A 57,447-nucleotide genomic window follows, 5' to 3' on the forward strand; every position below is an offset into this window, starting at 1 on the left:
GGCAGCGTGGTCGGGGCGGCGGAACGCCTACGCATCACGCAGCCGGTGGTCACGCGGGGCCTTCGCGAACTGGAGCAGATCCTCGGCGTGGAGCTGTTCGACCGGGGGCCGCGCGGGGTCACGCCGAACGCGTACGGACGGGCGTTCGTCGACGACGCGCGGGCGATCATCGCGCAGATCCGGCAGGCCGGGAAGCACGTGGCCGAGCTGAGCACCGGCATGGTCGGCACGGTCGTGGTGGGCAACCACCTCAGCGGCGCGACCGTGCTGCTACCGACGGCGATCGCCCGCCTCAAGCGGCAGTTCCCGTACATCACGGTGATCGTGCGGGAGGGGACGCCGGACCGGCTGACCGAAGGCCTGCTGACCGGGGATATCGACCTGGTGGTGGGCCGCCTGACGCCGCAGGGCGAGGACCAGCGGACCCGGCGGGTGCGGCTGTACCACGAGCCGATCCGGGTGGTGGTCCGCGCCGGGCACCCGGCGACCGCGTTGGCCGAGCCGGAGCTGGCCGACCTGATCGACTACCCGTGGGTGCTGCCGGTGACGCAGACCGCGCTGCGTAGCGAGGTCGAGCAGGTGTTCTTCCGCCAGGGCCTCGGCGTGCCGACCAATCGGGTGGAGTGCACGTCGCTGCCGACGTTGCGGTCCCTGCTGGTCGACGCGGACATGATCGCCACCCTGCCGGCGCTGCTGGCCACGCGGGACGACGCGCTGACCGTGCTGCCGATCGAACTGCCGGACGTGCATCGGCTGGTCGGGCTCACGCTGGCCGCCGACCGCAGCCAGAGTCCCAGCCTCGAGGCGTTCGTGACGCACCTGGAGCAGGTGGGGACGGAGATCCGCGACATGCTCGTACAGGCATAGCTCGGAGCGATTCAGGCATTTGTCGGACATAGCTCCCCAGCGCCACGATCGACCTGACCGAGAGCAGGGGAGCGAGTCCATGAGCCGTGTGATCCAGAACTTCGTCGGCGGCCGGTACGTCGACGGCGTCGACCTGTTCGACGACGTCAACCCGGTCGACGGCTCGCTGGTCGCCCAGGTCCAGGCGGCCGACCGGTCAATCGTGGACCAGGCCGTCCGCGCGGCACGCACCGCCCTGGAGGGTGCGTGGGGCCGGTTCACCGCGGCCGAGCGGGTCGCGCTGCTGCGCCGTATCGCCGACGGCATCGAGGCCCGGTTCGACGACCTGCTGGCCGCCGAGATCGCCGACACCGGCAAGCCGGTCGCGCTGGCCACCGAACTGGACGTCACCCGGGCCGCGGCCAACTTCCGCGCCGCCGCCGACCTGGTCGCCGGGCTCGGCGTGGATTCCTTCCTCACCGAGAAGGCCCTGAACTATGCGGTCCGGCGGCCGCTGGGCGTGGTCGGCGTGATCGTGCCGTGGAACCTGCCGCTGCTCCTGCTGACCTGGAAGGTCGCGCCGGCGCTGGCCACCGGCAACGCCGTGGTGGTCAAGCCCTCCGAGGACACGCCGGCCAGCGCCACCCTGCTGGCCGAGATCATCACCGAGGCCGGTGCCCCGGCCGGTGCGTACAACGTCGTGCACGGCTTCGGGCCCGGCTCGGCCGGTGAGTACCTGACCACGCATCCCGATGTCGACGGCATCACCTTCACCGGCGAGTCCCGTACCGGCTCGGCGATCATGAAGGCCGTCGCGCCGCGCGTGCTGCCTGTGTCGTTCGAGCTGGGCGGCAAGAACGCGGCGGTGGTGTTCGACGACGCCGACCTGGAGCGGACCGTGGACGGCCTGGCCCGGTCGGTGTTCACCAACACCGGCCAGGTCTGCCTGTGCACCGAGCGGATCTACGTGCAGCGGGGCGTCTTCGACGAAGTCGCCGCCGGCCTGGCCAAGCGGGCCCAGGAACTGCGCTTCGGCAACCCCTACGACCCGTCCACCACGACCGGTCCGTTGATCTCGCAGGCGCACCGCAAGAAGGTGTTGTCGTATTACGCCATCGCCGAGCAGGAGGGCGCGCAGCTGTTGGCCGGCGGCGGGATTCCGACCGTCGGTGACGAGTTTCGCGGCGGTTCGTGGATCGAGCCGGCGCTGTGGACCGGTGTCGGCAACTCGGCGCGGATCATGCAGGAGGAGATCTTCGGCCCGGTGGCCACGCTGCTGCCGTTCGACACCGAGGAGGAGGCGGTTCGCCTGGCCAACCACACCCCGTATGGGCTGGCCGCGGCCGTGTGGACGTCGAACCTCTCGCGTGGGCACCGGGTGGCCGCCGCGATGCGGGTCGGCATGTCCTGGCTGAACACGTGGTATCTGCGCGACCTGCGGTCCCCTTCGGCGGCTCCGGCCTGTCCGGCATCGGCCGCGAGGGCGGCGTGCACTCGCTGCACTTCTACACCGAGCCCACCAACGTCTGCGTAGCACTGTGAGGACGGACATGAGCAACGCCAAGACCCTGCCGGACAAGGCAACCCCGCGTGGCCGGTTCCCGCATGTCCGCGTGGCCAACGGTTTCGCCTTCGTCTCCGGCACCAGCAGCCGCCGCCCGGACAACACCATCGCCGGCGCATCGGTCGATTCGTTCGGGGCCACTTCGCTCGACATTCGGGTCCAGACCGCGGCGGTGATCGAGAACATTCGCGACATCCTCGCTTCCGTCGGAGCCGATCTCGGCGACATCGTGCAGATCACCAGCTATCTGGTCAGCATGAACGACTTCCTCGGCTACAACGAGGTGTACGCCCGGTTCTTCGACGAGAACGGGCCCTCCCGGACCACCGTGGCCGTGCACCAGCTGCCCCACCCGCACCTGCTCATCGAGATCCAGGCCGTCGCCGTCCTGAAAGGCTGAGCCATGACCGCACTGAACCCCGCCTTCAACTTCGTGAAGTGGGTCGAGGAGAACCAGCATCTGCTCAAGCCGCCGGTCAACAACAAGCAGATGTGGGCGGCCCAGGGCGACTTCATCGTGCAGGTGGTCGGCAGTCCCAACGAGCGCACCGATTTCCACGTGGACCCGTACGAGGAGTGGTTCTACCAGTTCCGCGGCGACATGCACATCAACTTGCAGACCTCTGAGGGCATCGTCACGCAGCACGTCCGCGAGGGCGAGATGTGGCTGCTGCCCCGCAACACCCCGCATTCGCCGCAGCGCCCCAATCCCGGCTCCGTCGGCGTGGTGATCGAGCGCATCCGCGAGGAGGGCACCCTGGAGAAGTTCCAGTGGTACTGCCTGAACTGCAACCATCTCGTGCACGAGGTCGAGCTCCAGGTCCGGGACATCGTCGTCGACCTGCCGCCCGTGTTCGAGGAGTTCTACGCCGACGAGTCCGTCCGCAAGTGCGTCAACTGCGGCTCCGCACACCCGGGCAGGTCGGCCCGATGAGCCTCATCGACGTGCACACCCACTACGTGCCGGCTCAGTGGCCCGCGCTGGGGTGGGACGACGCCCCGTGGCTGCGGGTGGACAGCGCCCGCGAGGCCGTGATCATGGTCGGTTCCACCGAGTTCCGGCGGATTCAGTCGAACTCATGGAACCACGCGGAACGCTTGGCCCACATGGACTCCGACGGCGTGGACACCCAGGTCGTCTCCCCCACCCCCGTGTTCTTCGGCTACGACCGGTCGGCGCGGGAGGGTGCTCGCATCGCCGAGGTGTTCAACGACGCCGCGTTGGAGATCACCGCCCCGTCCGGCGGACGGTTGATCCCGTTCTGTCAGGTTCCGTTGCAGGATCCCGATCTGGCCTGCCGGGAGCTGGACCGCTGCCTGGACAACGGTCATCGTGGCGTGGAGATCGGCAACCACGTCGGCGACCGCGACCTGGACGATCCCGGCATTGTCCAGTTCCTGCAACACTGCGCCGACCGCGGCGCGCCGGTTTTCGTGCACCCGTGGGGCATGCCGGCCTCGCCGCGGTTGAACCGCTGGATGGCCCGTTGGATCACCGGCATGCCGGCCGAGACGCACCTGTCGCTGGTCGCCATGGTTCTGGGCGGCGTCTTCGACCGCGTGTCCGACAACCTGCGCATCTGCTTCGCCCACGGCGGCGGTTCGTTCGCCTTCTGGTTGGGCCGCTTCGAGAACGCTTGGCACCAGCGGCACGATCTCCTTGGCACGTCAGAGAAGCCGCCGTCGGCGTATGTCGGTCGGTTCAGTGTGGACAGCGTCGTGTTCGAGCCGGCGGCTTTGCGTTTGTTGGTCGACACTCTTGGCGTGGACAACGTGATGGTCGGCAGCGACTACCCTTACCCGCTCGGGGAGCGCCCGGTGGGCCAGGTCGTGCGCTCGTCCGACTTCCTGACCCCGTCCGATCGGGAGAAGATCATGAGCGGCAACGCGGAGCGGTTCCTGTCGCTTCCGGTGGCCGCTCAATGACTGCCGCCTGGTAGCCGAGTACCGCGAAGCTGAGCACTGGCACCGGGTCCGGCTGGCGGTGGCCTGATCAGTCGTCGGGGATGCCGACGCCGCTGAGGGCGGGGACAGCGATCTCCCTGTTGCGCAGAGACTTTGTGGCGAGGCAGAACTGGGTCAACCGGTCGATGACGGTCTGCCCGACCGGGGTGTGACCCCAGATGCTGATGCTCTGATGGGTGGTCGGCTCCCAGGTGGACTCGTCGACGGAGATCGGGTTCCAACCGACTTCCCACTCGAAGCCGGACGGGGTGCGGGCATAGAACGACAGCTCGCGGTCGTTGGTGTGCTGGCCGACGGACAGCGCCATGCCGAAGCCGAGTGCGCGCACCCGCTGGTAGGCGGCGAGCATGTCGTCCAACTCGGCGACCTGGATGTTGAGGTGCTGGATACGGGTGCGAATGGGGTCGATCCGTAGACCTCGAGTCGCGGCGACGGCGACGGAGTGGTGCCGGCTGTTGACCCGAAGGAACCGGATCTTGAGGCGGACGCCGCTGATGGTCTCGTCGACGTAGTCGGAGAGCCGGGCGTCGAAGACGGTGTTGTAGTAGCCGCGCAGCTGGTGCGGCTCGGTGGTGGTGATGGCGACGTGGCCGAGCCCGCCCTCGCCGGTGACAAAACCCGTGACCGGCAAAGGATCCACGATGGGCGTGGTGAAGATCTCCTGGGCAAGGCCCTTCGGGCCGGGGAACCGCCAAAGCCGCTCGACGCCCCGCTGCGCGGCCTCGTCCGGGGTGCCCTCGGTGACCGGCACGCCACGGTCGACGACCCGGGCCAGGATGCGGTCGAAGGTCTCGTGGTCGTCGATGTGCCAGCCCAACGCGGTCGCATCCTCGGCGGGCCCGAGCTTCACCAGGAATCGGCACTGCCGGTCGTCCAGGCGAAAACGCATCGTGCCATGGTCGAGGGTGTCGAGGTGCATGCCGATGGCGTCCACGCCGAACCGTCGCCAGTCGGCGAAGCGGCTGGTCTCGATGACGATGTACCCCAGGTGCACGGTGCCGAAGACGTCAACCACGGTGTCCTCCCACGAAGTCGGCGATCAACTGGTTGAACCGGGTGGCCTGCTCCCACTGCACCCAGTGCCCGGTGTTGGCGAACAGCACGAGATCGCAGTTGGGCATCACGCGGACCAGCGCCACGCCGCCGGACGGGCGGTTCACCTTGTCCTTGGTGCCCCACAGGACAAGCGTCGGCACGTCCAGGCGACGCAGCCGACGATCACGGGTGAGATCCATGCGCAGCAACGGTTTCAGTCCGGACGGACGGCGCAGTGGCGGGTTGGCGATCACCTCGGGGTCGAGGCTGGCCCGATAGCGCTCGTCGATCATACTGTCCGAAATGGACGATCCGTCGAACACCAGGTACGAACGGATGAACGTGGCCAGCTTCTCCCGGCTGGGCTTCGGATAGTAGCCCAGGAGATGCTGCAAACCCTTGGTGGGCAGCGACTTGGTGGTGCCGATACCACCCGGGCCCATCAGCACAAGGTTGTCCACACGACGGGGTGTGTCCAGGGCCAGCCGCAGCGCGGCCGAGCCGCCGTAGGAGTTGCCGACGAGCGTGGCCGACTCGATGTCCAACGCGTCCAGCACGCCACGGACGCCGTCGGCCAGCGAGCCGAACGGGTCCGACTGGTCGATGGTCTTGCTGGACCGCCCGTAACCGGGCAGATCCGGCACGATCACCCGGTACTGCTTGGCCAAGGCGTCGATGTTGGCCCGGTAGGTGGGCACGCCGGAGGCGCCCGGCCCGCCGTCGTGCAACAGCACGACCGCCGGGCCGGTACCGGTCTCGGCCACGAAGATCTCGTGCCCGCCGGCCTTGATGGTGTGCTCGTTCATGCCTTCCGCTTCCTGCTGGAGTGGACAAAACCGTCCGGCCGCACGGTGATCGCGTCGACCTTGTGCTGAGCGAGCCAGGCGACGAGCGCGCCGGCGATGTCGACGACACACCCTGATCGCGGTGTGGAACCGGGCGGCAGCACGGTGATCGCGCCGGGTTGCTCATGCCGGCTGAGCGTGGCCCAGCCGGGAGTCAGGTCGTCGAGCCGGCGGCGAGCGCCGGTGGAGTCGAGCACCCAAGGCTGCGGGATCTTCCGCCCGGTACCGGGGCCGCCGGTGAAAAACCCTTGTGCATAACGGGGTTCAGGGACCCAGCTCTGCCGCGTCATCAGCCGCAGCAACCACGGATTGCCGCCGAACCGCCTGAGCAGGGCGTTGCGGGCCCTGGTGACCGCCGGCCGGCGCTCGGTGATCAGCCGGCCGGCGAACACGGCCCGGCGCATGGTCGCCCGGACATGGGGTTTGCGCTCGGCCTCGTACGAATCGAGCACGCTGTCGGCCAGCTCGCCGCTGATCACCCCGGCCAGCTTCCAGCACAGGTTGGCCACATCCCGCACGCCGGCGGCCATGCCCTGGCCGATCCACGGCGGCATCGCGTGCGCGGCATCGCCGGCCAGGAACACCCGGCCGATCCGCCAGCGCGCGGCGACCCGCACATGGTGGCTGTAGACCACCGCCCGCAGCACCTCCACGTGCTCATCGGTGATGCCGTACCGGCCGAGCAGCGGCCAGACGTCGGCGGCGAGCTGCTCCGGATCCTCCCCCGGCAGCGCCGGGAACTCCCAGCGGTGATGGTCGTGCGGGGACGGGATGTCGACCGCCGGCCGCCGCGGGTCACAGTGGAACCGCATCCGATCACGGCCCGGCCACTCGCGCTTGACCTCGGCGTCGATGACCACCCAGCGGTCCTCGTGGGTCCGGCCGTCGAAGCTCACGCCCAGGCGCGTGCGGATCGGGCTGGACCCGCCATCGGCGGCGATGACGTACTTCGCCCGGACTGTCTCCCCGGGCAGCCGGATCTCCACACCGGCGGAATCCTGTGAGATGCCAAGGCATTCCGCGTCGAGGCGCACGTCCACGTTCGGGAACCGCTTGACGCCCTGGCGCAGCGTGGCCTCCAGCACCGGCTGGTGGAAGAACAGCTGCGGCGGGTAGCCGTGGCCACGCGGCGTGAAGGCGGCGTCGAAGAAGGACCGGCCGTCGTGGTCGACGAAGCTGATCGGGCAGTCGCTGATCATGTCGCGGACCAGCTCGTCGGCCAGGCCGACCGACTGCCAGACGCGCAGCACCTCCTCGTCGGTGGAGATCGCCCTCGCCCGGGCGTACACCTCGGCGTCCCGCTCGACGACCAGCACGGTCAGGCCGGCGGCGCCGAGCAGGTTGGCCGCGGTGACGCCGGTCGGGCCGTACCCGACGACGGCGACGTCGTAGTGGGACACCGGACCTCGTTCCTGTAGCGATCGCTCCAGTAGTTGCTGGAATGGTCGCTACAGTAAGATGGTTTTGTCAAGGAGGTGGCCAGGATGACCACGGAACGCAAGCGACGGGCCAACGGCGAGGAGTCGCGGCGGCGGATCCTCGACGCGGCGGCCGAGATCGCCGGCGAGCGCGGCTACGACGGCGCCAGCATCGCGCAGGTCAGCGCCCGCGCCGGGCTGCCGGCGAGCTCCATCTACTGGCACTTCAAGGACAAGGACGAGCTCATCGCGGCGGTCATCGAACGCAGCTTCGAGCAGTGGCTGCGGGCGTTCGACGAGCACGACGAGCGCGTGCCGGAGCTGGTCATGCGCATCGGCCGGGCGCTGATGCGGACTCCGGACTTCCTGCGGCTCGGACTGATGCTCACCTTGGAGAAGCGGCCGCGGGAGGCCAGCGCGCGGACGATGTTCCTCCAGGTCCGGGCGACCACCCTGGAACGAATCGCTTCGACGATCCGCGAATTCGCCCCCACGCTGGCCGACGACGCCGTGTCACTGCTGGCCACGTACGCGATGGCGGCGGTGGACGGCTTCTTCGTGGCCCACGAGATCGGCGGCGACTCGGTCGACCTGGCGGCCCTGTTCGAACTGCACGGCAAGGTGCTGGCCGACGCCGTGCGCCACGTGTCTGCCTAATATGGCGGCCATGGATCTGAGGATCTTCACCGAACCCCAGCAGGGCGCCACCTACGCCGACCTGCTGCGCGTGGCCAAATCCGCCGAGGCCTCGGGATTCGACGGCTTCTTCCGCTCCGACCACTACCTGACCATGGCCGGCGACGGCCAGCCAGGGCCGACCGACGCCTGGACAACGCTTTCCGCGCTGGCCGTGCAGACCGAGCGCATCCGCCTCGGCACGCTGGTCACCTCCGGCACCTTCCGCCTACCCGGCCCGCTGGCGATCGCCGTCGCCCAGGCCGACCAGATGTCCGGCGGCCGCGTCGAGCTCGGCCTCGGCGCCGGCTGGTTCGAGGCCGAGCACACCGCGTACGGCATCCCGTTCCCGCCGCTGGGCGAGCGCTTCGAGCGCCTCACCGAGCAGCTGGAGATCATCACCGGGCTGTGGTCGACGCCGTCCGGCCAGACCTTTTCCTTCGCCGGCAAGCACTACACCGTCGCCGACTCCCCTGCCCTGCCCAAGCCCGTCGCCCCGATCCCGGTGATCGTCGGCGGCACCGGCCCGCGCCGCACGCCCGCGCTGGCCGCCCGCTTCGCCACCGAGTTCAACGTGCCGTTCTCCCCCGTCGACCGGGCCGCCACCCAGTTCGACCGGGTGGCCCAGGCCTGCGTCGACGCCGGCCGCGACCCGTCGGAGATCGTCCGCTCCTGCGCCCACACCTTGGTCCTCGGCGACACCGAGGCCGAAGTCGCGCAGCGCGCGGCCGAACTGGGCCTGCGCACGGCCGATCCCAAGGACAATCCGCTGGCCGGGTCGCCGGCGCAGATCGTCGACCAGCTCGGCCGATGGCGCGAGCGCACCGGCATCACCCGGGTTTACGTGCAGCTGCTGGACATCGTCGACCTCGACCAGCTGGACCTGGTGGCGTCGAAGATCGCTCCCCAGCTCTAGGGGTCCGGCAACGACCGGCTCGCCGGTGGCTAGGTGAACACGCCTGGCCGCCGCGCGAGTACGTCACGGGCGATGTCGACCGGCCGGCGGCGGGACTGCCGGGCCACCGTCTTCAGCAGTGCCTTGGCGTCGTGGATGGGGATTCCCCGTGCCGCGGCGAGGAATCCGACCGCCAGGTTGACGTCGTCCTCGTCGCCGGCGGCGGCGAGCTGATCGATCACGTCGTCGTCGGTGTCGGCCAGCACCAGCACGGTCGCGATGTCGGCGAACGCCTCCGCGTCGCGCGGCGGGCCGCCGGGGCTGCGGCGGTAGAGCGTCAGTGTGCCGGCGGTGAATGTGGCTGTGCGCAAGGGATACGCGAACACGCTGGCCACGCCCATGCCTTGGGCCGTCTCCGTGTACGACGGCCAGCGGTCGGCCGCGCGGCCGAGGTCCGGCAGCAACACCGGCTCGCCGGTCATGAACGCCTGCAACGCCGGCACCCGTCCAATGATCACCTGAAGTTCCTGCACCCGACGGGCCCAGCGGTCGCTGGCCGTGAGCAGGCACTGCACCGATCCCCCGCTGTACAACGTGATCGCGGCGCCGTCGATGCCGGGCAGCTCGTCGACGGCCGCCGCGCACAGCGCGTCGATGCACCGGCCCTCCCGGCCGGCGTGCAGCAGACGGTGCCAGAGTTGATCACGCCTCGACTGGGCGGCACTGGACTGCGCGACCGCCCGCTTGTACCGGCCAGCCGCCAGCATCGCGTGCCGCACGATCGCCCCCGGCCGCCGCAAACTGCCGGCGTGGTCGAGGATCTCGTGCACCGCGGTGACGTCCTCCACATGGTGCAACAGCCCGACCACCCGGCCGTCGTCGTCCAGCAGCGGGGAGTTCACCGGGCACCACACCTTCACCCGGAAGCCCGCCGGCTCGGCCGGGTCGGGGATGTCATAGCGCTGCACGCCCATGTCGTGCGGCACGCCGTGGCGCAGCACCCGCTCCAGGGAGGCGTTCAGCCGGCGCACCCCGTCCGCCGCCGGGTCGTTCGGGTTGTCCGGAAACGCGTCGAACAGCAACGTGTCCACCAGCTCGTCCGGATGCCGGGCCGTCGCGCGCAGATAGGCCGGATTCGCCGCCTGGATCTTCAGCTCGCAGTCCAGCAGGAGGTAGGGCGCGGTGGTCACCGCGAACACCTGACTGCCGGCCGTAGCTCTCAGCACCTCGTGCATGGGCACCTACCTCGACGCCAGTTTGCGCTGGTCAGTATGGACCCGGCGGATGGCCTAGTCGAGCTTCGGCGGGTCCATCCACAGTGGACGTTCGGCGGCAAGTTCGATGACAGTGCTGTGAGCTGGGCGGATTGTCCGGCTATGGTGACGCCGTCGATCGAGGGGGGACCACGTTTCGGCTGCCCTCTCGTGTCCTGGAGACGAGGAGCTGCATGCGCACGAGACTGAGAACGGCGGTGCTCGCCGGCATCGTGGCGGCCGGCACGGTGGCGGTGCCGGCGACCGCGCAGGCGATCGCCGGCGGCGATCCGGTGGCCGCCGGGGCCGATCGCTACGTGGCGAAGATCAGCCTGGCCACGGCGGCGTGCACCGGTGTGCTGGTGGCCCCGCAGTGGGTGGCGACCGCCGCGTCGTGCTTCCCGGCGGCCGACATCGCGCAGGGCAAGCCCGGCTCCGCGACAACAGTTGTTGTCGGGCAGCCCGATCTGACGTCGGCCAACCACCTGATCGGTGTGACCGCCCTGGTCGGCCGGCCGGACCGGAACCTGGTGCTGGCCAAGCTGACCTATGCCGTCAACGACGTGACGCCGCTGCCGCTGGGCACGGCCGCGCCGACCGCCGCCGACACTGTCCGGATCGACGGCTTCGGGCGCACGGCTTCGGAGTGGGTGCCCAACCGGCTGTCCACCACGCCGCAGACCATCGGCGCCGTCACCGCGACGACGATGGCGCTGTCCGGCGCTCACGACCCGTGCAAGGGCGACGCGGGCGGGCCGGTGCTGCGGAGCGTCGGTGGGCGGACCGAGCTGGCCGGCCTGATCACCGCTTCGTGGGGGCATGGCTGTTTGAGCGAGACGGAGACGCGGTCCGGCTCGGTGGCGGTGCGGACGGACGACATTGCCGGGTGGATCACCCAGCAGACCGCTCCGACGGCGCTGCGTTTCGTGAACCGGAACTCGCAGCGCTGCCTGGCGGTACAGGGCGCGAACAACGTCAACGACGCCCCGGCCTTCCAGTTCGACTGCCCGTCGGCGTACGACGACCAGGCCTGGCAGCTCCAGACGACGGCCGGCGGCACAATGATCAAGAACGCGTACACCGGGCGTTGTCTGATCGTGCACGGGGGTGGGGGCCCGCAGGTCGTGCAGTTCGACTGCCTGCCGCAGTTCGGCGACCAGTTCTGGGACATCGTGCCGCTGCTCAACGGCGTGCAGGTCCGCAACAAGGCGACCAACCTGTGCCTCTCGATCGGTGACGTGCCGAACGGGACACCGGCTACGACGGCTGCCTGCGACGCCACGCACGCCGAGCAGACGTGGGACGAGAAGGCGGTGCCCGACCAGTTGCGGGTGGTGAACCGGGCGTCGAAGCAGTGCCTGGCCGTGCACGCCGACAACAACGTCAACGACGCGCCGGCGTTCCAGTTCGACTGCGCGCCGCGCTACGCCGACCAGGTGTGGGAGCTGGACCCGGCCGGTGACAGCGGCTATCTGGTGCGCAACCACGCCACGAAGCGATGCCTCATCGTGCACGGGGGTGGGGGCGACCAGGCCGTGCAGTTCGACTGCCTGCCGCAGTTCGGGGACCAGTTCTGGGACACGATCACCGTCGGTGACGCCGTTCAGCTGCGCAACAAGGTGACTGGGCGGTGTTTGGGCATTGCCAGCGGGCTTGCGGTGCAGGCTCCGTGCAATGTGACCAACGCTGACCAGGTGTGGGAGATCAGTCCGTTCTGACGGCGTTCAGGAGCCGGCGGAGATGAGAGCGTGCACGATCTCGGCGTCCCGCTCCGCCGTCTCCGCTTCTTCGGCGGTGGCCGGTTCCAGGCGGACCGGCATGTCCTTGTGGTGGGGCGTGCCGGCGATGGGATCCCGGTCGGTGGCGTCGGTGAGGACGTTGATCCGCGGGCCGTTGAGGACGCGGCCGCCGTGGCCGTCCGGTACGGCCATGCCGAAGCCGTGCGGGAGGGCCAGCTGGCCCTTGCGGAGCGAGTCGTCGATCTCCGCCTTGACGACGATCCGGCCGGTGCGGCTGACGACCGCCACCCAGTCGCCCTCGTTGGCGTTGATGGCCTTCAGGTCGTCGGTGCGGACGTGCAGTGCGCCGTCCGGGTCGGTGCGACGCCAGCTCGGCGGGCGCAGGATCTGGTTGGCGTTGTGACGGCGGCGCTGGCCGTTGATCAGCGACAGCGGGAAGTCCGGGTCGGGACGGTCGTTGGCAGGGTCGAGTTTTTCCAGCCAGGACAGGAGTTCCGGGACTGCGAGGTTGACGCGGTCGTGGCGCATGAGCTGCCAGACCTCGTCGTATTCGTGCTGGGTGAACGGGGTGCCGCTGGGGCTGGTGAGGATTCGGTCGAACAGCTCGGCGGCCAGGGCGGGGCCTTCGTTGGTGGATTGCAGGGCGCGTTGGACGGGGATTGGCATGCGCTTGGCGAGGGTGAGGCAGCCGGGCCAGAGGACGGCGGCGGTGGCCGCGCCGTCGGGGAGGGTGCGGCCGAGGGTTCGGTACAGGAGGATCGGGGCTATGGCTGGGTTTTCCTGGAGGATCGGGGCTGCGGCCTTGAGGAGGCTTGCGCGGTCGGTGTTCGTTAGTTCGTCCAGTGTGGACTGATCCGGGAGAACGCCGAGCTTGTCGAAGAGGCGGGTGTAGATCTCGGCTTCGACGAGGGTGCCGGGGAGCGGGTCGAACAGCGGCGGGCGCAGGTGGAAGTAGTTGGTGGGGAATTCGAAGTCGAAGAAGGTGAATTCCCACTTCTCGTGCTGCGATGCTGCTGGGAGGACGTAGTCGGCGAGGGCCGCGGTTTCCGTGTAGGCGACGTCGATGACGACGGAGAGCTCGGCGGCGCGGATGGCGCGTTCGATACCGGCGGTGTCGGCAGCGGTGTTGGCGGGGTTGGAGGATTCCACCCAGAGGATGCGGGCGCGGTGGGGATGGTCGGCGAGGATCTCCTCGGCCAGCGTGTTCAGCGGGAGCATGCCGCCGATGTACTCGAACCCGGTGATCTCCGAGCGTTCGCCACGGGACTCGGACCAGAGGGGCATCAGCCAGGAGTGCAGCGCGTTCGTGCCAGGGCGGCCGAAGTTGCCGGTGATCAGGTAGAGCAGCTTCTCCAGGTAGCTGTTGAGCGTCGAGTTGCGGCCCTGCTGGATGCCGAGCTCGACGCGGACCGTCATGGCGTTGGCTTGGAGGATGAGGTCTACGGCCTTGTCGACGTCGGCGCGGGGGACTTCGGTGTGGGCGATCCAGGCGTCGACGGGGACCTTGGCGAGAGTGGCGGCTACGTCGTCGTAGCCGATGGTGTGGTGTTCGAGGAAGTTTTCGTCTTGGCCGTTGCGCTGGATGATCAAGGCGAGGATTGCGGCCAGGAGGTAGGCGTCGGTGCCGGGGCGGAGGGGGAGGTGGACGTCGGCCACCTCGGCGGTTTCGGTGCGGCGCGGGTCTACGACGATCATCTTGCGGGCGGGGTCGTTCTTGATGTCGTTGACGGCGCTGCGGGCGCGGTTGAATCCGTTGGCCAGCCAGGGATTGCAGCCGATGACCAGGAGGAGGTCGCAGTCTTCGACGCCTTCGGCGGTGTGGTTCGTCTGGCCGCCGAACATCTTGCCGTTGACCCAGAAGTCGCCGGTCTTCTCCTGGGAGAGAGCGCCGAAGAAGCGGGTGGAGTTCATCCACTTGCGGAGGGCGAAGCCGTAGCCGCCGCCGGAGTGGTTTCCCTGGCCGCCACCGCCTACGTAGGCCATGGAGCCGGGGCGGTTGGCTGCGGAGTCTTGGTTTTTGATGGTTGTGAGCTTGGTGGCGATTTCGGTGAGCGCCTGGTCCCAGGAGATGGGCTCGTGGGTGCCGTCGGGGCGGCGGCGGAGCGGGGTGTCCAGGCGGTCGTTGTGGTTGCCGTACCAGGTGAGACGTTGGGCTTTCTGGCACAGGTAGCCCTGGGTGCGGGGGTTGTCCTTGTCGCCTCGGACGCGGGTGATGGCGCGGGTGCCGGCGTCGGTGTCGGTGAGGACCTCGATGCCACAGTTGACGTAGCAGAGGCTGCAGGCGGTCTTGTGCCAGGTGGGGCTCACGGGTAGCAGGGTTGCTTAAGTAGACCCAGGTTGTCAAGGGTGGGGGTTTAATTCGGTGTGGTCGCGTGGATTTGGTGTGGAGCCTCTGCGCGATGGCCCAAGGGCTAAAAGCGGGCAGGACGAGCCTGCCCTTGGCCTGCCAATTGTACGCCATCGCGCCCCTCCACACAAAATCCACACGACTAGTTCGAGTTGCCGTGTTGCGGTGTGACGGGAGGAAAGAAAAGCCTTTCTGTCGGGCGGGATTCACCCGTTAGGGATTCGTGTTCGATCTTGTGTTCGAGTATTCTCGGAAGTATGGAACTCACCCGCGAGATCGAGAGCATGGAACCCACAGGGGCCATGTTCGATCTGGTGGTGGGTGTGGATCCGGCGAGCCTGACCCAAGAGCAGTTGGTCAATTTTGTGGGAGTGGCCCGGAAGGTGCGGGCCGTGTGTGAATGGGCCGAACATGAGGCCCTCAACCACATCGAAGACCTCACCGAATTGGCGATGGCCACGAAGGTGTCAGAGCCGGCGCTGGCCCGCTCCCAGGAGATCGCCGCCGCCCTGGAGACTCATCCCGCGCTGGCGGCGCGGTTCCGTCGGGGTGAGATCGACCTGGCCCGGTTCGCGGCGGTCCACGAGCGGACCCGCCACCTCTCGGACCCGGCCCAGGTCGCCGAAGTCGACCAGGCCCTGGCCGAGGAAGCCGCTGGCATGACCCGGACGCAGGTGTGTCGCAAGGCCACCGCCCTGGTCGCGAAGGCCGACCCGGATGGTTATGAGCAGCGCTGCCACAAAGCCAAAGACGACCGGCAGGTCGGGCTCTCGGCCTTGCCTGACGGTATGGCCAAGCTGACCTGGATCCTCCCGGCTGCTGAGGCCCACCAGCTGTTCCAGCAGATCTGCGCCGATGCGAAGTCCCTGCCGAAGGACGAGCGCACCACTGACCAGAAACGGTCGGATGTGCTCTGGGATCGTCTGCGGGGCAAGCACACCAACTGGAACGTGCGGACCTTCGTGACCATCTCGATGGAGACCTTGCTTGGTCTCACGAATGACCCCGGCCTGCTCGCCGGCTATGGGCCGATCGCGGCCGAGGCGGCCCGGGAGTTGGCCATGCACGGCCCGTTCCGAGGCCTGCTGCTGGATGAGTACCAGCAGATCTCCGCGATCAGCACCGACACCTACCGGCCCACGGCGCTGATGAAGGAGACGTCCGTTGCTCGGGCCGGCGGCACCTGCACCGCCCCCGGCTGCACCCTGCCCATCCAGGAACACGACCACATCACCCCCTGGCTCACAGGCCCCACCCAAGCGACCAACCTGCAAGGGCTCTGCACCTGGCACCACCACCGCAAACACGACAACTACACAGTGACCCAGGATTCAGACGGCACCACCCACTGGATCACACCGGCCGGCCGCCACCACACCACCCGCCCCCTGCGCCACTAACCGGGAAACGGGCACCGGGAAAAGGGTGCACAGTGGGAGCCAAAACCCAGCCACCACCATTCCTTCACACACCGGTCGCCAACTCCCCGAATTGGGTCGATTTTGTGTGGAGGGGCGCGATGGCGTACAATTGACAGGCCAAGGGCAGGCTCGTCCTGCCCGCTTTTAGCCCTTGGGCCATCGCGCAGAGGCTCCACACCAAATCGACCCATAAACCGAAGAACCCCGGGAAACTACACGGCACGCGCACCAAACCCAACCCCCACAAAGGGCGGGCGGGCGGGCCACCCAACCCAACACCCACAACTACCCAATAATCCTCTGCGCCAACTGCTTCCGAACCCGAGACGGAATCTCAGAAGCAAACCTTCGCAAATAACTCTCAGCATGCGCCCGATGATCCACCAAAAACGGCAAGTCATACACGACAAGCTTCCGAATAGCCAACAACGGCACCGGCGCCCGCAACGCCTTGAACTCCGGATTCCACAACCCAGGCGCATCACACACCGGATGGAACTGCCCGATCATCAGCCCGTCCTCGACGAACTTGTCCTTCGCCACCGCCTGCACCGCATCCAACCCACTGGCATCCTCATAGTCCAACTGCGGCAACACCAGCAGGACGGTCAGCAGCTCACGATCCCCCGCCGCCATTCCCGCGCCGATCCGCTCGTACCACGCCCGCAGGCTCTCCACAGCCTCGTTGACGTCTCCCTCCCCCGACAACGCGGCCAAGTGAAACAGCCCCTTGTGCAGCGACGGCTGCGTATACGGACACACCGGCCCGTTCCGCCCGAGCTCCGGATGCGCCGACACCAGATACCGCCGCGCCCACGCCAAAATCTCACGCACGTACGGCAGATGCTGCTCGGGCACCTCCCCGGCGTCCACCTCGGCCGCCGACCAGAACAACACACGCGCGTCGACCTGCGGCGGCGTCGTCATGACCCGATCCCTTGGTCAAAAGCGAAGAACCCGTCCGGATCCACCCATCGCTTGATCTCCGCCAGCCGCGCGTAGTTCTCCCCGTAGTACGCACTCCGCCACGATGCCAGGTCCGGATCAGTGAAGTTCACATACGACCGACCATCACCATACGGTGCCATCGAATCAGCCAGCTCCCCCAGCCACCCGAGATTCGCATCCACCACCGCCGGCGAGTCATCCTCCGCCCACGACGTGTCCATCGCCAGCAGGAACCGAGCATCCCGATGCGGAAAAGCCGTGTCCCCCAGTCCAACCCGGTTCACCGCCCCACCCCACGAGAACAGTGCCGCCCCTCCCCCATCGGAATTCCCACTCCCCGGCCAGCGACGAACCTGCGCCAGCATCGACTCGACAGCCTCATCAGGCAACGCACGCGTCAGCACACTCGTCCGAGCCGCGAAAGCCCCGGCCGAGGTGTCGTGCAGCAGATCATCCTTCGCCTGCCAGTACGTCCGGTCCTCGATCATCGCCCGGAACGGCTGCGCCACCGACAGCACCGGATCAAGGATCTCCCGCAGCTCCGACGCCGGCCCCATGTACTGCCCGATGCACGACACAACAGCATCCGACCCCGTCGTACTGACCCCGACCCGTGCCGCAAACGCGTCCGGCGCGGCACCAACTGTCTGCTGCACCACCGAGAACACCTTCTCCGCGTCCTCGATCCGCCACAGCAACACATAGGTCGCACAGTCCGACACCGCCTGGGCCTGGAACGTGAACGACACGTTCACGCCGAAGTTCCCCCCACCCCCGCCCCGGCACGCCCAGAACAGATCAGCGTTCTCCGACGCGTCACACCGAAGCACTTCCCCGTCAGCCGTCACTAAAGTCGTAGCGACCAACGCATCGGCCGTGATGCCATGCACCCGCGACGTCGCACCATACCCGCCACCAAGCGTCAGCCCACCAATCCCGACCGACGCCCCGTTCCCCAGCGCGAAAGCCATCTCACACGGCTCGATCGCCGAGTACACAGTGGACATCGAAGCCCCACCGGCCGCCGTGACCAGCCCACTAGAAGCGTTGGCCGACACCGTTTTCAGCCCCGACAGATCCAGAACCAACCCCGGACACACCGAGAACCCGGCGTAACTGTGTCCGCCCCCACGCACCGAAACCCGAACGCCCACCTCCCGCGCCCACGTAATCGCCCGCTGCACGTCGACAACGTCAGCGACGGACACCACCCCACCCGGCACCACATCGGCGAAGCGTCGGTTGAACGGCGTGCTGACCGTGCCGAACCCGTTGTCCCCCGGGCGCAGCACGCGGCCGGTGACGGCCAGGTCGAGGCGTCGCCAGTCCTCTTCGGACGGAGACTTCATCGGAGATCCCTCACCTCTTCGAGGTACGACGTGCCGGTGGCGGCATGCGGGCCGTACCGTTCCCACTGCTCGCACAACCGGATCCGGCCGTCGTCGGCCACCTCCGGCGTGTTCACGGTGTGGCCGCAGATCACGTCCCCGGAGTCGAGCACGATCGTGTATCCCATGTGGAGGGTGTCGGCGGAGTCCCGCAGCCCGGTGACCGAACAGCGCAGCACCGGGCCGCCGGAGACCTCCGTCCACACGACATCGCCGCGCTGCCGGTACACCGCGACCGGCGCGTCGCCGACACCCTCCTTGCGGAACCGGCGGCCGTCATAGTCGATCACCGATCACCACCGGCGACGGCTCGTTCCTCTTCCTGCTTCACGAAACCCTCGGACATCGCCCGGTCCCACCAGATCGCGTAGTAGGCGAAGTCCTCGTCGTGCGTGTTGGTCAGATGGTGCTCGATGCCGGGGCGCAGGAAGGCGACGTCGCCGGCGTTGAACTCATAGGTCCGATCGGGCGTCACCACCTCGGCGCGGCCCGTCATGCCGATGAAGATCTCGTGCTCGTGGTGGGCGTGCGTCACCGACGTGTCCCCCGGCCGCAGCACGCACCACGCGCCCTCGAACGGGGCCGTCAGGCCGTCCCACGGGTACAGCAGCTTCATTTCCAGTCCGTAGGCCTGGACCAGGTTCTCGTGGTCCTCACGGCGGATGTCCACGGCCACGGGCTCTTGGTCGGTCACGTCCCCACTCCGATCAGCCGGATCCTGTTGACGCTGACCGAGGCTAGTGTCGAACGTTTCCCTCCCGGTAGGGGAAGTTATCCCTGCCGACAGGGAAATCCCTTGCCCGCCAAAGGGGTCAGCCCCGGCCGAGGCCGGCGTCGCGGGCCAGCACGATGGCCTGGGCCCGGTCGGTCACGCCGAGCTTGCCCAGCACCGAGGAGACCCGGTTGCTGATCGTCTTGGACGCCAGCGCCAGCTCGCGGGCGATGGCCAGGTTGGACTTGCCGGCCGCGATCCGTTCCAGCACCTGCTGTTCCCGCGCGGTCAGCTGTGGGAAGGGGTACGGCGCCTGTCCGCCGAGCGGGGTGAACAGCGCCGGCAGCCGGCCGGCCACCGAGCGACCGACGATCACTTCGCCGTTGGCCACCACCTGAACGCCGCGCAGCACCTGGTCCGCATCGGCGTCCGCGGCGACCAGATAGCCCCGGGCGCCAGCGTGCAGCGCGGCCCGCACGGCCACGTCGTCGTCGACCGAGGTGACGATCAGAACCCTTGTGCCAGGGGCGATCCGGGCCACATGACCGATCATGTCGGCCACGTCCATGGCGCCGAACTGGTGCGGGTCCACGACGAGCACGTCCGGGCGGTGCCACGCGGTCTCGGCGAACGCCTCGGCCGCGGTGGTGGCCTCGCCGAGCACGACGCAGCCGCCGGCCCGCTCGAGGGTGGATCTGATTCGTCTGCGCGCCACCGGATGCGCGTCGGCCAGCAGCACCGTCACGCGAGATCCGGTCTCAAGGGTCACGTTCTGCCGGCCACCGGCGTACAGGCCTTCGATCTGTGCCGGGTGAGTCATGTAGTCCCCCAAATAGGTCCTCAGGCTCCCCCAGTGCCCGCCCATCTCGGGTTGTCAAGCTAGCGAACCGCCAGACGACATCGTTAGCTGCGACACGAAGACCAGGGGTGCGACACGCCCGAAGCGCCTATTCCATACCGCTGAAAGCACGCCGAGCCCACCAGGATTCCCCGCCATACGGGCAAAGCTTCCCTAGGAACGGGGAACAACCCGCCCATAGCATCGGGTCACGAGCTGGTCACTCGCTCGACACACCCTCTCACCCATCACCGCCCGTGGCGACGGCCGGGCGCGAATCCACCACGATGAACGAGGTGCATCTGTGACTGACCAAGAGGTGGGCTTGCTCGCGATCGGCGCGGGGCCGGCGAACCTGGCCCTCGCGGTGGCCATCGAGGAGTCCGGTTCGGACGCGCTGGCTGCCGAGACGCTGCTGCTGGACCAGAGCCCCGACATCAAGTGGCAGCGCGACCTGCTGATGCCGTGGGCCCGCAGCCAGGTGTCCTTCCTCAAGGACCTGGTGACCCTGCGCAACCCGCGCAGCAAGTTCTCCTTCCTCAACTTCCTGCACGACTCGGGCCGGCTGGACGAGTTCGTGAACCTGGGCACCTTCAACCCGTTCCGCTGGGAGATCTCCGACTATCTCCAGTGGGTGGCCCGCTCGCTGGAGCAGGTGGACATCCGGTTCAACGCCAAGGCGCAGTGCATCGAGCCGACCCGGGACGGGGACGGATCGATCACGGGCTGGCGGGTCACGCTGCACGGCGGCGACACGATTCGCTGCCGGGACCTGGTCGTCGGCGGGGGCCGGGACCGACACGTCCCGGCGGTGTTCGCCGACCTGCCGGCCGACCGGATCATCCACAGCGCACAGTACCGGACCAGAATCGCTGAGTTACCGGCCGACGCGCCGCTGCGGGCGGTGGTGGTCGGCGGGGCGCAGTCCGCGGCCGAGATGTTCATGGCCCTGCACCAGAACCTGCCCAACAGCGAGCTGACCATGGTGGTGCGGTCGATCGGCCTGCAGAACTACCAGACCAGCAAGTTCGTCAACGAGCTGTTCTATCCGTCCTTTGTGGACGTCTTCTACGACAGCCCGCCCGAGGTCCGCGCCCAGATCCTGGACGAGATGCACCTGACCAACTACGCCGGCCTGGCCCCGCCGATGCTGGAGCAGATCTACACCATGCTGTACCAGCAGCGCGGCGTCGGGCAGGAGCGGTCACGCGTGCGGCCGCTGACCGAGGTGGTCGGGGCGCGGGTCGAGGACGACGAGGTGGTGCTGGACCTGCGCGACCGGACCTCCGGCAAGGTGGAGGAGTTGCGCTGCGACGTGGTGCTGGTCGGCACCGGTTTCGACAAGCGCATGCCGGCGATGGTCCGTGATCTGGCCGACAAGGTCGGGCTGGACGAGATCTCGGTCAGCCGCTGCTACCGGGTCGATCTCGGCGACTCGGCCTGGGGCGCGATGTACCTGCAGGGCGTCAACGAGGCCACGCACGGCATCGCCGACTCGCTGATCAGCGTGCTGGCCCGGCGGTCCCAGGACATCGTCAACGACCTGCTGGCCCGTCGCGGCGAGCTGAGGAGCGCCTGATGACCGAGCGATTGGTGATCATCTCGCCCGCGCCGACGGCCAACGGCGACCTGCACGTCGGCCACCTGGCCGGCCCGTTCCTGGCCGCCGACGTGTGCACCCGGTACACCCGGGCCACCGGCGGGGAGGCGTTGTACGGCACCGGGATGCACTTCACCCAGAACTATGTGGTCACCGCCGCCCGCAAGCTCGGGGTGTCGCCGGAGCACCTGCGGGTCCGGTCGGCCGAGCAGGTGGAGCGCACGCTGGCCGCGATGGGGATCGAGGTGGACGGGTTCGGCTGTATCGGCGACCGGTTCACCAAGATGGTGCTGGACTTCTACGACCGGCTGCACAGCCTGGGCAAGCTGAAGCTGCGCACCTGGCGCTTCCCGTACCTGCCGAGCACCGGCGAGTACCTGATGGACGCGTACGTGATCGGCGGCTGCCCGTTCTGCCTGGCCACCGGCTATGCCGGCATCTGCGAGAGCTGCGGCCTTCCGGTCGCGCCCGGCGATCTGCTCGACCCGCGGTCGACGCTGTACCCGGACGAGCCGCTGGAGACCCGCGAGGCCGAGATCCTGGTGTTCCCGGTCGAGGAGTACCGGGCCGAACTCACCGCCTACTTCGCCAAGACGACCATGCGCCCGCACATGGCCCAGATGATCGAGGACGTGCTGGCCGGGCCGCTGCCCGACTTCCCGATCACGCAGCCGACGTCGTGGGGCATCCCGGCGCCGTTCCCCGAGGTGCCGGGCCAGGTGATCTACCCGCACATGGAGGGCATGCCGTGGAGCATGTTCACCACGGCGCTGGCCGCCGAGCGTCGGGGCGCGGTGCTCAAGTCCGACGACGAGTTCTGGCGCAAGGATTCCGGGACGACGGTCGTCTACTTCACCGGCCTTGACGCCACCTACCCGTTCGCCGTGGTCGGGACGGCGATGTTGACCGCGCTCGGTGAGTACGTGGTGCCGGCGCAGTACATCACCAACGACTTCTACGAGCTGGCCAACGAGAAGTTCTCCACCAGCCGCGGACATGTGGTGTCGGGGCGGGAGCTGGCGGCCGAGGTGCCGCGGGACCTGATCCGGTTCCACCTGTCGGCGACGAGCCCGGAGTTCCAGCGCACGGACTTCACCCGCGAGGCACTGGTTCGCGTGACCGACACGCGGCTCGTGCGGCCGTGGAACCGGGTCGCGGCGGCGGTCGACGCGTGGGTGGGGCGCGGGGCGCTGCCGGTGTCCGAGCGGTCGCGGCGGTCCGCGCAGCGGATGGTCGACCGCTTCGCCGCCGGCTACAACGTGCGGCGCTTCAGCCTGACGGCCGTGGCGTCGACCATGGCTGAGCAGTTGGGGCGGTTGGACCAGATGGCCGCAGGGGTGACCAAGGAGACCGCCGGCGATCTCTGCCACGAGGTGGACGTCTTCCTCCGCTGCGCCGCGCCGGTGCTCATCGACCTCGCGGCGGCGGCCTTGGCCGACACCACGATCCCGGCCCGCCAGGACGCTGTGACGATCACGCCCACTCCCCTGCCGCGGTTGACCGGGGCCGGCGGCTGATGTCCAGCATCGTTGTCGTCGGCGCCGGGGTCACGGGGATGGTGACGGCGATCGAGTGCGCGCGGGCGGGACACCGCGTGACGCTGCTCGATCGCGGCCCCATCCCCAACCCGGCCGCCACGTCGGCCGACCAGCACCGGGCGCTGCGCGTGCAGCGGCCCGGGGATCCGGTCATGACGGCCCAGATGGCCGACGCCCGGCGACGCTGGCTGGCGCTGGAGTCGTTGCTGGGTACGCGGTTCTTCCGGCAGGTCGGGATAGTAACGGCCTGGCCGTTACCCGAGACCGGCTCGCTGACCGTGGTCGATCCGGAGAAGTTGCCGCACGTCCGGTTTCCGGCCGGCACGGTCGGTGTGCTGGATGCCGACGCGGGAGTGCTGCTGGCCGACCGGTTCCTGGACGCCGCGGCGGCGTGGCTGAAGAGTCACCCGATGGTCACGGTCAGGCCGGAGAGCACGGTGAAGTTCGTCGCCGAGCACTGGGTGTCCCTTGTGGACGGCACGGCGCTCGGCGCGGACGTCGTGGTGGTGGCGGCCGGGCCGTGGAGCCGTGAGCTGGTCGACGTTCCGGTGACGCTGTACCGGCAGACCATGGTCTATCTGCGGCCGCCGGCCGATCTGGCGGCGTGGTGGGAGCACGCGCCCGGGGTCGGCGGGCTGGGCGCGGACTGCCGGGCCTGGCTGCTGCCGCCGGGCGACGGCACGCTGCTCAAGATCAGCTCCGACCTGGTCTGCCGGCACGTGGAATCGACGGTCGCCGGCGACAGCAAGCACTGGATCGACCGGCTGCTCACCGAGCCGATTCTGTCCGAAATGGAGCGCTACCAGGTGGTGGCGGCCAAGGAATGCCACTACGCCGCCGATCCCGACACCGGCGGGGCACTGCTCAACCACGTCGGGCCGGGCCTGTGGGTCCGTCCCGCCTGCGGCGGCTCGGGATTCGCCGCCGCACCACTCGTAGTACACACGATCGTCGAAGCCATGGAGGCGACAGGATGAACGACAGGGCGTCCGACGGCGTGCTCGCCGCGATCAGGGCGACGCCGGCGTCGATCCGGTACCTGCTCGGCGGCATGCTGCTCAACCAGCTGGGCGCGTTCGTCCAGTCCTTCCTGCTGCTGTATCTGGTGCACCGCGGCGTGTCGGCCGAGCTGGCCGGTGTCGGCCTGGTCGCCTACGCGGTCGGCGCGATCATCGGCAGCACGCTCGGCGGCGAGCTCGCGCACCGGCTCGGCACCCGGTTCACCATCGGGCTGGCCATGGCCGCGTCCGGGCCGCTGGTGGCGTTGATCCCACTGCTGTCAGGACCGGGCACGTTCTGGCTGGTCATCCTGGACGTCGGCCTGGCCGGGCTGGTCACGCAGGCTTACCGGCCGGCGGCCTCGGTGATGCTGGCCGAGCTGATGCCGGAGAAGTTCCAGGTCATGTCCTTCTCCATGATGCGCATCGCGCTCAACGCGGGCGCGGCCGGCGCGGCCCTGCTGGCCACCGTGTTCATCGCGGTGAACTGGGACCTGCTGTTCTATGTGGACGGTGCGACGGCGCTGCTGTACTCGCTGCTGGCCTTCGCGCTGCTGCCCAACGTGGTCGCGCCCGAGGAGGAGAAGCCGGCGCCGGGCGAGAACGCGTCTCGCGGGTCGGCCTACAGCGTGCTGGCCCGGGACGGCCGGTTCCTGATGTACCTGGCCGCGGTGTTCATCGGCACCGTGGTGTACGCCCAGTACACGGTGGCGCTGCCGTTGAAGATCGTCGCCGACGGGCTGTCCACCGACCTGTACAGCTTCGTGCTGGCCACCTCGGGCATCGTGCTGATCACCTGCGAGCTGAAGGTCACCTCGTACATCGTGAAATGGCCGCCGTCGCTGGCGGTGTTCCTCGGCCACGTGGTGTTCGGGCTGGCCTTCCTCGGCTGGGGGCTGTCCGCCGGCAACGCGGCGGTCGTGATCATCAGCGCCGCGATGTTCACCGGCGGGCTGATGATGTCCGGCCCGACCATGTTCGCCCGGCCGGCCAAGGTGCCGGCCCGCTACCGGGCCCGCTACCTGGGCGTCACCAGCTCGGTCATGGGTCTGGCCCAGGCGCTCGGGCCGATTCTCGGTGTGCTGGCCTGGACCGCGCTGGGCAGCGTGTGGTTCCCGGTGCTGACCGTGCTTGCCGTCATCACCGGCGCGCTGGCCTGGGGCGGCATCAAGGTCAAGGAGGACAAGCCGGAAACGGTGATCGCGGAGGAGGCGGTCGCATGAGCACCCTGTTGGTGATCGGCAGCGGACTGCGCTACTACCGCGAGTACCTGGTCGAGTCCGTCCACCGCCGGGCCCGGGCCGCCGGGCTGCGGCTGGTGCTGCTCAACAATCTCAAGCCGACCTGGCAGCAGCAGTACTTCGACGAGATCGTGCTGGCCGACGTGTTCGACCCGGCGGTGATGATCGCCGAGGCCCGCAAGGTCGCCGCGCGCGAAAAGATCGTCGGGCTGATGTGCTGGGACGAGCCGCTCGTGCTGACGGCCGGCGAGCTGGCGGCCGAGTTCGGCGTGCCGGGACTGGGATTGGCCGGCGTGCACGGTTGCCGGGACAAGCACCGCACCCGCGACCTGCTGACCGCCGCCGGTCTGCCGCAGCCTGGGTACACCATGACCGCCGATCCGGTCGAGGCGAGGAAAGCCGCTGAGGCTATTGGCTTTCCGGTCGTCGTGAAGCCGCGGGCGTTGGGTGCGAGCATCGGCGTGGTGCTGGCTCGGGACGAGTCGGAGTTCGACGCCGCGTTCGCCGTGGCGCTGGCGGCCAGCGAGGTGGATCAGGGCATCTACGGCGCACAGGCCATTGTGGAGGGTTATGCCGACGGGCCGGAGGTCAGCGTCGACGGGGCCGTGCACAAGGGCGAGTACCTGCCGATGTTCCTGGCCCGCAAGGAAAGCGGCGAGCACCCGTACTTCGAGGAGATCGGGCACGTCGTCGACGCGGCCGACCCGCTGCTGGTCGACGAGACGGTGATCGACACGCTGGCCCGGGCACACCGCGCGCTGGGCATCGAGGACGGCATCACCCACAGCGAGCTGCGGCTGACCGCTGACGGCCCGGTGGTGATCGAGATCAACGGCCGGGTCGGCGGCGACCTGATCCCGCTGCTGGGCAAGATCGCCACCGGCATCGACTCCGGCGAGGTGCTGTTCGACGTGGCCACCGGGCAGCGTCCGGACATCACGCCGACCAAGCGGTCCGTGGCCGGCATCCGGTTCGGACTGCCGGCAGAAGACTGTGTGGTGCGGAAAGTGACCGTGCCGACAGAAACCGAAGGGCTGGTCACGGCGTCGCCGATGGTCGACCCGGGCACCACGCTGCGGCTGCCGCCCGGCGGCTACCTCGCGCGCCATTCGTTCGTGGTGTGCGAGGCCGCCGATGTGACGACCTGCCGCCAAAGACTGGTCGAGACCTCGGCCATGGTCGAGGTCGACGCCGAGCCGATCGGGCCGCCCAAACCCGACGCGGCCTTCGAGATGCCGGCCGGCCTGCTGGACACCGACGCGTGAGGAGCGACCTGATGACCATCGCATCCGAGGCGACGCTGACCGCCGCGGAGATACTGGCCCGGGCCAAGGCGCTGGCCCCGGAGCTGCGCGAACGGGCGGCGGAGATCGAGCGGACCCGGCACCTGCCCGAGGACCTCGTGGAGAAGCTGCGGGACACAGGGATCTACCAGGCCGGGTTCACCAACGCCTGGGGCGGGCCCGACCTGACCTCGTTGGAAGAGCTGGAGATCGTCGAGGCGCTGGCCTACGGGGACGCTTCGGCGGCCTGGACGGCCGAGGTCTGCGCGCACACCGGCCACTTCGCCCGCTACCTGGACGACGCGGTGGCCAAGGAGATGTTCCCCAGCCTGGACATGATCACCGCCGGCGCGCTGTTCCCGGTCGGCCGGGCCGAGCGGGTGCCCGGCGGCTACCGGCTGACCGGACGCTGGACCTTCGGCAGCGGCGTCACCACTTGTGACTGGGTGATCTCCGGGGCGTTCATCTACCGCGACGGGCAGCCCGATCCGAGCCCGGACGGCAAGGATCCGCACGACTCGCGGCTGTTCATGGTGCGGCGTGAGGACGTCAGCCTGATCGACAACTGGGAGACCACCGGCCTGTCCGGCACCGGCAGCTGCGACTACACGATCACCGACGTGTTCGTGCCGCAGGAGCACACGCTGGTGTTCAGCGAGCTGCGCGACCACTCCAGCCCTCGAACGGAACCCGAGACGTTCATGCGCTGTCTGCCCGGCGTGCCGCTGGGGGTCGCCCGGGCCGCACTGGACCACGTCCGCGAGCTGGCCGAGACCCGGCGCTATCCCAACGGGGACCGCTGGGCCGACAACCGCCGGGTGCAGACGATCATCGCCGAGTGCGAGGCCGACTACAATGCCACCAGGTACGGGGTTCGTGGCGCGCTGGCCCGGCTGGAGGAAGTCCTGGGCAGCGGCGGCACACTGGACGACCTCACCCGTACCGAGCGGGCGGCGCTGCCGCTGTCCCGGCTGCACTCGTTCCGGACCGCGCGCTCGATCGTGACCCGGATCTACGACCTGCTCCAGACCGCCTCGATCCACCGCTCGTCGCCGATGGACCGCTGGCTGCGGGACACCACGACGATGTGCCAGCACCTGTTCGCGCAGGAGCGGATCCTCCAGTCCGGCGGCGCCCACCTGCTGGGCGGCACCCCCGAATTCGGCCTGTGCCTCGGCATCGCGAAGTAGAGGAGCGCTGAACGTGTCCGAACGACCGATCATCCTGGTGGGCTTCGTGGCCGCGCTGGGCAAACTGGCCGAGTTCCTGCCCGAGCAGTCGCTGATCATCGTCGAGGAGCCCGATGTCGTGCGCAAGCGCGACGTCCGCAAGCACATCGCCGAGTCGAAGCTGGTGCGGGAGCTCATCGAGTGGGAGTACCAGCTGCCCGGTGCGGCCGACACGCTGCTGGTCGGACGGCCCGACATCGCCGCGTCGGCGGTGGTGCCGCTGGTCGAGTACGCGACGCCGTTCGCCGCCCGGCTGGCCGAGCGGCTCGGCACGCCGGGGGCCGGTCTCGGCGCGGCCGAGCTGCTGCGGGACAAGTCCTTGCTGCGCAAGGTGACCCGGGCCGCCGGTGTGCCGAATCCCTTGTCCACCGAGGCCGGCTCGCCGGCGGAGGTCACCGCGTTCATCGAGGAGCACGGCGCTCCGGTGATCTTGAAGCCGGCCAACCGGCAGGGCGCGGTCGGCACGCAGGTCCTGCACGACGCCTCGGAGGTCGAGGCGGCGTGGGCGTCGTGTCTACAGCAGGACGAGGGCATCTTCGTGCCGGATCGCGAACGGGCCGTGCGCATGCTGGTCGAGGAGTACGTGGCCGGCCACGAGTACAGCGTGGAGATGGTCGTCCGGGACGGCCAGTCGCTGTTCGCCAACGTGACGGACAAGGTCCTCTACCCCGGGGACCGGCCGATCGAGCTCGGGCACGTGCTGCCGGCCGATATCTCGTTGGCCTTGAGGGACAAGCTGGTCGCGAGCACGCTGGCCGTGCTGCGGGCCGTCGCGTTCGGCTCCGGGGTCGTGCACTGCGAGTGGATCGTGCGCGACGACGACACGCCGTATCTCGTGGAGTGCGCCGGCCGCTTCCCGGGCGACGGCATCATCGAAATGATCGAACGGGCCTACGAGGACCCGATCGGCGAGCGCTACTTCTCGGTGATGCGCGGCCTCGAGCCGCCGGAGATGCCAACCGTGGCACCGCAAGCCGCCGCGGTGCGGTTCATGCAGGTGCCGCCGGGCGAGATCATCAGCATCGACGGCCTCGACGCCGCCAGGGAACTGCCCGGCGTGGTCAGCTTCGGCATGGGGCCGGGTGTCGGCGATCCCGTACGGGAGCTGCGCAGCTCGTGGGACCGGATCGGCTCGGTGATGGTGCTCGCGCCGACCGCCGCCGAGGCGGTCGAGCTGGCGGAGAAGGCCGTCGACCAGGTGCACGTCGTCGTCAAGACCAAGGAGCAGTAGTGGAATTCGTGGTGGTCGGGGCGGGCATGGCCGGGGCGTTCCTGGCGCTCGCCCTCGGCCGGCAGGGCCACACGGTGACCGTGTACGAGCGGCGGCCCGATCCCCGGGTCAACGCCGTGCACACCACCTCGATGAACCTCGGGCTGTCCGAACGTGGGCTGAAAGCCTTGGAGCGCCTGGGGTTGCGGCAGGAGATCACCCGGCACGTGTCGCCGATGCGCGGCCGCCTGGTGCACAACCAGGACAAGTCGCTGCGCTTCTCCACGTACGGCGACGGCGGCATCCTGGCCATCCAGCGCCATGATCTCGGCGTGCAGCTCATCGAGGCCGCCACCCGGTCGGCCAACGTGCGGTTCGTGTTCGACACCCGGTGCGTCGGCATCGACAAGGACCTGCCGGCCGCCGACTTCGTCTCCGAGTCGGGTAACGCCTTCACCGTTACTCCGGATGTCATCGTCGGGGCCGACGGGGCGTTCTCGGTGGTGCGCAAGCACATGCAGCGGGACGAGCGGGCCGACTTCCACCAGGAGTTCCTCGACTGGGGCTGGCGGGAGCTGCACATCCCGGCCGCGGCCGACGGCAGTCACCGGATGGCCGACGACGTCTTCCACCTGTGGCCGCGGGGCGAGACCATGATGTTCGCCCACCCCAACCTCGACGGTTCCTTCACCTGTTCCTGCGTGCTGCCGTTCGAGGGGCCGCGCAGCTTCGACGCGCTCCGCACCTCGGACGACGTCGAGTCGCTGTTCCGGGAGCTCTTCCCGGACGTGCTGGACCTGGTGCCCGATGTCGGCAAGGTCTTCCTCGACCAGCCGACGTTCAAGCTGGTCACCACGCGGACCTCGCCCTGGCACCACGACGGCAAGGTCGTGCTCATCGGCGACGCCTGCCATGCCGTGTACCCGTTCCTGGCCCAGGGCATGAACGCCGCCTTCGAGGACGGTCTCGAGCTGGCCGACTCCTTCGCCGCGCGGCCGGATTCGCCTCGGGCCGCCGTCGAGCGGTTCTACCAGCGCCGCAAGCCGCACACCGACGCGCTGGCCGAGATGTCCCGGCAGAACTTCGCCGAGCTCCGCGACACCGTGCGCTCCCCCGGCGTGCGGCTGGAGAAGGCGTGCGACGTCGTGCTGGAGAAGGTGTTGCGGCACCGGTGGATGCCGCTGCACGCCATGATCACCAACACCACCATGCCGTACGCCGACGCCCGGGCGAAGGCCCACCGCCAGCGTCGCATCTTGCAGGGCGCGGCGGCCGCCATCGGCGCGGTGGCACTCGGGGGTCTCATTCGACGGTTTCGCTGACCTCCGGCCGCCCCGGGCGCACGCCCGGGGCGGCCTTCAGCGGAGCAATCCTCACCTCTTCAAGGTCACGACGATCGCGGGTTGACTTACGGGGCGATCACCGCTCCGACGGTGTGCAGCAACGTCTCCCGCACGGTCGCGGGATCGTCCAGTTCGGCCGCGGACATCGCGCCGTCGCGCAGCAGCACCAGCGTGGCGGCGGCCTGATCCGGCGCGGGGTGTCCGGTTTCCGTCAGCAGGGAACGAAAAGTCTCGCGCAGCCAGGCCCGGTGCGCGGCGATCAGCCGCCGCGGCGGGCTGTCCCGGTCGGCGTGCTCGGCGGCGGCGTTGAGGAAGTTGCAGCCGCGGAAGTCCTCGCCGGTGGCGAACTCGCCGTAGAACTCGAAGATCCCGAACAGCGCCTCGGCTGGCGGCCGCTCGGCGATGATCACCGCGACCGCCTCCCGGATGAGCCGGTCGACCGAGTCCAGATAGGCCAGCACCAGGTCGTCCTTGCCGGCGAAGTGGCGGTAGCAGGTGGACCGGGTGACGCCGGCCTCGGCGACCAGGCGGTCCATGCCGACCGCCCGGATCCCTTCGGCGTAGAACAGCCGGGCCGCGGTGCGCAGCAGCCGGTCGCGTGGGGCCTCGCTCATGGGAATCAGCCTACAGAACGACCGTTCTTTCTGCTCAACCCTTGACGGCGCACATCACCCACCCCTACCGTGCGTCACCAGCAGAACGAACGTTCTTTCTCTCGCTGATCCCGGAGGACCAGAAGATGAACCCCACCGCGGTGCTGGTGCACGGCGCCTTCACCGACACGAGCAGCTGGGCCGGCGTGATCCGGCGGCTGCGCGCCGCCGACGTGCCCGCGCAGGCCGTCGCCACTCCCCTGCGCGGCCTGGCCACCGACGCCGCCTTCGTCGCCGCGACGGTCGCCGCCATCCCCGGCCCGGTCGTATTGGTCGGCAATTCCTACGCCGGCGCGGTGATCGGCGCCGCCGCCCCGACAACGTCAAATGTCAAAGCCCTGGTGCACATCGCCGCATTCGTGCCCGACGAAGGCGAAAGCGTCTTGGAGATGGCCGCACAGTTCCCTGATTCCGAGCTCGGCCCGCACCTGCGCCCGGTCGGCGAGGACTTCTATCTCAGCCCGGAGGGTTTCCGGCACGTGCTCGCCGCCGACCTGCCCGAGGACGTGACCGACGTGCTCGCGGTGAGCCAGCGGCCGATCGCCGCCGCCGCGCTCGGCGAGAAGTCCGGGCCGGTCGGCTGGAAGACGCTGCCGTCATGGCACGCCGTGGCAAGCGCCGACCGGGCGATACATCCGACCGTCCAACGTTTCGGCGCGCAGCGGGCCGGCTCGACCGTTGTCGAGATCGACGGCTCGCACCTGCTCGCGTTGTCGCGGGCCGACACCGTGACCGAGCTGATCCTCGACGCGGTAGCCAAGTCGGCCTAGAAAAGGGTTTTGTTCTACACAGTAATAAACTGAGAGTCACATCGCCTGAGCGGCCGATACCCGTACGTCGCAATAAGGCCGTTCAGGCGATTCATGCAAAGTTCACTACCTTCGTCGGTTGCTCCCGCTTGCCCGAGCCCTGATCCTGGTCCGCGGTCGACACCTTCCACCTCTGCGAAAGCGGTCCGCGACCCGGACCGCGACAGCCCCTGCTCGGAGGAGAACTGCCGATGTTCCTGAGACGTTCCACCGTTGTCGTCGCGGCCGGCCTGCTGGTCGCCGCGGTCACCACCAGCACAGCCGCCCAGGCGCAGCCGACCACGGCGCCGATGGCGAACCCGCTCACCGCCGACGCGATGGCCGTCAACGCGGCCCAGAGTCTCGTCGCCTCCCGGCCCGCCGCGCTGCACGCCAGCGCCGACGACGCCTTCGTCCAGCAGAGCACCATCTCCTCGACCAACGGGCTGAAGTACGTGCCCTACCAGCGCACGTACAAGGGCCTGCCGGTGGTCGGCGGCGACTTCGTGGTCGCCACCAACTCCACCGGCCAGGTCGTGGCCACCACGGTGGCCCAGGACTCGACCATCAACCTCGCCTCGACCTCGCCGAAGCTGACCGCCAAGCAGGCCGAGAGCATCGCCCGCGGCGAGATGTCCAAGGTGGACAGTGTCGGCGCCGCGCAACTCGTGACCTTCGCGCTGGGCACCCTGCCCTTGCGTGGCAGAGCACGGTGACCGGCACCCGTGACGGCGAGGCCAGCAAGCTGGACGTCGTCGTCGACGCAGCCAGCGGCAAGGTGCTGCACACCCAGGAGCACGTGCTGCACGGCGACGGAACGGCCGCCTGGAACGGCCCGAACCCGATCCACCTGGACACCACCCACTCCGGCAGCAACTTCTCGCTCAAGGACCCGGTGCTGACCAACGTCAGCTGCCAGGACGCGGCCAACAACACCACCTTCACCAAGACCTCGGACACCTGGGGCAACGGCAACGCGACCAGCCGTGAGACCGGCTGTGTCGACGCGCTGTTCGCCGCGCAGACCGAGAACAAGATGCTGTCCCAGTGGCTGGGCCGCAACAGCTTCGACGGCGCCGGCGGCGGCTGGCCGATCCGCGTCGGCCTGGCCGACGAGAACGCCTTCTACGACGGCAGCCAGGTCCAGATCGGCCACAACTCGAACAACCAGTGGATCGGCTCGATCGACGTGGTGGCCCACGAGCACGGCCACGGCATCGACGACCACACCCCGGGTGGCATCTCCGGCAACGGCACCCAGGAGTTCGTGGCCGACGTGTTCGGCGCGTCCACCGAGTGGTTCGCCAACGAGCCCTCGCCCTACGACGTGCCCGACTTCCTGGTCGGCGAGCAGATCAACCTGGTCGGCACCGGCCCGATCCGCAACATGTACAACCCGTCGGCGCTCGGCGACAAGAACTGCTACGACAGCTCCATCCCGAGCACCGAGGTGCACGCGGCCGCCGGCCCCGGCAACCACTGGTTCTACCTGCTGGCCGAGGGCACGAACCCGACCAACGGCCAGCCGACCAGCACCACGTGCAACAGCTCCACGGTCACCGGCCTCGGCGTGCAGAACGCGGTGAAGATCTTCTACAACGCGATGCTGCTCAAGACGACCGGCAGCTCCTACCTGAAGTACCGGACCTGGACGCTGACCGCGGCCAAGAACCTGTTCCCGGGTAGCTGCACCGAGTTCAACACCGTCAAGGCGGCGTGGGACGCGATCTCCGTGCCGGCGCAGTCGGGCGACCCGACGTGCAGCGCCACCGGCCAGGTCACCGTGTCCAACCCGGGCAACCAGTCCACCACGACCGGTGCCGCGGTCAACCTCCCGCTGTCGGCCAGTGGCGGCAACGCGCCGTACACCTGGTCCGCCACGGGCCTGCCGGCCGGCCTGAGCATCAACGCCTCCACGGGCGTCATCTCCGGCACCGCGACCACCGCCGGCAACAGCAACGTCACGGTGACCGCCACGGACAGCGCCAGCCACAGCGGCTCGGCCTCGTTCTCGTGGACGGTCGGCACCACCGGCGGGTGCAGCGGGCAGAAGCTCGGCAACCCCGGCTTCGAGTCCGGCGCCACGGTCTGGGCCTCGACGGCCGGCGTGATCGGGCAGAACGCGCCGTCCCAGCCCACCCACGGTGGCACCTGGAACGCGTGGATGGACGGCTACGGCACCACCCACACCGACACGCTGTCCCAGTCGGTGGCCATCCCGGCCGGCTGCAAGGCCACGCTGACGTTCTGGCTGCACATCGACTCGGCCGAGACCACCACGACGACCCAGTTCGACAAGCTCACCGTCACCGGCGGCACGACCACGCTGGCGACCTACTCCAACCTCAACAAGGCCAGCGGCTACGTCCTGAAGACGATCGACGTCTCGTCGTTCGCCGGCTCGACCCTCGCGCTGAAGTTCAGCGCGTCGGAGGACAGCTCGCTGCAGACCTCGTTCGTCGTCGACGACACGGCGGTCACGCTGAGCTAGTGTGAATGCGCGCGGTACTGGGCGGGGAGGACGGCAGGTGACGTCCTCCCCGCCCACTGCGTTGCTCAGTCCACCTTCGGATAGGTCCGCACGCTGATCTGCATGTACGGCTCACCGGTCGGCAGGCTGAAGAACACGATCGGCGTCCACCACTGCCTGCCGTCGGAACGGGCGACGAACAGGGTGTCGGTGACCGGGATCAGGTCGTGCTCGGTGACCGGCTCGGGCATGATCTCAGCCATGGTCCCGGTGACGGTGTTGCGGATCCGCGGGCCGTGGTCGCCGGCGAAGATCTCGATGCGGCTGCCGGCCCGTTCGTACGTCCCGAAGTACGGGCCGGCATCGACATCGACGGGCACGGCCGGCGGTTCGACGACCGGCGGCAGGGAAATGCCGGCGATTTCGGCGAAAAGCTCCCGGAACAGCTCCTGGTAGAGGTCCATGGCGTTGTCGCCGTTGGTGAGCAGCGTGACGGCCAGGCCGAGTTCGGGCACGATCCGCAGGTAGGCGGACTGTCCGCGGGTGCCGCCGTCGTGCCCGACGGCGAGGTGGCCGTCCCAGTCGAAGCGCATCCAGCCCAGGCCCCACGAGTCGCCGAAAACGTACTTGTTGGGCAGCTCGGCGTGCCGCTCGGTCATGACGGCAGCCGAGGACTCGCTGAGCAGGGGCTCGCCGTTCGGCGCGAGGCCGCCGGTCAGGTGCAGCTTGGCGAAGGCCAGCACATCGGCCGCGGAGGCGGTGATCAAGCCGGCCGGGCCGAGCGATCGCGGCAGCAGGAAAGTGTCCACCGGCTGGGGTTCCTGGCCGGCCGGGGCCTCGTGCCCGATGGCCGCGCTGAGCAGGATCGCCTCCTCGGGCAGGGTGACGGTGCGCTTCAACCCGAGCCGGTCGATCAGTCGTTCCCTGAGCGCGCCATCCCAGGTCTTCCCGGTGAGCTCCTCGATCATCCGGCCGGCGAGCACGAAACCCGAGTTGCAGTACGACAAAGTCGCGCCGAGCGGGTGCACCTGCGCGGCTTCGTCGAGCCGGTCGACGTATTTCGCCACGCAGTCGTCGCCACGGCCGGTGTCGGTGAACACGTCGCCGTCGATGCCGCTGGTGTGGGTCAACAGATGCCGCAGCGTCACCTGCTTGCCAACGTCCGAATCGGACAGTCGAAGCTCCGGCAGCACGTCGACGACCGGAGCGTCCAGGTCGAGCCGGCCCTCGTCGACGAGCTGCATGGCCAGCGTGGCGGTCCAGGTTTTGGTGATGGAGCCGATCTGGAACACCGAGTCGTCCGTGACCGGCACGCCGGTGGCCTTGCTCAACACGCCGGCGCTGACCGTCACGACCTCGTCACCGCGCAGAATGCCCAGTGCCGCACCGGGAATGCTGTGTTTGACGGCCAGCTCGGCCAGTCGCCGCCGCCAGTGGTCGGCGCGGATCGGGGCCCGCTGCTCCAGCCAGTCGACGACCCGCCGGTTGTAGTCGATGTGGTGGGACGGCTTGCCGATGAACACGGATCCGTGCGATGCGCCCGGATAGAGCACCATTTGTGTTGGCACGCCACGGGTCCGCAGCGCCGAGAACCATTGCTCGGCCTGTCCGACCGGGCAGCGCTCGTCGGCCGTGCCGTGCAGGATCAGCGTGGGCGTACGGACATTGTCGACGTAGGTCAGCGGCGAGGATTCCACGCCGGCCCGTTCGAGCGCGGTCAGCCAGTGCCCGGAATCGGAGGTGCCGGCCATGCTGATCGTGTCGGCCACGACCCCGCCGGCGACGGCCACCGCGAAGCGGTTGTCACGGCTGGTCAGATAGCATGTCATGTAGCCGCCGTAGCTGTAGCCGGTGACGGCCAGCCGGTCGGGGTCGGCGATGCCTTCGGAGACCAGTTGGTCCAGCGGCTCAAGGAAATCCTTGCCGTCAGCCGTTCCCCAGGCGCCGAGGGCCGCGGTCACGAACTCCTCGCCGTAGCCATCGCTGCCACGCACGTTGAGCAGCAGCACAGCCCAGCCGCGCGCGGCCAGCACCTGCTGATATCCGCGGATGTAGTCGGCCGCGCCGGTCCAGGCGTTGTGTGGGCCGCCGTGGATGTCCAGCAACAGTGGCAGCGGGCCTTTCCGCGACGGGTCGCGCAGCAGCATACCGTGCACGACCGTGCCGTCGGAAATGGTGAATTCCCGGTGCTCGTGGGCAAAGAACTCGATGTCGTTGGCGCCGTGGGCGGTCAGCTTGTCGACGTCGCCGCTCTCGAGGTCGACCACCACGACCTCGCCGTACGACGTCGGCGTGGTCAGCACGACGGCGGCTTTGCCGCCGACCGCGTTCATCTCGAACACCACGGTTCCGGCGCTGCCCAGGATCTTTCGGATCTCGCCGTCTCGTAGGGCGTACAGATGGGTGCAGCCGCGGTCCCGGGCGGTGAAGTACACGGTGTCGCCGATGGACTGCGGCAGCCCACCCGGATAGCCGGGCTCACCGGTCAACACGGTGCGGTCCAAGGGTTCCGTGAGGTCGACGGTCTCGCCGTCCAGCGAAACGCGGAGCAGCCGCGCAGTGCCGATCTCGGTGTTCGTCCGACCGACGACCAGCAGCGCGGTGCCGTCGGCGGTCCAGCCGACGGTCGAGCAGGAGCCCTCGGCCGTGCCGACCAGCCGGGGTTCGCCGCCGATCTTGACAACGTAGGCGGCGGAACGGAAATTCAGGTCCAAGTTGTCGTCACGGGCGGCAGCGAAGGCCAGCTGCGTGCCGTCGGGCGACCAGGCCGGGGCACTGGCATGCCAGTCGCCGAAGGTGACCTGGCGGACGTCGCCGGATTCGACGTCCAGCACGTGCACGTGCCGGCGCTTCTCCCCGAAAAGGCCGATACCGTCGAACTTGTAGTCCAGGCGGTTCACCACGATCGGCGCGGTCGACTCCGCCGGGCCCACGACGGCGGTGAACGCGATCTTCGTGCCGTCCGGGCTCCACCTCGGTGCGCCCGCGCCCAGCGGCAACGTCGTCAGCTGCCGGGGCTCGCCGGTCTCCAGCAGCCACACCTGGTCGTCGCGCAGGAAGGCGATCTTCGTGCCGTCCGGCGACCACGCGGGCGAGGAGTCCTTGGGGCCCTGGGTGATCCGCCGTGGCTCGCCGCCGCTGGTGTCGACCTCCCACAGCTGCCGGACGAGCTGGTCCTCCTCACGGTCGGTGGTGCGCAGCACGTACACGATCCTGCTGCCGTCCGGCGACAGCACCGACTGCGCCGGGATCGTCACGTCGTACAGGTCGTCGATCTGCGAACGTCGCGTCATTCCACGCCTTCCCCTAGGTGTGTCAAACGAAGCTGGAGCATGGCCGCGAACCGCTGCCCGCTGTCGTCGAGGTCGATCTCGCCGACCTCGGTGACCCGCTTGAGCCGGTAGCGGAAGGTGTTGACGTGCACGTAGGCCGCGGCGGCCGCGGCGGTGACGTCGCCGAACGCGTCCAGCCAGCAGCGCAGCGTCCGAACCAGTTCGGCATTGTGACGGGCGTCGTAGGCCTGCAATCGGGCGATCGGCCCGGCGACGGTGTCGCCGCGCGCGGCCATGAGGTCGTTGAGCTCCAACAACAACGCATCGATGTGCACATCGTCCACAGTGGCCACTCGACGACAGCCGCCCTCGGTCAGCAGGACCCGCAGCGCACGATCGGCCCCGTCGCGAGAACGCCGGAGCCCGAACGCATCCAGCGCCGGCGGCCCGATGCCGATCACCGCGGCGACCCGTTCGCCCATGCGGGCCAGGAATCCCTCCGCGAGGCGGATCGATCGCTCCCGAGAGTTCTCCTCTACGGGCACGATGGCGTACGCCACCTCACCCAGCAGCGCGACCGCCGATCTTGGCTGGACTGCCGCCAGGTGCACTGCCAGTGCGTCGGCGAACCGCTGGCCGTCCGCGGTCCGGCCGGCATCGTCGTCCTCGCCGGACACGAGTCCCATGGCCAGCACCACCGCGGGCCGGCCGAGCAAACCCAGTCGTACCACCGCTTCCGGCGCGGCGGCCCCGCCCTCCAGCGCGGTGCTGACGAGATCGGTGCGCAGCCGGCGTTCGACGTCCGCCCCGGCGCGCAGCCGCAGCAGGTGCAGCGCAACGACTTTCGTCGCATCGACCAGGGCCCGCGTGCGCTCCTCGCTCAGCGGCTCACGCACGGCCGCCCAGATCGAGCCCAAGACCTCGGTGCCCGCCCGGACGGCAACGGCCACCCGCGGCAGACCCGCCGCGGCCTCCTGAGCAGCAAGATCGATGTAGACGGGCTCACGCTCGCGGTGCAGCCGGTCGAACACGCCGTTGCGCTTCAACGCCAGAGTGAAACGAGCCGGCACCTGACGGCCGAGGATGGTCTCCACCCGGGACTCGTCGGCCTCGTCCTGCCGGCCCGAGAAGGCCAGCACGCGCGAGGCGGGGTCCTCGATCGTCACCGGCGCGTCCAGCAGCGCCGCGATCGCGTTGGCCACGGCGAACAGGTCCTCGGCCGGCTCCGGCGCGCCGATCTCGCCCTCGGCCAGCAGCGTCCGGAGCAGCGCGGCGAGCTGCGCCCAGGACGCGCCGTCAGCCAGCCCCAGCAGCGCGACCCCGGACTCCTCGGCGGCCCGCCGGACCGCCGGCGTCGCCTCGACCGGCCCCCTGATCACCAGGGCCTGGACACCGCGGCGACCGTGCGCGACCAGCAGTTCGGCGACGTCCTGGACACCGACGCCGAGCACGATCGCCTGCTCGGGAAAGTCCGAGCTGTCCTGCGGGTCGTGGATGACCACGCCGCCGAGCTGCTGCCGCCGCACCCCGGCGATCGGCTCCAGCAGCACGTCACCCAGGTCGTCGAGCACGCGCGCGATGCTGGTCGGCATCGTCCGACCGTAACCCTCCGGTCCGCCGGCCCGTTAGTGCCGATCGACGGGATTCACCCGGCAAATTCGTCGGCTCGGACGAACTCACGGGCCGTCGTGACCTCGGCCAACCGCTCCGGGATCGGCGTCACGCCGATGCCGGGCCCGGCCGGCACCGGCAACTGGCCGTTGACCAGCACAAACGGCTCGGTGATGTCGGTGCGGTAGTAGCGGCTGGAGCCCGAGGTGTCGCCGGGCAGGGTGAAGCCCGGTAGCGCTGCCAGCGCCACGTTGGCCGCCCGCCCGATGCCGGTCTCGAGCATGCCGCCGCACCACACCGGAACACCGTTCGCCTCGCAGACGTCGTGGATACGCCGAGCCTCCAGGTAGCCGCCGACCCGCGACGGCTTGATGTTGACGATCCGGCACGCGCCGACCTTGATCGCCGCCGCGGCCGACTGCGCGGAGACGATGGACTCGTCCAGGCAGATCGGGGTCCGGATGTGCCGGGCCAGCTCGGCGTGTCCGAGCACGTCCTCCTCGTCCAGCGGCTGCTCGATCAGCAGCAGGTTGAACGGGTCGAGCTGGGCCAGCCGCTGGGTGTCGGCCAGGGTGTAGGCGGTGTTGGCGTCGACCTGGAGCAGCACGTCGTCGTCGAAGCGCTCCCGCACCGCGCGGACCGGCTCGACGTCCCAGCCGGGCTCGATCTTGAGCTTGATCCGGACGTAGCCCTCGTCGAGGTAGCCGGCGACCGCGTCGAGCAGCTGCGGCACGGAATCCATGATGCCGACCGACACCCCGCAGTCCACAGAGTCCTTTGTGGACCCGAGCGCGACCGAAAGGGGCATGTCGTGCGCGCGGAGTTCCGCGTCGAGGACGGCGGTTTCCAGGGCGGCCTTGGCCATCCGGTGGCCCTTGAACTTCGCCAGCAGCGGCGCGACCTGATGCGCGGAGATGTCGCCCGCGCGCAGCAAAGTCGGGACGAGGTAGGTCCGCAGCACGTCCGCCACGCCGTTGACATATTCGGAGGAGTAGACCGGGTCGAGCAGCGCGCCGCATTCGCCCCAGCCCTCGGCCGTCGGCGTGATCACGCGCAGCACGAGGATCTCCCGTGCTTCCTGCGTGCCGAAGGACGTGCGGAACGGCGACACCAGCGGCATCCGCAGCCGCAGCAGCTCAACGCCACTGATCTTCACTGTTGCTCCCTCACGATCACGTACGCGCCTTGTTCAAAGCCGACCACCTCGGCGCCGTCGTCCAGCAGGCCGCCCAGAATCTGGCGGGACGCGGACCGCCAGGACCGGGCCAGTGCCGGGTCCGTCCGACGCAGCGCCTCGATGTCGGGCGGGGTCGCGATGAGCAAAACCGGCCCGTCGGCCTTGCCCTCCAAAGGTTCCCCATCGTCCCCTATGGACAGTGCCGGCACACCCGGGCCAGGTTCAGTCCACTGGGGACCACCCACGAGATCCCAGTGCACCATCAACCGGTCCGACTTGTCGGCCCCGTTGATGGCGTCGGGCATCGCGCCGTAGAAGTCGGGCAGGTAGCTCACCGGCCGAGCGCCGAGCTTGGCCAGGTTGAAGTGCGCGTTGCGGCGCACCAGCGGGTCGAACGTCCAGGAGATCGTCTTCAGCCCGTGGCGCAGCGCCCACTCCCGCTGGTGCTGCTTCAACGCGTACCCGATGCCCTGGCCGGCCCCGATCACGCCGGTGATGTGGCTGTGCAGGCCGTCGTGCCCGAGAAACCCGAAGCTCGCGCCTGTGAGCACGCCGTCCTCGCTCGCGGCGGCCACGTAGTTGCCGGTCACGGCCATGGCCCGCAGCAGTTCCGGCGCGACCGGCCGGTCCGCTCGTCCCCAGATCGACGCGAAGAGGTCGGCCACCGCCACCAGGTCGGCCACCTCGGTCACTTCACGGATCACCGTCACGGCGACCATCCTCGGCCGCCGGCCGGCGCGTGTGTTCGTCGTGCCGCACGAAAACGCGCCGGCCGATTCGTCAACGCGAACCTAGGACGGCCTTGAGCAGGGCGACGAGCAGCGCCGTCCGCTTCGGGATCTCCTCCACGATCACGTGCTCGTGGTCGGCATGCGCGCCGTCGCCGACCGCGCCGAGGCCGTCGAGCGTCGGAATGCCCACCCCGGCGGTGAAGTTGCCGTCCGAAGCGCCGCCGACGGCCGTCTCCGGCAGCTCGCCGAGCCCGAGCTCGGTGGCCAAGCCAGACGCCAGCCGGAACAGCTCGGCCGACGACGCCGTGTCCAGCGGCGGCCGGTTGATGCCGCCCTCGATGCGAACCTCAGCCCCGTCGAGCACGGGCGTCAGCCGCCGGATGGCCTCGTCCACCCGAACCTGCTCGTCCCGATCCCAGGCCCGGACGTCCACCGAGACCACGGCTTCCGCCGGCACGGTGTTCGACGTGGTGCCGGCGCTGAGCACCGTCGGCACGACCGTGGTGCCGCGGCCGGCATCGCCCAGCTTGGACACCGCGAGGATCTGGTGGGCGATCTCGATCCCCGCGTTGATCCCCTTCTCCGGCTCCAGCCCGGCGTGGGAAGCCTTGCCCGCCACCACGATCCGGTAGATCGACGTGCCCTTGCGGCGGGTCTTCAACGCCCCGCCCGGCCCGGACGCCTCCAGCACGAACGCCGCCGCGCAGCCCCGCGCCTCTTCCTCGATCAACGCGCGGGACCGCAGCGAGCCGAGCTCCTCGTCACCGGTGATCAGGATCGACACGCCGTCCCGGTCCTCCAGCGCCGCGACGGCGTGCAGGGCCATCACCAGGCCGGTCTTCATGTCGAAGCAGCCCGGCCCGCGCAACACCCCGTCCTTGATGGAGAACGGGTGCGTGGCAAGGGATCCATGCGGCCAGACCGTGTCGTGGTGGCCGAGCAGCAGCACCTTCGGCGTGTCGCCGAACCGCCAGCGCAGGTGCGTGCAGCCGTCGGTCACGATGCGCTCCGGCTCGGCGTCGAGCAGCCGCCGGCCGACCGCCGCCACCAGGTCGGCGCTGCGCGCCACCGCATCGTGATCCGACGACGGTGACTCGAACCGCACCAGTTCCTCGATGTCCGCCAGCAGATCCGTCATCGTGCCTCCCCACGCAGCGGCTGCCCCGGCAGCGCGTCCACTTGCAATTCCCCTTGCCGGACAACGGAAGTCCCGGCCACGAACAGGTGCCGCACGCCGACCGACGGCCGCAGCGGGTCGGTGTAGGTGGCGGCGTCGGTGATGCGCTCCGGGTCGAGCACGACGATGTCGGCGTCGGCCCCGACCCCGAGATGCCCCTTGGCCCTGGCCCCCGGCGCGCAGTCGTCCAGCAGCCGCGCCGGCAGGTAGGAGCAGCGCCGGAACGCCTCCAGCCAGGTCCAGGCCCCGCTCTCCCGGACCATCAGCCGTAGCGTCTTGGCGAACGTGCCCGACGCGCGCGGATGGGTCGACCCGCCCGGCGGCAGCGGCCACTCGGTGCTGTCGTAGCTGCCGTCCGGCCAGAACAGCGGCATCGCGTCGCTGGCCACGATCGAGTCCGGGAAGCCCAGCGTGCGGCGCAGCATCGCCTGGTCGGCCTCTTGGCTTTCGTCGAGGAACTCCATCAGGCAGGGCGCACTCGGGTTGTCCGCGCGCAGCTGGAGCAGCCGCTTCTCGTCCGCGACCCGCTCCCCCGTCTCGACCACGATGATGTTGGACGGGCGCAGGCCCCTCATCCGGAGGCGTTCCGGGGCGATGAACGCCGCACCGATCGCCGTGCTGCCCGCGCCGTAGGGATAGGCCTCGAGGGTGACGCGGGAGCCCAGTTTCCGCGCTCTCTCCATCGTGCCCAGCACACGGTCGACGTGACGGCCCGAGGTGCTGTTGACGTGGCAGTGGTGCATCGCCGCGCCGGTCTCCCCGGCCGCCCGGGCGATCTCCTCCGAGCCGTCGATCGGCGTCGCCGGATCAACCTCGGTCAGCTCGCGGACATGCGTGTACGTCGGCACGCCGGCTTTCGCCGCCAGCTCCGCCACCGCGAGGAATTCCGCCGGGTCGGACATCGGGGCGTACCCCAGCAGCACCCCGATGCCCAGCGCCCCGGCCGCGATCTCGTTCTCCAGCACCGACAACCACGCCGTCAGCTCCGCCGGCGACGACGACCGCCGCCACGCTTCGTTACCCAGCATCGCCAGGCTGCTGCTGACCCTCGCGTCCGTTTTCACCCCGAGCAGCACCTGCGCCCGCGCCCCGCTCCACGACGCCGAGAACCCGTAGTGCAGCGGCCGGCCCGCCTGCGCCGCCTCCGCGTATCCCCGCTCGATCGGGCTGACGCCGGCCTCCAGGTCCAGGGCCGTCGTCACCCCGTCCATCGCCTGCATGCGGTGGCCGGCGATGGAGTGCACGTGACTGTGCACGTCGACGAAGCCCGGTCCCACCACCAGCCCGGTCACGTCCACCACCGCCGCACCCGGTGGCGCGTCCAGCCCGGGGCCGACCGCCGCGATCTTGCCGTCGGTGATCAGCACGTCCGCCGGCCCGTCGAACCCGGCGCCCGGATCGATCACCCGGCCGCCCCGCAGCAGTGTGTCCATGCCTCGACCCTAAACGTCCTACCCCTGCGACCTCGAGGCCCGCACGATCGTCTCCAGCGCCGCACGGAGCTGATCACCGGCGGCCACGGCCACCGGCTCCAGGAACTCCTGCTCCGCCGCCAGCGCCGCGACACGGGCCTTGCGCCTGGTCTCCATGCCGTGCTCGGTCAGCTCGACCACGTTGCGGCGGCGGTCGTCGACATGCGGGTGACGCGAGACCAGGTCCTTGCGCTCCAACGAGTCCAGCAGCGCGACCATGGTGCTGCGGTCGATGCCCAGCCGCTGCGCCGCCTGCTGCTGCGAACCCAGCTCAAGCGCGGAGAGCACGTTCAGCACCGCCAACTCCTTGCCGGACAGGTCGTAGGGCAGCAGCGCCGCCTCGGTCAGCTCGGAGATCCGCTGGTTGGCGTGCTTGAGCAGGTACGCGAGCCGGGGGCTCGCCTGGTCGCTGGACACCCGGATGATCCTATCGCTACGCTGATTGTCAGCTCTACTGATGATTTTAGAACCTGATGGTCAGCACAGAAAACCGTGAGGAGCCCTGATGATCCTGGTGACCGGCGGACTCGGCTTCATCGGCACCCACACCGCCCGCGCCCTGCTCGACCTGGGCCAACCCTGCGTGCTCGCGCAGCGCCGGCCGGTCGAACAGCCACCCGTGCCGGCGGAAGTCGCGCGGGTCGACATCAACGACCTCGACTCGTTACGAGCGGTCGGCGACCGCCACAAGATCACCGGCATCGTGCACCTCGCCGGGTCGATGCCCTGGCCGGTCACCGACGAACAGCCGGTCGAGGCCGCCCGTCGGGCCGTCGGCAGCCTGTTCAACGTGCTCCGGGTGGCGGCCGACTGGGGCGTCGACCGGGTCGGCATCGCCAGCACCATCGGCGTGTACGGCGGCGTCACCGCGGACCCGTTCACCGAGGACCTGCCGCTGCCGATGACCTCAGGCCACGTCATCCCGGCGTTCAAGAAGATCGGCGAGCTGCTGTCCGGCCATCTCGCCGACGCGGCCGGCCTCGACATCGTGACGTATCGCATCGGCGCCGTCTGGGGTCCCCGCGGCCGCCCCGTCGACCCCTTCTCCGCCGCGTCGCAGCTCGTGCACGCCGCCGCCCGTAGCACCGTTCCCGACACCAAGGCGCGGGCCGGCGACGCCTTGGACCTCTGCTACGCCCCGGACTGCGGCCGAGCCATCGCCCTGCTCCAGACCGCCGAGCGACTCAACCACCGCACGTACAACGTCGCCTCGGGCCGCGCCACCACCAACGCCGAGATCACCGCCGCCATCCGCAAGGTCGCCCCCGACGCCGCGGTCGATCTCCCCGCCGGTGGCATCGCCTACCCGCGGCTCGACATCACCCGCGTCCACCAGGACACCGGCTACCTCCCCGAATACGACACCGAGCGCGCCGTCGCCGACTACCTCTCCTGGCTGCGCGCCGGCAATCCGCGCTGATCGGTGCGAACCAACTCCCAGCACCACCCCACCCACCGCCACCCTTCCCGGCACATGCGGTCCGGATGTGCCGCTGGGAGGCAACAACGACGCGCATGTGACATTTCGGGTCAGGCGTGGCAGGCCCAGGTCGTGGCGACACCGGCCGATGAGCCGAGCACGGTGCCGTCGTCGGCCACCGAGCCGAGATCCGTGCCGGACCCGAGCTGGTGCACGGAGCCGTCGGCGGTGACGACCGCGGCCTGGCCGGCGTAGGTGCCGGCCACCAGGCCGCTGCGGTTGACCGACACGGCGTCGAAGCCGGAAGGCAGCAAGCGTGGGGTGCCGGTGGCGTCCCACAGGACGGAACGGTGGTCAGCGCCGGCGGTGCCGATGATCCAGCTGCCGGCAGCGGCGGTGGTCCACGAATCCGTGGTGCCGGTCGGCAGCGTCAGCACCGTGGCGGAGCCGCCGAGGAAGGTGGCGGCGCGGGTGTGGCCGTCGGTGGTGGCCCAGTCGAGCACGAGCCGGCGGTCGTCGGTGATGCCGGAGAGAGTCCGGAACTGGTCGGCGTGGACAAGGACCTCGGTGGGCTTGCCGGTGGAGCCGTCGGTCCACACGAGGTAGCGCCGCTGCCCGGCATTGGGACCGGTGGCGAAGCCGGCGACGTCGCCGCGCTGGTTGACGCCACGAACGTCGCCGTTGGTGGCCCCGATCGGCAGCGTGTACGAGGTGAACTGCCCGTTCCTAACGGTGATCGCCTGCTGCGGCGACGAGACGGTGCCGGCAGCCCGGCCCGAACCGTCGGCGCCGCGCAGGTGGAGTTGGGTGGCGGTGCCGGGCAGGGCGGTCGACGTGAAGGTGCCGTTCTGCCAACGCAAAAGCTGGCCGTCCCCGAAACCGAGGATGTCACCGGGAGCGGCGAGCACCTGGGCGGTGCCGGAGTGCGACAACGACGTTGCGGTCCACGTGCACTCGCCGGCCGACGCCGTACCGGTGGTCAAGGTCGAAGCCAACAACGCCAACGCAAGTACCCGCATGCGGTCCCCCCACACAGTGATCTTCGGCTGCGCGGGACCTTATCGGCTCACGACCGTCCGACGAAACAGACGCGCCCGGTCGAGCCCGGCCAGCGTCGCCACCCCGGCCCCGACCAGCACGGCCCCACCGGCCGCGGCGATGACGGTGCCGGTCAACGGCCCGTTCACGGGATCACTACCGAGGAACGACTCCACCACGATCGTGCCGGCACAGACCAGGTAGCCGGCACAGCCGACAACGGTGACCCGGGTGCGGGTGGACGACGGCCAGGTGGTGAAACCGGTCAGCCAGGCCAGGATCGGCAGCACGAGAATGCCCTGCATGGCGGCGGCATGGGCCGGCACCAGCACCACCGCGGCGTTGTACGCGGCGTCGAGGGAGACGCGAGCCTCGGGCGTGCCGATGGCGATCATCACCGCGCCGACGGCCAGCCCGACCAGCAGGCTGCCCAGGCCGATCTGGCCGGCGATGCGCTGCCCGGGCGACGCCGCCGACGGCCGGAAAGCCGCCCGGAACAGGGCCAACGTGGTCACGATGAGCACCGCGCCGCCGGCCGCCGCGCTGAACGCGAACGCGGCGTTCAACGGCGTGGTGGTGTTGAAGTGCGACGGGACCCCGCGCCACGCCTGCACGGAGATCACCACCACCTCGACCACCGAGGCCGCCGCGAACGCGCCGAGCACCGTGCGACGGGCCCGCAGGTCGATGAAGGTGCTGGTCCAGGTCACGGCGAACAACGTGAGGCCGAACGCCAGCCCGAAGTCGGCCGGCTTGCGCCAGGACACCGGGCCGTCCCACGGCCCGCCGAGCACCGCCTGCACGCCCAGATGCGCCAGGCCGCCGGCGAACAGGACGGCCGCGACGACGTAACACGCACGTTCGATCCTCATGCCGCCGACGGTAGGGCCGTGACCGGCCGGCAGACATCGCACGCAGGACGTACCTACGACCTACGCATCACGGCGTACGCGACTATTCTGGCCCGCGCCACGAGTACGACGGGAGCCGCACCACATGGACCGCGACGAGTTCGACGACGACGCGTTCGAGCAGCTCGATGCCTCGGACACCCTCGACGACGGGCCGGCCGACCCGCTGGACGAGGGCTTCTCCCCGGTGGAGAAACCGTGGGTGCTGGACGACTGGGGCACCACGCCCCGTGAGCAGCTGACCGGCCAGTCCCTCGACGACCGGCTGGCCCGCGAGCTGCCCGACTTCGGCGCCGGCGACCTCGACGACGACGGCCTCGGCGACCAGGCCGGCTCCGACGGCGAGCTCCGCGACTACGACGAGGTCGGCGACGTACGGGCCGGCCGCCTGGTCAGCGAGTCCTACATCGCGTCGGACGCGGGCAGTGCCGGCGGCAGCGAGTGGGACGCCGACCTGCTCGGCGTGGACGTCGGCATCGACGGCGCCGGCGCGTCGGCCGAGGAGGCCGCTGTCCACATCATCCGCGACGAAGACGCCTGAACACTGCCCTATCGGCCGGAAAATCGGCGGAAGTCCACAGTGGAGTCCGGATCCGTCCGCCGGTTTTCCGGTGCCGCAGAATGGATCCGTGAACCGGAGACTTCTGACGGCGCTGGTCGCGGTGGCGCTGCTGATCGCGGGTTGTGACAGCGGAGCCGGCACCGTGCAGCCGGCCGAGCAGGCGGTGGGCCACAACGACATCAACCCGCAACCGGCTGACCGGATCGAGGACGGCGGGGTCATGCAGTGGCCGGTCGACGCGGTCAACGGCAACTGGAACCCGAACAGCGTGGACGGTTCCAGCCAGACCGGACAGTGGGAGCTGACCAATGCCCTGCTGCCGTGGCTGTTCACGGTCAAGGCGGACAACTCGCTTGCCCTCGACCGTGACTACCTCACGTCGGCGTCGCTGATTTCGACGAATCCCCAGACTGTCGACTACAAGATCAACCCCAAGGCGCGCTGGTCCACCGGCCGGGCCATCGACTGGACGGACTTCCAGGCGGCCTGGCAGGCGTGCAACGGAAAGAACCCCGCCTACCAGTGCGCCAGCACCGCCGGACTGGAGAACATCGGCAGCGTCACGCGAGGCGCCGACGACCAGGACGTCAAGGTCACCTTCGACAAGCCGTTCGGCGAGTGGCAGAGCCTGTTCTCCCCACTGACGCCCAAGGAGCTCAACGCCACCGCGGACGAGTTCAACAAGGGCTGGGCCGACGCACCGAAGATCACCGCTGCCGCGTTCACGTTCGACAAGATCGACGCCACCGCCAAGACCGTGTCCGTGGTACGGGATCCGGCGTGGTGGGGAACGCCGGCGCACCTGGACCGGATCCTGTTCAAGGTGGTCGGCCGGACCGCCCTGCCGGACGCGTTCACCAGCGGCGCCATCGACTTCTACCGCATCGGCTCCAGCCTCGACCTGTACCGGCGGGCCAAGAGCACCAAGGGGCTCACCGTGCGGCAGGCCACCGAGGCGTCGTACAACCTGCTGGACTTCAACGGCGCCGAGGGCAAGCCGCTGCACGACCAGGCCGTCCGGGTCGCGGTGGAGCAGGCGGTGGACAACCAGGCCATCGCCAGGGCGTTGCTCGGCCCGATGCTGCCGGACCCGCAGCCGCTGGGCAACCACTTCTTCGCCCAGGGAACCGCGCAGTACCAGGACAATTCCGGGCCGGTGAAGTTCAACCCGGATGCGGCGAAGAAGGCACTGGACTCCTTGGGCTACAAGCAGAACGGTGACTTCCGCGCGAAGGACGGCAAGGAGTTCGACCTCACGCTGGTGGTGCCGGCCGGCATCGCGCTCAGCACCGCCATCTCCACCCTGGTGCAGTCGCAGCTCAAGGCGGTCGGCGTCAACGTGAAGATCAACGCCGTGCCGCCGGACGAGCTGTTCGCCAAGTACATCAACCCAGGCGCGTTCGACGTCATCGGCTACGGCACCACGACGCCGGCGCAGCCGCTGGCCGCCGTCAAGAGCCAGTTCTACTCCACGCCCGGCACCACCGGCCTCAACTACAGCGCCATCGGCAGCGCCGCCGTCAACAAGCTGCTCGACGACGCCTCGGCCGAACTGGACGACGGCAAGCGGACCGCCCTCATCCAGCAGGCCGACGCCGAGATCTGGCGGCAGGGCCACATCCTGCCCACGTACCAGATTCCCGGCACCTACGCCGTACGCGACACCCTGGCCAACTTCGGCGCCCCCGGTTTCGCCCAGTTCCCGCTGGACTACGCGGCCATCGGCTTCACGCGCTAGTCGAAGTTCAGGCCGCCGGTCCTGGTCCGCTTGATCTCGAAGAAGTCCGGGTAGCCGGCCAGCGCCACCGCGCCGTCGAACACCTTCAGCGCGTCCGCGCCGCGTGGGACGGAGCTGAGCACCGGACCGAAGAAGGCGACCCCGTCGATGTGGATGGTCGGCGTGCCGACGTCCATGCCGACGGGGTCCATGCCTTCGTGGTGGCTCTTCCGCACGGCTTCGTCGAATTCCGTCGAATCAGCCGCCGCCGCCAACTCCGCCGGCGCACCCATCGCCGCCAGCGCCGCCGCGATCACCGCCCGTCGGTCCTTGTTGCCCTGGTTGTGGTAGCGCAGGCCGAATTCCGTGTAGTAGTCCCGCAGCGCCGCCTCACCCCGCTCCTGCGCCAGCGCCGCCGCCACCCGCACCGCCCACCAGCCCTGCGCCAGGTTGGCCTTGTACTGCTCCGGCAGCTCGTCGCGGCCGGTGTTGAGCACCGTCAGGCTCATGATGCGAAACCGCAGGTCCAGCTCCCGCTGCCGCTCCACCTCGAGGATCCAGCGCGAGGTGATCCACGCGAACGGGCAGATCGGGTCGAAGTAGAAGTCGACCTTGGTCATGCGGGCGCTCCCTGGGCCGGCCGGATCGGACGTGATCAAGCATGCCCGCTTCAGCGCACCAGGTCGACCAGGTCCCAGTGCTGCAGGCAGCCGCGATCACAGGTCCAGTCCAGATCCTGCTGGCCGACCACCGTGCCCCGGCCGTTGGTCAGCCAGGTCGACAGCACCCCGGAATCCGGCTCGTACCAGAGCACGTCCTGGTGTCCGTCGCCGTTGAGGTCGGCAACGCCGCGCGGACCCCAGCCCCGGCAGTCGGAACCGCAGCGCCAGTCGAGATTCTGCACCCCGATCACGTGTCCGGCCCCGTTCAGCAGCCAGCTCTCGACCTCGCCCGTGGACGTGTGCCAGAACACCAGATCCGGGTGCCCGTCGTCGTTCATGTCGCCGACGCCGATCGAGTCGTGGCTGTTCCGGCACCCGTCCGAGCCACACCCGCGGTCGAGATCCTGCTTGCCCAGCACCGTTCCCTGGCCGTTGAGCAACCACGCCGACAGCACGCCGGTGGTGTGGTTCCACCACATGATGTCCACGTGCCCGTCACCGTTGAAGTCGGCGAAGCCGAACGGAGTCCAGTCCCAGGCGCAGTTGGACGCGTTGTCGCAGCGCCAGTCCACGGACTGGAAGCCGGTCACCGTGCCGTTGCCGTCGGTCAGCCAGGCGGACAGCTCCCCCGTCGGCTGGTTCCACCACAGCAGGTCCGGCTTGCCGTCGCCGTTGAAGTCGGCGGTGCCGAGCGGCCGCCAGGTCTGCCAGCAGTCCGCCCCACAGGTCAGGTTCAGCGCCTGCTTGCCGAGCACGGTGCCACTGCCGTTGAGCTGCCAGGTCGACAGCTCGCCGCTCTCGTGGCTGAACCACATCAGGCCCTTGGCCGGGCCGGCGGCGTGGGCAGTGCCGGTGATCGACAGCGCGGCCAGCACCGCGACCGCCAGCGCGGAGACGATTCGTCGGATTTTCACGCCGTGCAGTGTCGGGGCGGCATGATCCCGGTGGACAGGGGACGGATTCCCGGGTGACCCGGGAAATCAGGTGGTCACGGGGATGGGCAGGCCGCGCAGCAGGCGGGCGACCTCGGAGCGGAGCTCGACGAACGTCTCGCAGCCGCGGGTGGTGATCTGGTCGCGGGTACGGGGCAGGTCGACCGGGAGGTCGGCCAGCACGCGGGCCGGTGAGCCGGAGAGCACGAGCACGCGGTCGCCGAGGTAGACGCTCTCGTCGATGTCGTGGGTGACGAGCAGCATGGTGGTGCCCTGCTCGGCGTGCACCCGAAGCAACAGATCCTCCAGCTCGAACCGGGTCTGGGCGTCCACGGAGGCGAAGGGCTCGTCGAGCAGCAGCAGCGACGGCTGGTAGGCCAAAGCCCGCGCGAGGGCAACGCGTTGCTGCATACCGCCGGAGAGCTGTTGCGGATGCTTGTGCGCGGCACCGGCCAGCCCGACCTGGGCCAGGGCGAACCGGGCCCGGTCCTGACGAACCTTCCGGCGCATACGTCCCCGCAGCGGAAACTCCACATTGGACTGGACGGTCAACCATGGGAACAGCGAGCGGCTGTAGTCCTGGAACACCACGGCGAGGTCGTCGGGCACGCCGCGAACCGGGGAACCGTGCAGCAGCACCGATCCGCCGGTCGGCGCGAGCAGGCCGGCGATGGCGCGCAGCAGCGTTGACTTGCCGCAGCCGGACGGCCCGACGATGCAGGCCAGCTCGCCGGTGTCCACGGTGAACGACAGCTCGGCGATCGCGGCATGATCGCCGTAGACATGGCTCAGCCGAGCCAACTCAAGCATGGTCGACAAGGTGTCCTCCTGCTCGGGCCGGCGGGCGGCGCCCGCCCGCGACGGGATGCCAGCCCAACGCACGCCGCTCCACCGCGAGCAGCAGCGTGTTGAGGGTGTAGCCGAGCACGCCGATCAGCACGACCACGGCCCACATCTGGGCGAAGTCGAACTGGTCCTGCGCGTCGCGGAGCTCGCCGCCGAGTCCGCCGTTGGCGGCGAACAGCTCGGCGACCACCATCAGCGTCACCGACTGCGACAGGCTCACCCGCAGCCCCGCGAAGATCTTCGGCAGCGCCGCCGGCAGCACGATGCCGAGCAGCCGCCGCACCACCGGCACGCGGAACGCCCTCGCCGTGTCCAGTTGCACACGGTCGACCGTCCGCACACCGTCCACTGTGTTCAGCAGCACCGCCCACACCGCGCCGAAGAGGATCACGGCGAGCACCATCTGCGTGCCAAGACGGCACAGCAGCACGAAAACCGGCACCAGCGCCGGCAGCGGCAGCGAACGGAGGAAGGCGAACACCGGCCCGGTGTACTCCAGCAACCTTCGGGACAGACCAAGCGCCGTGCCCACCACGACCCCCGCCACCACCGCCGACAACCAACCACCCACCAGCCGTCCAATGCTGGGCAGCAGCGCATCAACGGCATCCGAGCTCAGGAACAGCGTCGCCGCCGTCCCGGACAACCACATCTGCCGCCCCGCGTCCAGGATCTCCAGCGGCGTAGGGAAATACGGGTGATCGGCAATCGTGGTGAGCACCTGCCAGCACACCACCACCGCGAGGAAGACGCCCCAGCGCACCAGGAATCGGCTCATGCCTGCCACCCGAACCAGCGCCGGTGCACCCGTTCCAGGCCCGCGTTGATCACGTAGCCCAGTACCCCAGCCACCACGACTCCGGCCAGCACGCGGTCCATCCGGGTCGCCCCACTCGCCGCGTCGGCGATCAGCTTGCCAATGCCGCCACTGGCCCCCGTCAGCATCTCCGCCGAGATCACCACCGCCAAGCCGATGGCCGCCGACAGCCTCACACCCGTCAGCACAAACGGCGCGACACTCGGCAGCGCAACCCGAGTCAGCACCCTGAGTCGCCCCGCCCCGAACACCCTGGCAGTGTCCACTTGCAACGGTTCGATCTCGTTGAAGGCGTAGATGGTGTTGAACAGAATCGGCCACAGCCCGGCAAACACCGCCAGCGCGATCTTCGTCGTCGGGCCACCGCCGACCGACACCACCAGCAGCGGCACCAGCGCCACCGCCGGAATCGGCCGCAGGAACTCCACCACCGTCGCGCTGGCCACCTTCAGCCACGGCACTCCCGCCAGCGCCAGTCCCGCCGGCACCGCGATCCCCACCGCCAGGCCCAGCGCGATCGCCCAGGACAGCATCGTCGCCACCACCGCCAGCAGAAACCCCGGATCTGCCAGCATCACCACCAGTTGCGGGAACACGATGGACGGCGGCGGCAGGTAGTCAGCCGGCACCATCCCCGCCCGCACCACGGTTTCCCACAGCAGCAACAGAAAGGCCACACCGACCAGGCCGCGCAGCACGGCACGGCCTCCCGCCGCCGGCACCCGCACCACCACCTCTCGCTCTCGTGACCTCGACGGGCCGGCCCCTCAGCCCAGCTGCGGCAGGATCATCGGCTTCATGTCGAACTTCTGGCCGATCAGCCCGAACTGCTGCATCAGGTCGGGCACCCGCTGCAACCGGGTCGGGTCGGCCGAGATCGGGTAGGACGGCAGGTGGATCACCGGCGCGATGTCCGGCTGCACGTTGGCGTTGTCCACCATGGTCTGCTTGACCTCGGTGTCGCCCTGCTGAGTCGCCGCCTCGGTCTGGGCCTTGCGGATCGCCCGCTGGAACGCGGCGACGGTCTTGGGCAGCTGCTTGGTGGTCTGCTCGGTGGCCATGTAGCCGCTGAGCGGAATCCCGTCCAGCGCACCGGTCAGCGGCTGGAACACGGTGGTCACGCCGGCCTGCGCCTGCGCGATGGTGACGTACGGCTCGGCGAAGAAGGCGGCGTCGATCTCGCCGCTCTCCAGCTTGGGCAGCATGTCGGCAAAGCCGATCTGCTTCCAGTCCACTGTGGACCAGTCCACTTTGGCCGCACGCAGGCCGGCCATCACGGCCAGGTCGGCCATGGTGCCACGGGCGGTGACGGCGATCTTCTTGCCCTTCAGGTCTTCCGCCCGGGTCAGTGAGGATCCCTTCTTCACCACGACCGCGGTGGTGTCGGGCTTGGCCGCGGAGGCGTCGGCCACCACCCGGAGGTTCTGCTTGCCGTTGGTCTTCAGCTGCGCCTGCACCAGCACCGGGTAGGTGGCGAAGCCGAAGTCGGCGTCCCCGCCGAACACGCTGCTGATCACGCCCGGGCCGTTGGGCTTGTTGACCAGCGTGACGTCGAGGCCTTCGGCGGCGAAGTAGCCGTTCTTCTTGGCCAGCCACAGCGGGCCGACGTCGGTGCACGGGATCAGCGAGACGTTGATCTTGGTTTTCTCCAGCGTCCGGTCGCCGGCGGCCTGGACGTTCGGGTCGGCCGGGCCGCCGAGCAGGCTGCATCCGGAGTCCACCGCGGCCACCGCGGCCGCCGCCGTCACCGACAGGAACAGCCGCCGCGACCAGGCCCTGCCCGCCGTCGGACCGGCGTGTGGATCAGTCATGTCGATCTTTCTCCTGACCCTCGGGTTCGATTTTCACAATTGACGTGACGCGGATCACGGCCACGACGGACGAGACTCTAGCGACATCCGCAATACCGTCATCCGGACGGCACACACGTCCACGAAGCGGAAATCCGGCCGTCAAAGGCCGGCGCCGACCCCATTTCGACGCACGGTTTACGCCGAAGCGCGCATGCGGCCTTCCAGTAGCTGGATCGCCCTAGCAGACACCATCGCGTCCATGCGGGTGAATTCGCCAGAAATGATCAAGACGAGAACCGGCTGCACGAGCGTTCGAAAACAGCCGCCATGATGGCGAAACGGGCTTCTGGTTGCTTCAACAACCTTTGACAGGTCCGGCGTCCATTGGTGGGACGTCACCCCGACGCGCGTCACAGGCAGGTCCTCAGCTGTGTTAAGAAGCTCCGGTGCAATTGCATCCGGCCGGTCCGAAACGTTTCGGGTGCGCATGCGTTCAATCGTCAACTGTCGACAAAAGGGCCGCTGCATCCACCCTCGAACTCCGATTCGCCTGACGGGTCCTTGTTCGGATGACCAGGGGAGCGTGTGAGGAAGTGTCCGAACGTCGGGTCTCCCACGACGAGTCGAGCGACCACCACCGCCAGCCCCGTCGGCCCACGACGGGACGACGACCGGGCCCCGGGGCTCGGCCGGCGGCCGGTGGCGGCTGCGCAACTGGCGGCTGCGGACCAAGGTCGGCGCGGTGCTGCTGGTGCCGACGGTGGCCGCCCTGCTGCTGGGCGGCCTGCGGGTGCAGTCCGAGATCGACAACGCCAACAACTTCCACCGCACGGTCGCCCAGGTCGACGTGGCCCGGCAGATCACCGAGGTGGTGCACCAGCTCCAGAAGGAGCGGGTGCTGATGGTCACCGGCGCGGCCGCGACCAGCTCAGCCGCCGGAAGTCCCCTGGCCACCCAGCTGGACCGGACCAACGGCGCGATCGCCGAGCTCCGCACGGCGGTGGCCAAGCTGAACCTGCCCGACGCCGGCGCCATGGACCGGTACAACCGCGCCGTCGACGGCCTGTCCACGTTGACCACGCTGCGCGTGCTGGCCCAGCGCGGCGTCTACCCGGACAACGCGCTGTTCATCGAGTACACCTCCGTGATCGACACGTTGGTGCAGGTCGGGCGGGAGGTCACGGCCGCGGCCGGCACCCAGGAGCTGTCCCGCGCCAGCACCGCCGCCCAGACCCTGAACTCGGCCAAGGAGCAGATCGCCCAGCTCGACGCGCTGCTGCAGATCGCCGCCGCGCACAACTCGTTCCAGTCCTCGCTCAACCAGGACCGGGCCCGTTCTTCGAACGCCGCGTTCACCGCGTCGGTCACTGACTTCACCGCCGTCGCGACCAGCCAGGAACGGCAGTCGTTCAGCGACGGCTACAGCGGCGCCGACGTCGACTCCGACCACCTGATCGAGCAGTCCGCGCTGCTCACGCCCAGCCCGACCGCCCCGCTCAACATCGACATCGGCTCGTTCACCGCCGCCAGCACCAGCGCCAACGACAAGTTCCACCAGGTCGAGCTGGGCCTGATCGGGCAGCTGCGGGCGCAGGCGTCGGGGCTGGCCGGTGACGCGGCCGCCGCGGCCGGCCGGGACATCGCCGCCCTGCTCGGCACATTGATGATCGCGCTCGGGCTGATGCTGGTGATGGCGTGGTCGCTGCTCACGCCGCTGCGCCGGCTGCGGCTGGAGGCGCTGGACATCGCCAACGTCCGCCTCCCGCAGACGCTGCGCCGCATCCTCGCAGACCCCGAGCCGATGGAGGCGGCCAAGAACGCCGTCGACCCGGTGTCGGTGTTCAGCCGCGAGGAGATCGGGCAGCTGGCCCGGTCCTTCGACCTGGTGCACGACCAGGCCGTGCGGATGGCCGTCGACCAGGCGGTGCTGCGCGACAACGTGAACGCGATCTTCGTCAACCTGTCCCGGCGCAGCCAGGCGCTGGTCGAGCGGCAGCTGTCCGAGCTGGACCGGCTGGAGCAGAACGAGCAGGACCCGGACCAGCTGGCCCGGTTCTTCGTGCTGGACCACCTGGCCACCCGGATGCGCCGCAACAGCGAGAACCTGATCATCCTGTCCGGCACCGGGCTGACCAAGGCCCTGGTCCGGCCGCTGCCGCTGGCCGAGCTGGTCGGCGCGGCGATCTCCGAGGTCGAGCACTACGCCCGGGTCAAGGCCAACGGCCTGCCGACCGCGCTGGTGCACGGCCGCGCGGTCAAGGACCTGATCCACCTCATCGCCGAGCTGCTGGACAACGCCACCACGTACTCCGAGGCGTCGACCACCGTGACCATCGCGGCCCGGCAGCTGCGCGGCGGGCAGCTGGCCATGCAGATCTCCGACTCCGGCATGGGCATGACCACCGACGAGCTGGACGCGGCCAACCACAAGCTGGCCGACCCGCCCGACTTCGACGTCACGGTGGCCCGGCGGATGGGCCTGTACGTGGTCGGGCGGCTGGCCCAGCGGCACAACATCAAGGTCCGGCTGCGCAGCGGCGACTTCATCGAGGGCGGCACCAAGGCCGTCATCACGGTGCCGGCCGACCTGCTCGCCCCGCCCCGTGAGGAGACCGACCAGCCCGACACCGCGCTGCCGGTGCGCCGGCCGGCCCGGCTCGAGGAGACCCAGCCCGACCTGGCCGCTCACGTGCCGATCCCGCAGCAGAACGGCAGCCTGTTCCGGCCGCCGGCCGAGGCCGAGCCGGAGCCCGTCCCGGTCAAGGAGCCCGAGCCCGAGCCGACCACGCGCCTGCCCATCTACGAGGAAGTCCTGTCCCGCTGGTTCCAGCCGACCGAGATGCCGGTCGAGCTGGACGAGTGGCCGGTCGACGAGCCCGACGCCCCGCCCCTGCCCGCCCTGCCGGCCGCCACGGCCGAGCCCGTCGTCGAGCCGCCGGTCAACCGGCACGAAGCGCCGGTCCGGAGCTGGATCTCGCCGGCCGACGAGGGTTGGCTGACCGTGCGGACCAAGCTCAGCGGACCGGCGTCCGACCAGGTCACGGCGGTCGGCCTGCCCAAGCGCGTG

Annotated in this window: 50 protein-coding genes and 1 pseudogene (2 of these 51 cut by a window edge); 24 read left to right on the forward strand and 27 right to left on the reverse strand. The window is 69.4% G+C overall.

All coding sequences use genetic code 11. The annotated features are described in order from the left end of the window. The 5 genes and pseudogenes from M3Q35_RS12595 to M3Q35_RS12615 all read left to right on the forward strand — a co-directional run. Window positions 1–867, forward strand: the 3' portion of a protein-coding gene (locus tag M3Q35_RS12595) for a LysR substrate-binding domain-containing protein (protein WP_273941898.1). The gene continues 75 nt to the left of window position 1, outside the view; the window shows 867 of its 942 coding nt (coding positions 76–942); its start codon lies off the left edge, out of view; its stop codon occupies window positions 865–867. 79 nt (window positions 868–946) lie between these two features. After that, window positions 947–2,388 (forward strand): annotated as a pseudogene (locus M3Q35_RS12600) (2-hydroxymuconic semialdehyde dehydrogenase). Between the two features lie 8 nt (window positions 2,389–2,396). Beyond that, window positions 2,397–2,810, forward strand: a complete 414-nt coding sequence (locus M3Q35_RS12605; protein ID WP_273941900.1) for a RidA family protein — start codon at window positions 2,397–2,399, stop codon at window positions 2,808–2,810. A 3-nt stretch (window positions 2,811–2,813) separates the two neighbouring features. Continuing rightward, window positions 2,814–3,344 (forward strand): 3-hydroxyanthranilate 3,4-dioxygenase, encoded by a 531-nt coding sequence (locus M3Q35_RS12610; protein ID WP_273941901.1) that lies wholly within the window; start codon window positions 2,814–2,816, stop codon window positions 3,342–3,344. Next, the gene (locus tag M3Q35_RS12615; protein WP_273941902.1) at window positions 3,341–4,336 is read left to right on the forward strand and encodes an amidohydrolase family protein; all 996 of its coding nucleotides are present in this window, start codon (window positions 3,341–3,343) and stop codon (window positions 4,334–4,336) included. Before M3Q35_RS12610 ends, M3Q35_RS12615 begins: the two co-directional genes overlap by 4 nt. A 67-nt stretch (window positions 4,337–4,403) precedes the next feature. On the opposite strand, the gene M3Q35_RS12620 is transcribed toward M3Q35_RS12615, so the two are convergent. From M3Q35_RS12620 to M3Q35_RS12630, 3 genes are read right to left on the reverse strand one after another with little or no spacing between them, the layout of a single operon-like run. Next, complete coding sequence (locus M3Q35_RS12620) at window positions 4,404–5,390, reverse strand: VOC family protein (RefSeq protein WP_273941903.1); 987 nt, start codon at window positions 5,388–5,390, stop codon at window positions 4,404–4,406. Further along, window positions 5,383–6,216: an alpha/beta fold hydrolase gene (locus M3Q35_RS12625; RefSeq protein ID WP_273941904.1), complete on the reverse strand. Its 834-nt coding sequence runs from the start codon at window positions 6,214–6,216 to the stop codon at window positions 5,383–5,385. The genes M3Q35_RS12620 and M3Q35_RS12625 overlap by 8 nt, the downstream gene beginning before the upstream one ends. Next, complete coding sequence (locus tag M3Q35_RS12630) at window positions 6,213–7,655, reverse strand: bifunctional 3-(3-hydroxy-phenyl)propionate/3-hydroxycinnamic acid hydroxylase (RefSeq protein WP_273941905.1); 1,443 nt, start codon at window positions 7,653–7,655, stop codon at window positions 6,213–6,215. Before M3Q35_RS12630 ends, M3Q35_RS12625 begins: the two co-directional genes overlap by 4 nt. Window positions 7,656–7,739: 84 nt before the next feature. Between M3Q35_RS12630 and M3Q35_RS12635 the strand changes: the two genes are divergently transcribed. Beyond that, a complete protein-coding gene (locus tag M3Q35_RS12635) occupies window positions 7,740–8,330 on the forward strand; it encodes a TetR/AcrR family transcriptional regulator (protein WP_273941906.1) in 591 nt (196 codons plus the stop codon). Window positions 8,331–8,340: 10 nt separating this feature from the next. After that, window positions 8,341–9,264 carry an LLM class F420-dependent oxidoreductase gene (locus M3Q35_RS12640; RefSeq protein ID WP_273941907.1) on the forward strand — a complete coding sequence of 308 codons (924 nt, stop codon included), beginning with the start codon at window positions 8,341–8,343 and terminating at the stop codon, window positions 9,262–9,264. Window positions 9,265–9,293: 29 nt separating this feature from the next. On the opposite strand, the gene M3Q35_RS12645 is transcribed toward M3Q35_RS12640, so the two are convergent. Continuing rightward, complete coding sequence (locus M3Q35_RS12645; protein WP_273941908.1) at window positions 9,294–10,478, reverse strand: PAS domain-containing protein; 1,185 nt, start codon at window positions 10,476–10,478, stop codon at window positions 9,294–9,296. A gap of 212 nt (window positions 10,479–10,690) precedes the next feature. On the opposite strand from M3Q35_RS12645, the gene M3Q35_RS12650 reads away from it, so the two are divergent. Beyond that, a complete protein-coding gene (locus M3Q35_RS12650; protein WP_273941909.1) occupies window positions 10,691–12,214 on the forward strand; it encodes an RICIN domain-containing protein in 1,524 nt (507 codons plus the stop codon). A gap of 6 nt (window positions 12,215–12,220) precedes the next feature. Here M3Q35_RS12650 and M3Q35_RS12655 read toward each other — a convergent pair whose 3' ends face one another. After that, complete coding sequence (locus M3Q35_RS12655) at window positions 12,221–14,542, reverse strand: molybdopterin-dependent oxidoreductase (RefSeq protein ID WP_273941910.1); 2,322 nt, start codon at window positions 14,540–14,542, stop codon at window positions 12,221–12,223. A 297-nt stretch (window positions 14,543–14,839) separates the two neighbouring features. On the opposite strand from M3Q35_RS12655, the gene M3Q35_RS12660 reads away from it, so the two are divergent. Further along, window positions 14,840–15,982 carry an HNH endonuclease signature motif containing protein gene (locus tag M3Q35_RS12660; RefSeq protein WP_273941911.1) on the forward strand — a complete coding sequence of 381 codons (1,143 nt, stop codon included), beginning with the start codon at window positions 14,840–14,842 and terminating at the stop codon, window positions 15,980–15,982. Window positions 15,983–16,288: 306 nt separating this feature from the next. Here M3Q35_RS12660 and M3Q35_RS12665 read toward each other — a convergent pair whose 3' ends face one another. The 5 genes from M3Q35_RS12665 to M3Q35_RS12685 all read right to left on the reverse strand — a co-directional run bounded on the left by M3Q35_RS12665 (window position 16,289) and on the right by M3Q35_RS12685 (window position 19,871). Further along, a complete protein-coding gene (locus M3Q35_RS12665; protein WP_273941912.1) occupies window positions 16,289–16,930 on the reverse strand; it encodes a DUF6875 domain-containing protein in 642 nt (213 codons plus the stop codon). Further along, complete coding sequence (locus M3Q35_RS12670) at window positions 16,927–18,300, reverse strand: FAD-binding oxidoreductase (protein WP_273941913.1); 1,374 nt, start codon at window positions 18,298–18,300, stop codon at window positions 16,927–16,929. The genes M3Q35_RS12665 and M3Q35_RS12670 overlap by 4 nt, the downstream gene beginning before the upstream one ends. Then, window positions 18,297–18,629 (reverse strand): avidin-fold protein, encoded by a 333-nt coding sequence (locus M3Q35_RS12675; RefSeq protein WP_273941914.1) that lies wholly within the window; start codon window positions 18,627–18,629, stop codon window positions 18,297–18,299. Before M3Q35_RS12675 ends, M3Q35_RS12670 begins: the two co-directional genes overlap by 4 nt. After that, window positions 18,626–19,033: a cupin domain-containing protein gene (locus M3Q35_RS12680; protein ID WP_273941915.1), complete on the reverse strand. Its 408-nt coding sequence runs from the start codon at window positions 19,031–19,033 to the stop codon at window positions 18,626–18,628. Before M3Q35_RS12680 ends, M3Q35_RS12675 begins: the two co-directional genes overlap by 4 nt. A 118-nt stretch (window positions 19,034–19,151) precedes the next feature. Further along, window positions 19,152–19,871 (reverse strand): LuxR C-terminal-related transcriptional regulator, encoded by a 720-nt coding sequence (locus tag M3Q35_RS12685; protein ID WP_273941916.1) that lies wholly within the window; start codon window positions 19,869–19,871, stop codon window positions 19,152–19,154. Window positions 19,872–20,193: 322 nt separating this feature from the next. On the opposite strand from M3Q35_RS12685, the gene M3Q35_RS12690 reads away from it, so the two are divergent. Genes M3Q35_RS12690 through M3Q35_RS12725 form a run of 8 tightly spaced genes read left to right on the forward strand, consistent with a single transcriptional unit; the run spans window position 20,194 to window position 30,310 of the window. Then, window positions 20,194–21,468, forward strand: coding sequence for a lysine N(6)-hydroxylase/L-ornithine N(5)-oxygenase family protein (locus tag M3Q35_RS12690; RefSeq protein ID WP_273941917.1), 1,275 nt, complete (start codon window positions 20,194–20,196; stop codon window positions 21,466–21,468). After that, the gene (locus tag M3Q35_RS12695; protein WP_273941918.1) at window positions 21,468–23,006 is read left to right on the forward strand and encodes a class I tRNA ligase family protein; all 1,539 of its coding nucleotides are present in this window, start codon (window positions 21,468–21,470) and stop codon (window positions 23,004–23,006) included. Before M3Q35_RS12690 ends, M3Q35_RS12695 begins: the two co-directional genes overlap by 1 nt. Then, complete coding sequence (locus M3Q35_RS12700; protein ID WP_273941919.1) at window positions 23,006–24,004, forward strand: NAD(P)/FAD-dependent oxidoreductase; 999 nt, start codon at window positions 23,006–23,008, stop codon at window positions 24,002–24,004. Before M3Q35_RS12695 ends, M3Q35_RS12700 begins: the two co-directional genes overlap by 1 nt. Beyond that, window positions 24,001–25,248, forward strand: a complete 1,248-nt coding sequence (locus tag M3Q35_RS12705) for an MFS transporter (RefSeq protein ID WP_273941921.1) — start codon at window positions 24,001–24,003, stop codon at window positions 25,246–25,248. Before M3Q35_RS12700 ends, M3Q35_RS12705 begins: the two co-directional genes overlap by 4 nt. Next, window positions 25,245–26,531 carry an ATP-grasp domain-containing protein gene (locus M3Q35_RS12710; protein ID WP_273941922.1) on the forward strand — a complete coding sequence of 429 codons (1,287 nt, stop codon included), beginning with the start codon at window positions 25,245–25,247 and terminating at the stop codon, window positions 26,529–26,531. The genes M3Q35_RS12705 and M3Q35_RS12710 overlap by 4 nt, the downstream gene beginning before the upstream one ends. Window positions 26,532–26,542: 11 nt before the next feature. Next, window positions 26,543–27,739: an acyl-CoA dehydrogenase family protein gene (locus tag M3Q35_RS12715; protein WP_273941923.1), complete on the forward strand. Its 1,197-nt coding sequence runs from the start codon at window positions 26,543–26,545 to the stop codon at window positions 27,737–27,739. A gap of 13 nt (window positions 27,740–27,752) precedes the next feature. Next, window positions 27,753–29,009: an ATP-grasp domain-containing protein gene (locus M3Q35_RS12720; RefSeq protein WP_273941924.1), complete on the forward strand. Its 1,257-nt coding sequence runs from the start codon at window positions 27,753–27,755 to the stop codon at window positions 29,007–29,009. Then, entirely contained in the window at window positions 29,009–30,310 is a 1,302-nt protein-coding gene (locus tag M3Q35_RS12725; protein WP_273941925.1) for an FAD-dependent oxidoreductase, read from the forward strand. The genes M3Q35_RS12720 and M3Q35_RS12725 overlap by 1 nt, the downstream gene beginning before the upstream one ends. An 86-nt stretch (window positions 30,311–30,396) precedes the next feature. Here M3Q35_RS12725 and M3Q35_RS12730 read toward each other — a convergent pair whose 3' ends face one another. After that, window positions 30,397–30,945, reverse strand: a complete 549-nt coding sequence (locus tag M3Q35_RS12730; RefSeq protein ID WP_273941926.1) for a TetR/AcrR family transcriptional regulator — start codon at window positions 30,943–30,945, stop codon at window positions 30,397–30,399. Between the two features lie 125 nt (window positions 30,946–31,070). Here M3Q35_RS12730 and M3Q35_RS12735 point away from each other — a divergent pair, with 125 nt between their 5' ends. From M3Q35_RS12735 to M3Q35_RS12740, 3 genes are all read left to right on the forward strand, one after another. Continuing rightward, the gene (locus M3Q35_RS12735) at window positions 31,071–31,754 is read left to right on the forward strand and encodes an alpha/beta hydrolase (protein ID WP_273941927.1); all 684 of its coding nucleotides are present in this window, start codon (window positions 31,071–31,073) and stop codon (window positions 31,752–31,754) included. Window positions 31,755–31,984: 230 nt separating this feature from the next. Then, on the forward strand, window positions 31,985–32,488 hold the full coding sequence (locus tag M3Q35_RS48840) for a hypothetical protein (protein ID WP_420704759.1): 504 nt from the start codon (window positions 31,985–31,987) through the stop codon (window positions 32,486–32,488). Then, the gene (locus M3Q35_RS12740; RefSeq protein ID WP_420704760.1) at window positions 32,485–34,263 is read left to right on the forward strand and encodes a M4 family metallopeptidase; all 1,779 of its coding nucleotides are present in this window, start codon (window positions 32,485–32,487) and stop codon (window positions 34,261–34,263) included. The genes M3Q35_RS48840 and M3Q35_RS12740 overlap by 4 nt, the downstream gene beginning before the upstream one ends. Window positions 34,264–34,328: 65 nt before the next feature. Here the strand turns inward: M3Q35_RS12740 and M3Q35_RS12745 are convergent, their stop codons facing one another. From M3Q35_RS12745 to M3Q35_RS12775, 7 genes are all read right to left on the reverse strand, one after another. Continuing rightward, window positions 34,329–37,535 (reverse strand): serine hydrolase, encoded by a 3,207-nt coding sequence (locus tag M3Q35_RS12745; RefSeq protein WP_273941928.1) that lies wholly within the window; start codon window positions 37,533–37,535, stop codon window positions 34,329–34,331. Beyond that, window positions 37,532–39,106, reverse strand: a complete 1,575-nt coding sequence (locus M3Q35_RS12750) for a PucR family transcriptional regulator (protein WP_273941929.1) — start codon at window positions 39,104–39,106, stop codon at window positions 37,532–37,534. The genes M3Q35_RS12745 and M3Q35_RS12750 overlap by 4 nt, the downstream gene beginning before the upstream one ends. Before the next feature lie 53 nt (window positions 39,107–39,159). Beyond that, entirely contained in the window at window positions 39,160–40,281 is a 1,122-nt protein-coding gene (gene menC, locus M3Q35_RS12755) for an o-succinylbenzoate synthase (RefSeq protein WP_273941930.1), read from the reverse strand. Further along, window positions 40,278–41,021, reverse strand: a complete 744-nt coding sequence (locus M3Q35_RS12760) for a GNAT family N-acetyltransferase (protein WP_379794657.1) — start codon at window positions 41,019–41,021, stop codon at window positions 40,278–40,280. Before M3Q35_RS12760 ends, menC begins: the two co-directional genes overlap by 4 nt. A gap of 61 nt (window positions 41,022–41,082) precedes the next feature. Continuing rightward, window positions 41,083–42,171, reverse strand: a complete 1,089-nt coding sequence (locus tag M3Q35_RS12765) for a M20 family metallopeptidase (protein ID WP_273941932.1) — start codon at window positions 42,169–42,171, stop codon at window positions 41,083–41,085. Next, the gene (locus M3Q35_RS12770) at window positions 42,168–43,643 is read right to left on the reverse strand and encodes an amidohydrolase family protein (protein WP_273941933.1); all 1,476 of its coding nucleotides are present in this window, start codon (window positions 43,641–43,643) and stop codon (window positions 42,168–42,170) included. Before M3Q35_RS12770 ends, M3Q35_RS12765 begins: the two co-directional genes overlap by 4 nt. A gap of 18 nt (window positions 43,644–43,661) precedes the next feature. Next, window positions 43,662–44,099, reverse strand: a complete 438-nt coding sequence (locus M3Q35_RS12775) for a MarR family winged helix-turn-helix transcriptional regulator (RefSeq protein ID WP_273941934.1) — start codon at window positions 44,097–44,099, stop codon at window positions 43,662–43,664. An 88-nt stretch (window positions 44,100–44,187) separates the two neighbouring features. Between M3Q35_RS12775 and M3Q35_RS12780 the strand changes: the two genes are divergently transcribed. Further along, window positions 44,188–45,102: an NAD-dependent epimerase/dehydratase family protein gene (locus M3Q35_RS12780; RefSeq protein WP_273941936.1), complete on the forward strand. Its 915-nt coding sequence runs from the start codon at window positions 44,188–44,190 to the stop codon at window positions 45,100–45,102. A gap of 110 nt (window positions 45,103–45,212) precedes the next feature. Here the strand turns inward: M3Q35_RS12780 and M3Q35_RS12785 are convergent, their stop codons facing one another. After that, window positions 45,213–46,121, reverse strand: coding sequence for a hypothetical protein (locus M3Q35_RS12785; RefSeq protein ID WP_273941937.1), 909 nt, complete (start codon window positions 46,119–46,121; stop codon window positions 45,213–45,215). A gap of 39 nt (window positions 46,122–46,160) precedes the next feature. After that, entirely contained in the window at window positions 46,161–47,012 is an 852-nt protein-coding gene (locus M3Q35_RS12790; protein WP_273941938.1) for a hypothetical protein, read from the reverse strand. 124 nt (window positions 47,013–47,136) lie between these two features. On the opposite strand from M3Q35_RS12790, the gene M3Q35_RS12795 reads away from it, so the two are divergent. Together M3Q35_RS12795 and M3Q35_RS12800 are read left to right on the forward strand one after the other, a co-directional pair. After that, the gene (locus M3Q35_RS12795) at window positions 47,137–47,592 is read left to right on the forward strand and encodes a DUF5709 domain-containing protein (RefSeq protein ID WP_273941939.1); all 456 of its coding nucleotides are present in this window, start codon (window positions 47,137–47,139) and stop codon (window positions 47,590–47,592) included. 88 nt (window positions 47,593–47,680) lie between these two features. Continuing rightward, the gene (locus M3Q35_RS12800) at window positions 47,681–49,351 is read left to right on the forward strand and encodes an ABC transporter family substrate-binding protein (RefSeq protein ID WP_273941940.1); all 1,671 of its coding nucleotides are present in this window, start codon (window positions 47,681–47,683) and stop codon (window positions 49,349–49,351) included. Here M3Q35_RS12800 and M3Q35_RS12805 read toward each other — a convergent pair. The 7 genes from M3Q35_RS12805 to M3Q35_RS12835 all read right to left on the reverse strand — a co-directional run bounded on the left by M3Q35_RS12805 (window position 49,348) and on the right by M3Q35_RS12835 (window position 54,869). Next, the gene (locus M3Q35_RS12805; protein ID WP_273941941.1) at window positions 49,348–49,950 is read right to left on the reverse strand and encodes a DsbA family protein; all 603 of its coding nucleotides are present in this window, start codon (window positions 49,948–49,950) and stop codon (window positions 49,348–49,350) included. The two genes, M3Q35_RS12800 and M3Q35_RS12805, sit on opposite strands and share 4 nt — an antisense overlap. Before the next feature lie 50 nt (window positions 49,951–50,000). Further along, window positions 50,001–50,906: an FG-GAP repeat domain-containing protein gene (locus M3Q35_RS12810; protein ID WP_273941942.1), complete on the reverse strand. Its 906-nt coding sequence runs from the start codon at window positions 50,904–50,906 to the stop codon at window positions 50,001–50,003. A gap of 66 nt (window positions 50,907–50,972) precedes the next feature. Next, window positions 50,973–51,743 carry an ABC transporter ATP-binding protein gene (locus tag M3Q35_RS12815; protein ID WP_273941943.1) on the reverse strand — a complete coding sequence of 257 codons (771 nt, stop codon included), beginning with the start codon at window positions 51,741–51,743 and terminating at the stop codon, window positions 50,973–50,975. After that, entirely contained in the window at window positions 51,727–52,548 is an 822-nt protein-coding gene (locus M3Q35_RS12820; RefSeq protein WP_273941944.1) for an ABC transporter permease, read from the reverse strand. The genes M3Q35_RS12815 and M3Q35_RS12820 overlap by 17 nt, the downstream gene beginning before the upstream one ends. Continuing rightward, the gene (locus M3Q35_RS12825; protein WP_273941945.1) at window positions 52,545–53,285 is read right to left on the reverse strand and encodes an ABC transporter permease; all 741 of its coding nucleotides are present in this window, start codon (window positions 53,283–53,285) and stop codon (window positions 52,545–52,547) included. Before M3Q35_RS12825 ends, M3Q35_RS12820 begins: the two co-directional genes overlap by 4 nt. Before the next feature lie 69 nt (window positions 53,286–53,354). Beyond that, window positions 53,355–54,398, reverse strand: coding sequence for an ABC transporter substrate-binding protein (locus tag M3Q35_RS12830; protein ID WP_273941946.1), 1,044 nt, complete (start codon window positions 54,396–54,398; stop codon window positions 53,355–53,357). Between the two features lie 177 nt (window positions 54,399–54,575). Continuing rightward, a complete protein-coding gene (locus tag M3Q35_RS12835) occupies window positions 54,576–54,869 on the reverse strand; it encodes a hypothetical protein (RefSeq protein WP_273941947.1) in 294 nt (97 codons plus the stop codon). A 253-nt stretch (window positions 54,870–55,122) separates the two neighbouring features. Here M3Q35_RS12835 and M3Q35_RS12840 point away from each other — a divergent pair, with 253 nt between their 5' ends. Next, window positions 55,123–57,447, forward strand: the 5' portion of a protein-coding gene (locus M3Q35_RS12840; protein ID WP_273941948.1) for a sensor histidine kinase. 201 nt of this gene lie beyond the right edge of the window; the window shows 2,325 of its 2,526 coding nt (coding positions 1–2,325); its start codon is at window positions 55,123–55,125; the stop codon falls past the right edge of the window.

This window comes from Kutzneria chonburiensis (assembly GCF_028622115.1).
GTDB classification, from domain to species: Bacteria; Actinomycetota; Actinomycetes; order Mycobacteriales; family Pseudonocardiaceae; genus Kutzneria; species Kutzneria chonburiensis.

Bases quoted from the DNA above. Each gene is read 5' to 3' on its own strand.
- M3Q35_RS12605 (WP_273941900.1), top strand. From the start codon at position 2,397: ATGAGCAACGCCAAGACCCTGCCGGACAAGGCAACCCCGCGTGGCCGG.
- M3Q35_RS12610 (WP_273941901.1), top strand. From the start codon at position 2,814: ATGACCGCACTGAACCCCGCCTTCAACTTCGTGAAGTGGGTCGAGGAG.
- M3Q35_RS12615 (WP_273941902.1), top strand. From the start codon at position 3,341: ATGAGCCTCATCGACGTGCACACCCACTACGTGCCGGCTCAGTGGCCC.
- M3Q35_RS12625 (WP_273941904.1), bottom strand. From the start codon at position 6,216: ATGAACGAGCACACCATCAAGGCCGGCGGGCACGAGATCTTCGTGGCC.
- M3Q35_RS12635 (WP_273941906.1), top strand. From the start codon at position 7,740: ATGACCACGGAACGCAAGCGACGGGCCAACGGCGAGGAGTCGCGGCGG.
- M3Q35_RS12640 (WP_273941907.1), top strand. From the start codon at position 8,341: ATGGATCTGAGGATCTTCACCGAACCCCAGCAGGGCGCCACCTACGCC.
- M3Q35_RS12645 (WP_273941908.1), bottom strand. From the start codon at position 10,478: ATGCACGAGGTGCTGAGAGCTACGGCCGGCAGTCAGGTGTTCGCGGTG.
- M3Q35_RS12650 (WP_273941909.1), top strand. From the start codon at position 10,691: ATGCGCACGAGACTGAGAACGGCGGTGCTCGCCGGCATCGTGGCGGCC.
- M3Q35_RS12660 (WP_273941911.1), top strand. From the start codon at position 14,840: ATGGAACTCACCCGCGAGATCGAGAGCATGGAACCCACAGGGGCCATG.
- M3Q35_RS12665 (WP_273941912.1), bottom strand. From the start codon at position 16,930: ATGACGACGCCGCCGCAGGTCGACGCGCGTGTGTTGTTCTGGTCGGCG.
- M3Q35_RS12670 (WP_273941913.1), bottom strand. From the start codon at position 18,300: ATGAAGTCTCCGTCCGAAGAGGACTGGCGACGCCTCGACCTGGCCGTC.
- M3Q35_RS12685 (WP_273941916.1), bottom strand. From the start codon at position 19,871: ATGACTCACCCGGCACAGATCGAAGGCCTGTACGCCGGTGGCCGGCAG.
- M3Q35_RS12695 (WP_273941918.1), top strand. From the start codon at position 21,468: ATGACCGAGCGATTGGTGATCATCTCGCCCGCGCCGACGGCCAACGGC.
- M3Q35_RS12700 (WP_273941919.1), top strand. From the start codon at position 23,006: ATGTCCAGCATCGTTGTCGTCGGCGCCGGGGTCACGGGGATGGTGACG.
- M3Q35_RS12705 (WP_273941921.1), top strand. From the start codon at position 24,001: ATGAACGACAGGGCGTCCGACGGCGTGCTCGCCGCGATCAGGGCGACG.
- M3Q35_RS12710 (WP_273941922.1), top strand. From the start codon at position 25,245: ATGAGCACCCTGTTGGTGATCGGCAGCGGACTGCGCTACTACCGCGAG.
- M3Q35_RS12715 (WP_273941923.1), top strand. From the start codon at position 26,543: ATGACCATCGCATCCGAGGCGACGCTGACCGCCGCGGAGATACTGGCC.
- M3Q35_RS12730 (WP_273941926.1), bottom strand. From the start codon at position 30,945: ATGAGCGAGGCCCCACGCGACCGGCTGCTGCGCACCGCGGCCCGGCTG.
- M3Q35_RS12735 (WP_273941927.1), top strand. From the start codon at position 31,071: ATGAACCCCACCGCGGTGCTGGTGCACGGCGCCTTCACCGACACGAGC.
- M3Q35_RS48840 (WP_420704759.1), top strand. From the start codon at position 31,985: ATGTTCCTGAGACGTTCCACCGTTGTCGTCGCGGCCGGCCTGCTGGTC.
- M3Q35_RS12745 (WP_273941928.1), bottom strand. From the start codon at position 37,535: ATGACGCGACGTTCGCAGATCGACGACCTGTACGACGTGACGATCCCG.
- M3Q35_RS12750 (WP_273941929.1), bottom strand. From the start codon at position 39,106: ATGCCGACCAGCATCGCGCGCGTGCTCGACGACCTGGGTGACGTGCTG.
- M3Q35_RS12760 (WP_379794657.1), bottom strand. From the start codon at position 41,021: ATGGTCGCCGTGACGGTGATCCGTGAAGTGACCGAGGTGGCCGACCTG.
- M3Q35_RS12765 (WP_273941932.1), bottom strand. From the start codon at position 42,171: ATGACGGATCTGCTGGCGGACATCGAGGAACTGGTGCGGTTCGAGTCA.
- M3Q35_RS12770 (WP_273941933.1), bottom strand. From the start codon at position 43,643: ATGGACACACTGCTGCGGGGCGGCCGGGTGATCGATCCGGGCGCCGGG.
- M3Q35_RS12780 (WP_273941936.1), top strand. From the start codon at position 44,188: ATGATCCTGGTGACCGGCGGACTCGGCTTCATCGGCACCCACACCGCC.
- M3Q35_RS12785 (WP_273941937.1), bottom strand. From the start codon at position 46,121: ATGCGGGTACTTGCGTTGGCGTTGTTGGCTTCGACCTTGACCACCGGT.
- M3Q35_RS12790 (WP_273941938.1), bottom strand. From the start codon at position 47,012: ATGAGGATCGAACGTGCGTGTTACGTCGTCGCGGCCGTCCTGTTCGCC.
- M3Q35_RS12795 (WP_273941939.1), top strand. From the start codon at position 47,137: ATGGACCGCGACGAGTTCGACGACGACGCGTTCGAGCAGCTCGATGCC.
- M3Q35_RS12805 (WP_273941941.1), bottom strand. From the start codon at position 49,950: ATGACCAAGGTCGACTTCTACTTCGACCCGATCTGCCCGTTCGCGTGG.
- M3Q35_RS12820 (WP_273941944.1), bottom strand. From the start codon at position 52,548: ATGAGCCGATTCCTGGTGCGCTGGGGCGTCTTCCTCGCGGTGGTGGTG.
- M3Q35_RS12830 (WP_273941946.1), bottom strand. From the start codon at position 54,398: ATGACTGATCCACACGCCGGTCCGACGGCGGGCAGGGCCTGGTCGCGG.
- M3Q35_RS12835 (WP_273941947.1), bottom strand. From the start codon at position 54,869: ATGCGCACCCGAAACGTTTCGGACCGGCCGGATGCAATTGCACCGGAG.